Source organism: Halalkalibacter hemicellulosilyticusJCM 9152 (assembly GCF_000513115.1).
GTDB lineage: Bacteria > Bacillota > Bacilli > Bacillales > Bacillaceae_D > Halalkalibacter > Halalkalibacter hemicellulosilyticus.
This window is the reverse complement of record NZ_BAUU01000011.1, coordinates 57134-114804: the sequence shown is the minus strand read 5'-3', so window position 1 is coordinate 114804 and position 57671 is coordinate 57134. Positions and strand designations below refer to the sequence as shown.

The window sequence follows — 57671 nt, the reverse complement described above, 5'->3', positions numbered from 1 at the left end:
GTGTATCCCCTCCATCTTAACCTCCCATTCGCCATTTTTCGGAAATCCAAATAATGTCTCTTCATGACCAGCATATCCTGCAGCCATCATGGCAACTGCTAGTAAGAGCGCTCCATTCCCTGGTAAATAACTCGTTAATCCTTTACGTTGATAGTTATGTCCATTTTGTAAGTAGGCATTTTTCATTCTATCCATTAACAAAAAATCCACTGCCCATTCCGACTCGCCTAACCTCGCAGCTGTCATTGCACACATTGGAAAATCCCATCCCCAAGCACTATTCCAATCCCACTCATCTTTCACTTTTTTTAATGTTTGTCTCATACGATGGTGGTTAATCCGCTCACCTGGTAATACCCCTAACGCTGCTACCATTGACGGATGATCATGTTGAAATTGTTCAAAAGTCGTTGAACATTGCTCATGCGCTAAATAGACACCTTCTTTATGTGGTGATTCAGCTAATTGATTCGCAACTGCCTCCCACTTCTTTGGTACGGCTCATTCAATCGCTTTGCCCACTTTATCGCCAATTCTAACCCGTACTTCCAATATTCAAGTTCATACGGAGGGTTTATACTAACTTCTGGTTGATGATTTTCTTGTGCAGGAATAAGTGGTGGTCCGAGGACATACTGAGCTCTCGCTTCATCCCAAACCGCAAAGGACGCCATAAAATGAGCCGATTCAAAAACAAGATACTTATACTCCTTTAAAAAACTCTCCCTTTTATTCACCCGATAACATAGCTCAGCTAACGTAATCGGGTGGGGCTGTTGCCATATGAGAGCAACTGCAATTGGTGAAGGGCTTTGGTTCCCATCAGATCCAACCATTTTCGGCCATCGTGCCCCATCATATCCTTGTGATTGAGCTAGCTCTTTCGCTTTTGGCAATATTTTTTTATACCAACCTAAACTCTTCTCTAACAACTCCCCTCTTCCCCATAATGGAAAGTGAGCTGCATGCCAATAATGCATTTCAAGATGAAATTTACCGAACCAACTATTGTACATAAAGCCCGTCTCCTGAGGGGGAACACTTCCACTTGAATGAACCGCTAATAAAAACTGCGATAAAATAACTCGCCTTTCTAATTCAGGCGCTCGTTTATCCGTGCACCTTGAAAAATCAAGCATGCCTCCCTTTAGCCAAAATTTTTCCCAATAAACTTGACTTTCTTGAATGACAGTATCTACCGTACGACTCACCGCCACCTCAGATAGACCAAATGCTACACATAAATCGAGTTGTTCTCCATTAATTGGCCAAAGTGTAAATTGATGAACAGATGTTTGTTCGACTTCACCTGTATTCCACCTTAATCGAACATCATAATGATCATCATCCATACACCTTCGTAACAAAAGCTCGTTAGCAAATTGCTGAATGACATTTGTTCGATGGCGTTCTGGATGATCCCACCTCAGATCAATGGCTTGATCCCATTCATTTGAGGCAACATCAGGATTTGGAAACGTTACTTGCACACATAAGCGTCTTGTCTTTAGTATAGGGGATTCGATTCTTATAGCTAATTCATCCTTAAATGGATGACAGATTGTCTTTACTTTGACAGGGCAATCTTCAATAGTAAAATGGCTATATAAACACCCCTCCCATATATTTAACGTTTGCTCGATCTGCTTTATATCTTCTACTTTGGCTAATGTACCGTCCTCTTTCCGAAATTGAAAGGAAAGTTGCCCTAACTGTAGTCGATGTGGATTTTGGCGTAACCAGTGATAAATTTCACTTGTTTGACCTGGATACAATGGATATTTAACAAATCGTCCATACGTATCCAACTGTTGTTGATCGACATCATTAATCGAATATACATTATGTCCATTTGATGAATGCCAACCCCAATTCGACTGCGTACTTAATGGAACTTCATACACATCTGGGAATGATTGTAACCCAGTTATATCTGCCGTAAATGCAAACTCACCATTCCCAACACTAAGTGGCGAACGTGGATCTACTTTTGACAATTTCGGAAAATGCCGTTGAACGACTTCTTTTCGATCAATTGCCATCCTTGTCCCTCCTCACGATTATTTTTCCATTTAATTCTTCTAACCTAATGAAAATCGGGCGTTCCAATGGCGTTTTATTAGGCGTATGTAACGTTAACATTCGTTGCCCTTCAAAAGTCGAAAAGACCATGCCATGACCACCATCATTCCTAAACAGCGGCTCATCCTCTTGTACCCACGGCCCTAGAACTTGTCCAGTTGTTGATCTCGCAATTCCTTGGGCATAAACATGATCAATGAAACTCGCCCAAAGCATCATCAGTTCACCGCTTTGAGAGTGAAACAAATACGGACCATCTGTTACATAATTATTTCGGTTCGGAAATCTACGATGTTTAAAAGCCGTTGTCCATGGTGCTTCAGATGCTTTAAATAATATAACGGGTTCTCCAATCGTATGTTTCAAATCTGTTGATAACCTTTGGGCACATAACTCACCATCGGCAATTTGAACCCATTCATGACAAAAAACAATCCAAGGTTCTCCTGCACCATCAACATGTAATGTACCATCTAGACAGTACCAGTCTTCAGGCGTAACTGGACCTTCGCTATGGGGTAAGAACGGACCCATTAACGAGTTAGAGTAAAGAACTCCTGTACCACGTTTTCCGTTATCCTTTCTTAGAAACGTCGCAAACATATAATAGTTCCCATTATACTCATGTACTTCAGGTGCCCAAAAATTTTCCTTAGAATAAAACGTATCACTAGGACGAAAAACAGGAAATGGCCCATCCCAACATTCTAAATCCTCACTTATATAGACATCAAACCCAATACCCTCTCCCCAAACATTTGGATCCGTACTACCAAACAAGTAGTATTTATTCGTTTCATTATCAACAAAAACAAACGGATCTCGTAGCTGAATCTCTTCTTTTTTGACCATACGCTCCTCCTATTAGTGGTATTCTGATGGACTTACGCCTGTCATCGACTTAAACACTTGACTGAAATAAGTAGGATTTTGATACCCTACCATTTCACTCACTTCATAGACCATATACTTTTTTTGACGCAAGTAGTCCTTAGCTTTTTCAATGCGAAAATGATTGAGGTAGTTTACAAATGTTTCACCTGTCACCTTCTTAAATATCTGGGACAAATAATTCCGATTCACATACAATGTCTCTGCAATTTCTGCTAATGTAATCTCCTGATCATAATATTCGTGCACATATTCCTTCACGCCAACGATTAATTTATAGCTTTTACGACCTGTTAATTCTTCCTTCACCTGCTGAATCCATTCTTCTATATAATGACCCATCCATTCAGTCAAGTGATGAATCGTACGATGAGCATAAACTGTTCCCATTAATTTGGACAAATCCTTACTTTGCCATTGTTCACGAAGCTGTGCATCAAACATGAGCGCATTCAAAATCGTTACACATACATTTTGTACGATCAACAACGGAATGCTTTGTTCATTTTTTATCTCTTCTATAAACTTCTGCCAAATAGAATAGACAAGCTCTGCATCTTTTTGTTGAATAGCACTTTGAATCGATGTGATCATATCAAATGGATAAGAATACACTGGAGAAGATCCATATGTTTCAGCCTCAGAAAGAGTGAACACTTTATTCACTTCTTGATACTCAGCAGCCTCTAGCGCGCGCTGACTCTCAAGGTAAGAGTCAATCATCTCGTGAATTCCTTGTTTCACACGACCAATTCCAATAATGACTGAAACCTTCAAATAGAAAAGCAATGTACTCATCAATTCATTCGCAAGTTCCTCACATAACTTCTCAAGGCAATCTGTATATTCATTTTCAAAAACAACAAGAACAAATGTTGAATCTGAATAGTCGACAACATGAAGATCAACCTGAGTCGTCCGCGTATCCGTTTCAATTAGCTCTGTAATAATATTTTGGACACTGAATTTCATTAACTGCCAATCACGCTCATGAGCTTTCGTTAAATAGGCCGGGCGAATAACCGTTAAAGTACTAACAACAACTTTTTGTAAAGGAGATATATGTAAAAGATTAAGCTTCTCTGTAGGGATCCCTCCCCGCTTATAGCGTTTTGTTAACATATCACGAATAAGAGCATCTTTTGTATAAATTAAATATTCCTTACGTTGTTCTTCATAGCTTGCTAGTAGCTTTCTTTGCTTTTCCTCACTTTCAATTTTTTGTTTAATTTCAATTAAGACGTTCTCAATTTCTTGAATAGGGGCCGGCTTTAAGAAAAAGTGTTTAACACCATATTGAATCGCTTTACGTGCATTCTCAAAATGATCGTAACCACTTTGGATAATAATTTGAATAGACGGAAACTGATTAAATAATTTTTTCGTTAATTCTAGCCCTGTCATGTTTGGCATATAAATATCTGTAATAATGACATCAGGAGGGTTATGTTCAATTTTGTTTAAAGCCTCTAAACCATCTTTAGCTGTTTCAACGATTTCAAAACCAAGCTCTTGCCAGCGAACATGCTTAACTAAGCCCTCACGAATCACTGTATCATCATCGATAATATATACTGTCTTCATGACTGACCTCCCTTGTAGCCATCAAGCCACTCTTGCTGCTTACGTATCCATTGCTGTAACTCATGTTCCTCTTCAATGATCGGTAAGACGATTTGAACACCTACCCCTCCCTCACGTCGGTTACGAATTTGAATCCGATAAGGATCTCCACAATACATCCAAATCCGTTCTTCTACATTTTTAATTCCTATTCCGGTACATGTCTCAATGCTCCACTCATCTGCGAGTCCAATTCCCTTATCTGAAACAAATAACTCTAACATCGGTTGATGAGCTTCTTCAATGATCCTTCCCTCCACCCCAATATAAATCGTTTCTTTATATGGTGATGGATATCCGTGTCTCATACTATTTTCGATAAAGGCTGCAGAATGATTTTCGGAACATATAAATCCTTTAATGACGCCTTTACTCTTTCATGATAATGAACCTGACTAGTGAGTCTTGTCTGCTGTATTTGAATATAGCTTTTCACATGCTCTAATTCATCTCGAAGCAGGATAAACTTATTACCACCACTCAAGCCAATTCGTAGCATCCTGCTGAGCTGATTGACCATATCACTAATATCATTTGCACGATGGTCCATCGCCTTCCACCTGATCATATCTAGCGTGTTATATAAGAAATGAGGCATAATTTGACTTTGTAAGGCGCGTATTTCCGCCTCTCTTCTATAACCACTTTCGGCTTTCAACCGTTTAACAGATTCATTCAATTCCTTTGTCATTCTGTTGAAACTAGAAGCAAGAACATCATATTCCTCAATGTAATAAGGCCCAACCTTCTGATTAAAATCTCCTTTTTCAATACTTCTCATCCCTTTAATTAAATTTGAGATTGGTAGAGAAAACCGTTTTCCGATCCAGTAAACAATCGGTATGGAAATCAACAGACCGAGCAAGCCCATGGCGAAGATCATTATCCCCATTTGTCTCGTTTCTGTATACAACCCATCGACCGGAATTACTTGGGCTAACCTCCACTGATCATAATTAGGCTCTGATAACAACAATAGAAAGTAGTCGTTATCATATCTAATTAACTCATGATGATTCGTTATTTGTTGATAGTCTTCTGTTAATGTTGAGAACGGTTCATCATTCATAGATGAGACTACTCGATCAAGGATAGGAAATACTTCTGATGTGTGAGTTTCCGCTATAATTCTGCCACCCGTATTTAATAGAATAAGAGGTTCACTCGTTTGATTTAGCAACTCTTTATCCGACATATATTCAAAAAATGTCTCTGCTGTCACATTCACTTTAATATAACCAACCGTCTCACCACGTTGATTCATCAATCGATGCATATAACTGATGAACTCCTGACTCGTATGAATGGATTCATGTTTAGGCACCCAGGCATAATCTGCTTTTGAGAAAAGAGAAGGAAACCACTTTTCATCCATCACATGATTCATCGGTTGAACGACTTCACCAGAAACAATCGGATATTCCTCGTAATGGTTTGTGTAAACTTCGATAGAATGAATAAACGTCTTCATACTTGTGACACCATTCATAATGCTAATTAATTCTCGTTGATCACTTATCGCATCATAAGCGTTGTCTGGCTCATCAGAAAACATTTCAATAACGTTACGATTAATAGCAATGTATACACCTGCCTCACTGACACTTGAAATAAACCCAGCAAGCTTTTTAGCGCTTTCATTCAACAATGTCAATCTCGTTTCACTAATTTCCTCGGACGTAAAGTTAAAAAAGGATCGATAAGAAGCCATGCTAAGTGCCGCAAGAAAAACTCCATTCACTAATACAAAACTTATTACCATTATCGTCGTTAATTTTTTGAACATTAGAGATGGCCATCCTTTTTTTCTTTATTTAGCAAAGAAAATGCTTTCCTGCATTCTACCCTTTCAGACCTGTTGTCGCAATCCCTTCAACAATATACTTTTGAAAGATAAAGAAGACAGTAGAAATAGGTATTAAAGAAAGAACAGACATCGCAAACACTGCCCCCCAAGAAGATTGTCCTTGTGAATCTAAGAAAAGACGCAAACCTAAGGGCACTGTAAATTGATCAATCGTATTTAAATAAAGAATTTGACTAAAGAAATCATCCCATGTCCAAATAAAGGTAAAGATCGCTGTCGTAATTAACACAGGCAACGCTAATGGAATGATAATTCGAAAATAAATTTGAATGATACCACACCCATCCATCGTTGCACTTTCATCTAATTCACGAGGAATCCCTCGAAAGAACTGCACCATTAAAAAGATAAAGAAAGCATCTGTCGCTAATAGCTTTGGTACTGTTAATGGTAAAATTGTATTGATCCAATCAAGCTGATGAAAAATCGTATATTGCGGTACTAATGTGACGTGAGCCGGTAGCATTATGGTCATCAGCATACATGCAAACAACAGCTTCTTTAATGGAAATTTCAAACGAGCAAAGGCGTATGCGGCCATCGAACACGTAGCAATATTCGCAATTACACTAATTGAACTGATTAAGAAGGAATTTTTGAAAAAGGAGCCAAAAGTCACATCTCTTACAACATTCCATCCATTTAAATAGTTATCGAACGTTATTTCTGTCGGCCATAGACCTGGTGATGAGAAAATTAAATACTCGGGCTTTAACGAGCTTGAAATCATCCATAAAACTGGATAGAGCATAAGAAGACCGAAGGAAATGATAAATATATGAACAACGATTCGCTTTCCATGAACTTTTCTCCTCATTTATGATTTCCCTCCATCCTCATAGTAGACCCAATATTTAGATGAGATAAAGATAAACGCAGTTAATGTTCCTAATACCATAACTAGAATCCAAGCCATTGCTGATGCGTAACCCATTTCAAAATGTGAAAACCCTTTTTGATATAAATACAATGTGTAGAATAGCGTCGAATTAATTGGCCCCCCTGTCCCTTCACTAATAATGTAGGAGGAGGTGAATACTTGAATCGATTTAATTAGCTCAATGACTAAATTAAAGAACAATACAGGAGTTAACAGTGGTAGTGTAATCTTAAAAAACTTTCTTATATTGTTCGCTCCATCAACCGCTGCTGCTTCATAAAGCTCAGACGGAATTTGCTTCAAACCAGCAAGAAAGATCACCATCGAAGCTCCGAACTGCCAAGTTGCTAAAATAATTAATGTTCCTAATGCAAAGTCTGGGTGAGCAACCCAGCCCTTACCCGTAATATTAAAAAAAGCCAGTACTTGGTTCACTAAACCATCGATACCAAAAATATTTTTCCATAATAAAGCTATCGCGACACTCCCTCCTAATAGCGAAGGAATATAATAAACGGTACGATAAATACCAATCCCTTTCATACTACGGTTTAACAAAAGAGCTACTAATAAAGCAGCTATTAATTGGGTTGGAACGGCAATCATCACAAACGTAGCTGTCACTTGAACAGAGTCCCAGAAGCGCTGATCTTGAAATAAATTTTGATAATTAGCTAGACCGATCCAACGAGGCGGATTCATGAGGTCGAAACGAGTAAATGACAAATACAATGAACTAATCATCGGACCTAATACTAATCCGAAAAAGCCAATTAACCATGGCAATAAAAACATATAGGCAATGAAACTATGCTTTCGATCACGTTTTTGTTTCGTTACTGCTTTCAGTTGGATAATTGGATTTATCTTTTCCGTAGGGTTCTCCACAACGATCCCTCCTACTCTCTATTTTTTTAACGAACCTAGATTACAATGTTACATGTTGCGAGTGGCTCCGCTGCACCTCCATGATTAGCTGGAACCTGAGCCACTCGATCATTCTTTTATTCTTCCGAATACCGTTCAATATTAGCTATTAATTCATTAAAGTAATTTTCTGAAGCCTCTTCAACAGTGGATTGTTCAAAGTAGATTCGTTCAGCTGTCTCTTGGAATAATTGAGTATTCTCGTTATAGCCCGGTAAATTCGGAATATATGGTGCTTCGGATGTTGAGCTAACCCAATCAATATAAGCAAATATTTCTTGATCAACGACATCCCCTGAATCTAAGAGAAATTCACGAACTTCAGCATTGACTGGTGCTCCGCGGTCATTACCTAGAATTTCTGTCGCCTCTAAATCATTGACAAAGAAATCTAAGAACTTAGCTACCTCTTCCGGATGATCGGTCGTATTCGTACCTGCTAAAAATTGACTCGGTCTTAGTCCTACTCCATTTTTGCCTGATTCACTATTATAAGGATTAATAAATAAGATCAATTCATCTTCAGTTGCACCTTGGTAGGCTCCAAGCTGATTACTTGCGATCGCTTCCATTACAACTGTACGTTGAACAATTAAAGACTGTTCTGGAGTTTGAGTCGCTGTTACTTGAACTTCTGGAATCGCAGCACCCCCAGCTTCTCTTAGCTCCTTCCAAAGTGTAAACCAATCCTTTACATCTTGTGGCTCAAAGCCAATCTCACCATCTAAATATGTCCATTTATCACGTTGTGCTAAAAAGGTTCCAAACCCATCCTCTTCAAAGTCAGCTGTACCATAAATGCCATCTAACGTTGCTGATAGCTCATTAGCTATTTCATAGAAATCATCCCATGTCCAATCTTCGCTTGGTAGCACTACACCAGCTTCATCAAATAACGTTTTATTTAATAGAACCCCTCTTGCATTCGTCCCTAATGTTACTCCATAAAACTGTCCATCAAATGTAGCAGCGTCAATCATACTTTGATCATGCTGACTTAAATCAAGCTCATTCCCAACATAGTCATCAAGTGGAAGCACTGTACCTCGTGCAACGAAGTCGTTCAAATTCCCTCCATACTGAACAATATCAGGTGCATTTCCAGCTGCAAGCTGTGTTGAAAGTTTATCAAAATACCCATCAAACCCAGAGTATTCTGGCACAATCGTGACATGCGGATTCTGTTCTTCGTATAATTCAATAACTTTTAACGTACGATCATGTCTCTCTTGTCCTCCCCACCATGTCATACGAAGTTCAATCTCTTCCTCACCACCATTTGTTTGTGCCTCTTCATTAAGTGGTTCCTCATCCCCTCCTGTTGACGGTGCGTCAGCCTCTTCACTTTGTGAATTACATGCTGCAACCATTACTATAAACAAACAAATACTAAACCCATACAAGAATTTTTTCATCATGTTTCCCCCTTTCTTGTGATACTACTATTCTATTTTGTAATCGCTTACACTTAAATGAAGAAAAGTTAGGTAAGTTATAAAAAAACTCATCTTTTTCTATTTAATCTAACATTTTTGACGATGTTCAACATAATTTTTACACAACCCTCAGCGGTCTCATTAATCAACCGTCCCCATCTATTCTTTTTTAGATAAAATCTATAGTTTAAACGTTTACATTGCAATACTCTTTCCTTATAATTAGGAACTGTATAAATTTCTTAATCGATTGGAGAGACGTGCAGTGACGAAAAAAGTACAGCAAAATGAACCAATTGTAACTCATTTGTACACAGCAGACCCATCTGCCCATGTATTTGATGGTAAATTGTATATTTATCCTTCGCATGACCTCGATCATGATGGACCAGATAATGATAATGGTGATCAGTACCGTATGGAGGATTATCACGTTTTATCAATGGAATCAATTGACGGTCCTGTTGAGGATCACGGTGAAGCTCTTCATGTTCGTGATGTTCCGTGGGCATCAAAGCAAATGTGGGCTCCTGATGCTGCTTACAAAAATGGAACGTACTATTTTTACTTCCCAGCTCGAGATCATGATGGCGTTTTTCGAATTGGTGTCGCAACAAGCCAATCACCGACTGGCCCATTTAAGCCTGAAAAGAATTACATTGAAGGAAGCTATAGTATCGATCCTGCTGTATTTGTTGATCAAGATAATCGAGCATATTGCTACTTCGGCGGTTTATGGGGAGGGCAATTAGAAAAGTGGCAAACAGGAACCTTCCTTCCAGATGTAGAAGAAGGACCTGAACTAGACCAACCAGCAATTGGACCACGCATTGCCGAGTTAAGTGAGGACATGCTTTCATTTAAGGCCGAACCAAAAGAAATTTCAATCGTCGATGAAGAAGGAAATCCTATTGTGGCAGGTGATGAGGATCGACGTTATTTCGAAGGACCTTGGATTCATAAATACAATGACTATTATTATTTATCCTATTCAACAGGAACGACTCATAAAATTGTTTACGCAATAAGCAAAAATCCAGAGGGGCCTTTTGAGTTCAAAGGAACGATATTAAATCCTGTCATTGGTTGGACGACTCATCATTCGATCGTCGAATTTAATAATAAGTGGTATTTATTCTATCATGACTGTTCATTGTCTGATGGCGTCAATCATAAACGCTCTGTCAAATTTACTGAGCTCCACTACAATGAAGACGGAACCATTCAAACGATTGATCCGTATAAATAAACCTACAGTCATACAACATTTTAAGCCCATTATGAAAGACAATCACTTTCACAATGGGCTTTGTTTCTTTCATTTTTTAGTACTCGTTTCTTTAAACTGTTTCCCTTACTTGAAAATACGCTCTTAATACTTGTGCTAAATAGGCAAGTGGTGTCGTTTCGACTTGACCGTATTCTCTCAATGTATAAAGATGAACGGCATTCGGTAATTCATGCTTCAATTGTTTACGAATCTTTTCCCCTGACTCATCGGCATCAACTAAAACATATACATCTTCATTTTCAATTGGTAAAATGATTTCCTCAAGCTTCTCATTACTTAATGTACCATGTGTACAAACAATCGTAACCGTTTCATTTAAAACTTTCTTCACACGCTTACGATCATTGGAACCTTCTACAATTAAGACTTTCTCCACCATACGACTTCATTCCCTATGTCTGAAGTAACTTCTACACTTTTAGTATAAACGTTTCTTATGAATTGTTAAACAAAGATGCTGTAAATTCGTGCATCTTCTAAGCGTTACACAGAATGATTGATTAACTACACATGAATGACCTATATATACGAGGGACCAAACAAGTTAAAAGGCCATACTTTTTCAGTGCCCTCATATACAAAGGGGAGTCCCAAAACCTGAGACCCCCTCTTAACATACTTGTTACTGATATTTACCATTCTACATCAACACCTATTTCTTCAAAGACTTCTAGTATGACTGGAAAAGCAGCTACTGATTTCGGAAAGCCAGCATACGCAGCACAATGTAAAACAAGCTCTAAAATCTCTTTCGGTGTCACACCTACATGAATAGCGGTATGAACATGAAACCTTAATGCTTCTGGAATTCCTTGTGTCACAAGTGAAGACAACGTGATGAGCGCTCGTTGTTTATGATCAAGCTCTGTTCGCGACCAAATCTCACCATACCCAAATGACATCATCATTTCCTCAAATGCAGGATGAATGTTTTGAAAGCGTTGAACTTGATCTATCCCTTGCTCGCCTCTAATTTGTCTTAATATATCCATCCCTTTTTCATAGCGTTCATCTCGTATACTCACACCACTCACTCCTTTAGCCTCTTCTCATTGTTGGCGGAATTTCATTCGTGTCTACTATCACTTCAATCACATTCGGTTCACTAAATTCAGTCGTAATCACTTGATTTAGAGCAAATGTTAACTCTTCTTCCGTGCGACATTTGTATGCATTAGCTCCAAAAGAATGAGCGAATTGTTGGATATCAACCGGATGATCAAGCATTGTCCCTACAGACATCCCAACATGAGCCTTCATCCCCTTATCAACCATATCCAACCCTTCATTATTTAAAATAATGAATAGTACGTTTGCGCCAGCATTTACAGCTGTCGAAAGCTCGGTTCCATGCATCATAAAGCAGCCATCTCCTGTTAAACAAACAATTGGTGTTTCAGGTGCAGCTATCTTAGCACCGATCGAATAACCAATCGCGTGCCCCATAGCTCCAAAAACATCATCAAAGAAGAACGTCCCAGGTTTCTTAATTCCATAATGCTTAATCGCGTAAAATGAGTGACTACCAGCATCACCGAACATGATCGTGTTTGCAGGTAAATATTTGTCCAAAATCGAAAGCGCATGAGCTGATGACATAAACTCTTGCTCCCGTTCCTTTAATGCTAGAGCTTGTCCACTTTCTTCAGCAACTGCATCCTCATGAAAGAAATGATCAACCTTTGTTTGTACTGCGGATCCTTGCCATTCATCACTAAACGGAAAATCATGTAGCTCAAGCTTGCGATAACCCAGATGCTCTGCACGCTCGATCTTTACAATCTCCTGGCTTTGTAACACTTCAATTCCTTTCTTTTGCAGTAGTGTGGCTACATTCATCTTAAGATCTCCGTATATAAATAAGGTTGGTACTGTAATTGTTTTCCCAACAAACATTGGGTCATAATCAAATTGAATGACTTTCTTTGGAAAGTGTTCTTGTGATAATCCAGCCACCGACATATCACTTAATTTAGTCCCCATAACAACCATCACATCAACGCCTTCTTCCAAATAGTTATGGGCTTGCTCATGGCCACCTAACCCAAACGCACCTAATGACAACGAATGATGACTGACAAAGGAGCCTTTACCACCTGGAGTAGTCATAACGGGAATATTCCAAGCTTCAGCAAATACTTGAACTTCTTTATATGCCTTACTCGAATGAACACCTTTACCTAAAAATAAGAGTGGCCGTTCCGCCTGTTCTAATAGATCAATCACCTCTTCTAAATTCGGTGATATCACATGCTGTTCTTTTGGAAGATTCAGTTGAAATGGTTCGACCTCAGCAAGCAGTACGTCTGCTGGAATCGACAAGTGAACAGGGCCTTTTATACCAATAAATGCTTTTTCTAATGCATGTCTTACATACGATTCAACTAAGTCTGAACGTTCAATTCTTGCACTAAACTTAGTGACATGCTTAAACATTTCTACAACGTCTGTACCAAATGGTGTAGAATCTTGCCCTAAGGCCTTACCGGTATCACTCATAGAAGGATGCCCCGTAATAATGAGTAACGGAATATGAGACGCCTTTGCTTGTCCCGCTGCTGTAATTAAATTCGTTCCTCCTGGACCAGACGTTCCAACTGCTACACCCAACTTCTGACTTAGTAATGAAAATCCAGTAGCTTCATACCCTGCTCCACATTCATGTCTGCTTGCGACAAATGATAAGCCCGCTTTATCAATCTCAACTGCTAGCGGAACGACTGCTTTTCCTGGAATACCAAAAACATGTGAGACTCCCCAACTCCTAAACTGCTCAGCTAAAATTGTGGCTACTTTTTTCATGAATAATCTCCTTTTTCTTTTTGAATTCCTCTACCAATTGTGGATATTGATCTGTGAATTCATAGGCAGGTAGTGGTTTCATAAAATAATAACCTTGTATGTTGTAGCATTCCTGAGAGTGTAAATAATGAAGCTGTTCCTCATTTTCGACACCTTCAGCAACGACATTAACCCCTAATCCATGAGCCATAGCTATAATCGCGCTAACAATCTGTTCATCGTTTTGATTATGAAGAACATTCATAACAAAACACTTATCGATTTTAATTCGATTGATTGCAAAGCACTTTAAATTCTTTAACGAACTGTATCCAGTACCAAAATCATCAATACTAACAGCTACTCCTAAACCTCTCAATTGATCTATGACTTTACGAGCATATTTATAATCCATGGCCATCGATTCTGTAATTTCAAGTTCTAGAAATTGTGGGTTTAATTGTGTTGATTGCAAAACGTGTTGAACAACATCAACTAAGTTTTGCTTTAAAAACTGCTGTGTTGATAAATTCACACTTACTTTCATATTAGGGAGACCACTTTCTTGCCACATTTTATTCTGTCTACAAGCTTCCATAATGACCCATTCACCAATTGGAACAATCAATCCGATTTTCTCAGCTAATGGGATGAAAATATTCGGCAAAATCATTCCAAGCTCAGGGTGATTCCAACGTAATAACGCCTCAACTCCTATTATTTCACCTGTTTGACTATTGATTTGTGCTTGATAGAACAGTTCAAATTCATTTTGTTCAAGCGCCTTTCTTAAATGGTTTTCAAGTGAGAATTCATCACTTGCATCTTGATGCATATCATTTTTGTAAAACACATAACCATTCTTTCCATGAGCCTTCGCTTGATACATAGCTAAATCGACCTGTACCATAAAATCTTCAATATCAATATTTTCTTTCGGGTATAAAGCTATTCCAATACTTGCTGTTGTGTGAAAGTGAAAATGATTAATAATAAATGGCTGTTGAAATTCTTCTATAATGCGACTAGCTACTTTTTTTGCCTCATCCTCACCTCCTATATTTTTAAGCAGGACGATAAATTCATCACCACTTATTCTAGCTAACATATCCTCTTGCCGTAAGCAACGCTTCACTCGTTCAGTTACAGAAATAAGTAATTTATCACCATTACTATGACCAAACGTGTCATTAATCGATTTGAATCGATCTAAATCGATTAAGAGAAGAGCAATTTCTTCATCTCGCTTTTTTTCTTTAAGTGTCGTTCTAATCTCTGTGTGAAAGTAACGACGATTCGGAAGGCCCGTTAATTCATCATGATAGGCTAAATAATTGTATTTCTCCTCCATCATATAGCGTTCTGTTATATCACGAAGCTGGGCAAATGATCCTATCATCTTAGCATTTTTATGATCATAAATCGGCTGTGCGTCAAACAGTGCAACAATATCTTCGCCTTTTTGGTTTGTAAACTTCAACTCCACATCTTTAAAGACATGTTCATCTTCAATCACTTTTTCAAAGTACAAGCCGAGTATAGAAGAATCGAGAATATTACGTCCAATAATATCATCGCGATTATTTCCCGAAATCGTTTCAGCAAACTGATTAAATTCAGTTACTGTCCCATATTCATTCGTAATGATAATGGCATTTCTCGTTCTTCTTAACATAATTTGATTTAAAATATTGAGCTTTCGATTTTGCTTTCTTAAAAGTAATTCTCTTTCAATGGAGTCGACAACATTGGATAGCATATTCAAGAACAGTGGATTTTGTTGCTCTGTCGTTGTCATTATGGAGAGGCTTCCTAAAAGATTATCAATGTCCGTATAATGAAACGAAACACCATAACATGCTGTATCATGTAAAAAACGATAATAATGGTTATCACCAATTAATTGAATTGGATGTCGATGCTTTAAAGCTAAGCTAATGACATTTGTACCCATTTCTTCCTCAGTAAATTGGGCTCCCAAACAAATACCAAGTTTTGTGACCATTTCTTTAATTGACTCATCCCCAACAATATCTAAGATGAACCCATCCTTGTCTGACATAACAAGCAATATAGGCGTCCCTTCAAGTGCCTTTAACAGTTTATATGAAAAGAAGCTCACAACTTCCAGTATCTCATTGTATTCTTCTCTCTTTTCCATTAATTCTTCACCTGTCATGACAATACTTGGTTGCTTCACATCATTTGGATTCATCCCTGCTTGCTGACAGTAATGCTTTGAGATACGAATGTATGGGGGATCCTTATGTACACTCATTACCTTTCATTCCCTTCAGTTAGGACTAGCTTAAATACTGCAAGAAAGCTTTATCACTCTAGTAAAGTATGAAATAGATGCTTATTCTTTCTATTACATATCATTATACATATAAATACCTTTAAATCCCATATATTTAATAAACATCCATCCATTTAACTAGTTTTTTTTCTGTCATAAGCAAAAAGACTTATTCATTTACTAGGTAAGTTATATGGCTACAAAAATTCACTCTTATGATGTTCCCGTTATCATCCTAAAGAAGGTGCCTTTATAAGGTTCCAACAACCTTAAGGCACCAACTAATCTCGATCCTGTTTCGTTCATTTCTTAATCACTGTTATCTCGCAAATCGTCTATATGCAAATAATAAACTAAAACCAGCTATCAGGACTATTAACCCAATAATCAATCCATTAAATAGGTTAGTTGCAGTTTGAGGAAGTGACTGATCATCTCCTTTAACTGGATTTTCTTCTGAACCTGCTTCTACACGATCACTATCTTCTGCCAATCCATCCAATGCAGCTTGTAACATTGCAATTACTTCTGCCAGCTCCTCTTCACTTTCTATCTCTACTAGTCTTCCTTGTGCTTCTTCAATCGCAGCTTGCAGTGCTGCAAATGACTCTGTTGTATACGTTCCATTTTCATTAGAAATCGACTTCGCTTTTGTGATGAGTTCTTCTAACTCGGTTGTATCTATTGGTGTTGGAGGGACTAGCTCCTCTACTTCTTCTAATCTATCTACCGCTAACTCTAGCGTCGCTATTGCTTCTGCCAGTTCTTCTTCACTTTCTATCTCTGTTAGCCTTTCTTCTGCTTCTGCTATCGCCGCTTGCAGTGCTTCATAAGACTCGACCGTATACGTTCCATCCTCAATAGAAATCGATTTCGCTTTCGTGATGAGTTCTTTTAGCTCAGATGTGTCTATTGTTGGTTTCTCTTCATCTTCTGGAACATAGAATATTTCTAGTCCATTTATTCGTTGACTAATAGACAATACTAATTGATTATCTGTTACGATCACTTCTTCTATAAGCTCCCCATATTGTCCAGCCGATGAACCAATTCGTCCAATCTCTTCACCATCTACTGAAAAAATAGACGTATTAGAAGCAATATCATCTCCTGCAATGATATGAAGTCGATATGTGACATTTCGTAAATCTACAATAAACTCAAAATCGTTATCAATAACGAAATCACGTCTTATATCGTCTGGACCACCACGATCTCGTTCAGCGACTTGCTTATTTAAACCGTACCCTCTTTCCTCCGAATATTCCATCGTATTTGATACTTGTTTAAATCCATAAGCGACCGGACTACCCTCAGAACCAAAATCAAATTTCACATTGAAATCATTCACATTTACAATTTCAACCGCATTAATTCGAGCCCATTGACCTGAAAATTCAATGTTTAATTGACCGTCTGAAACGATAACCGTCTGTTCATAAACAGCAAATTCACCGGCTTCCGTTCGAGCTCCCCCAACCGGATCTCCTCCTTCAAAAACGACGGTCGTATCATTACTGTCTGTATAAGCACCAGTAATGACCTTCACATCATATTCACCATCTGGTAAATCAACGATAAATTCACTATTGTTGGCCAAAATAAAATCTCTTCGCAAATCGTCTGGACCACCTTGATCACGAGTTCCGTCAGTATTTTGTCTAAACCCAAAACCAATGACTTCATCATAAACAGTCGTATCAGTAACCTTTGTGTAGCCATTAGCTAAAGGGCTATTGGCAGCACCAAAATCAAAGCGAAGTCCTGGTCCTAAATCAACGATTTCTTCTAACTGATCTAAAGCCGCTTGTAAATTTCGAATGGCTCTTTGCAATTCATATTCAAAGCGAATCATATCTAATTGTTGTTCGGCTTCAACAATAGCCTCTTGCAACCCTTCATAAGAAGCTTCCGTATACGTTCCATGCTCATTCGATATAGCCGAAGCCTCACTTATTAAGCTTTCAAGTTCTGATTTATCTAAGTCAGGTCCTTCCTCTTCAATATACTCTAGCTCACCGTAGAAATTAGGAATCGGGACGTATTTCCAATCAATATCTGATGCAAAGTAGAAACTTGGATAAGAGGGTTGATTGTAACTTGAATTTTGCCAAGCAATCCCCGTACGATATTGACTATCATGCATTAGCGTATAAAGCTTCCGATCAGTTACTTCTGTGTTCATATAAATTCGAATAGCAGAACTATCCGTCGTCCGTACGAGCAACTCTTCACGCCAATCTCCAAAGACATCTGCAACTAAAGAGGGATTTCCTTTTGTACCGTTATTCGTCAAAGTCCCTTCAGCTGTCAACATACGTCCACGTTCCCAGTCATCAATCGTAGGAGTATTATTTCCAGAACCATTGACAATTTGCGTAGACATATCTCCAGCCCACTTAATATTCATATTCGTCCCTGGACGACTAGTACCTAGTACACGTCCATCAGCTGTTCGAAGATCAATAGCCCATGTTTCAAGTCCTCTCTCGCCACGAACAACATCACCAATCATTCCGCGACCAGTGTCATCTCCAGTGTACTCACCGTAAAGGACCTCTCCGTCTTCAGCACTTCTAAGTGCAAATCCGTAAGGTGCCCAAGGACCTGCTTCAAACACTGAATAGATTTCCAACCCTGGTCGATCAGGATTTACATCTGCGACATGAAGCGCATCACCATGTCCAAAAATGACATAATCACCTGGAGCACCACTTCCTTCTGGTAAGTAATCCATTGAACTGTATAACAATGACCCGTCATGATCTAAAGTCGCACCACCGTGAATAATTTCATGCTTTCCATCACCATCAACATCGGCGACGCTAATTGCATGGTTACCTTGTCCAGCTAACCTAGCCAATGGATCATTTGCACCTGGTCCACCATGTGGTCCACTATTAAATGGGTTCTCCATAGCGACATGACCACTGTCTGCAATCCATACTTCTTCTAAATGGTGACCATTCCAGTTATATGCCGCAAATACAGCACGAGTATAATAACCTCGATTAAAGAAAGCCGATGGTCGTTCTCCATCTAAGTAAGCAACCCCAGCATTAAATCGATCAACTCGATTACCAGGTTCAATGCGTGGATAAGCATAATCCCCCCACATTAAACCATCATCGCCACGTCCAGGTTCATAATGAATTGTTTCTAATTCAGCCCCTGTATCGCCAGCAAACACAGTCAAATATTCAGGACCTGTAACAACAAATCCTTCAAAATTCCGTAAATCATTACGCTCACTTCGACTCGGTGCATAAACATCCATAAAGTAGTCCGTTAATGCCTCCGCATCCTCACGCGATAGTGGATATTCATATTGAATGTCTATCCCAAAACTTTCTTCTAACGTAGCTGGCCAATTTCCTGCTACAACTTCGGCATGGTCATGCAACCTAAGAACATTTCTACAACATGTTCATAATAATCTTCAGCACTAAAACGGTAATCATCCGTATGGCTATATCCAGCATCAAGATCAACTTGAGGCAATGTAATATATTCTTCAGAAACCACATTACCGTCCTCATCATAGCGAATAACTTTAGTTCCTGGAGCTGTCTTGAACATCAATTCAGCTTTTCCGTTCCCATCAAAGTCATACACGAGGAATTGAGTATAATGAGCGCCAGAACGAATATTAACACCTAGATCAATTCTGTATAAAAGTGTCCCATCAATCTTGTACGTATCAATGTACGTGTTACCTGTGTAGCCAACTTGAGACACATCTTTTGAATTAGAAGGATCCCATTTAACAATATACTCATATTGACCATCACCATTTACGTCACCAACACTCATATCGTTCGCTGAATACGTGTAAGTCTCCCCAGCAGGTGTCACACCATCCTCTGGCTTTTGCAATGGTATATCATAATAAGAGTGTTCCCAAGGTGTGACCACTTCACTTATATCACCAATTTCGTCTCCATCAACGACAGCACTTACATAATATTCCGAAGAATCAGTTCCTTCTGCATCAAGATAATTTGTACTCGTTGTAACAGTAGCAATCATTTCACCGTCACGATACACATTAAAATCAGTACCTCTCAAGCCAAAGTTAGAATAGGCTGACACTTCATTTGCTAATAATCGCCAACTTAGAAACACTCCCTCTGAGGTTGACGCTGCTACTAAACCACGATCTAAATCTTCTAATTGAACTGAAAATTGCTTTTCTATTTCTGATCTTACCGTATGAGAAACAGCAACTTCTTTTTCTCCAACAATAGCAGCTACTTTAAAGTAATGTGGCACATGTGTTGATCGTTCAAATGTATAAGACGTACTCGTTACCGTATCGACATGCTGATACTGCATGTTTTCAGTATCTTTATTTGCCCAATAGATAGCATATTCATCTGTATCATTATAAGCTGACCAATTCAAAGTGACAGAATGATCCGTTATATGAGTTACTTCTAAATCATTCACAACCTCATAACTTTCGGCTGATGCACTTAATTCTACACTGGAAAACATTGAAAATAACATAACCATAGACATAAAAATAGCAAGACTCCTTTTCCTTTTCAATCATACTCCTCCTCTTTTCATTACACATTTGTCTCAGTATTAATTCTAAAACGCAATACGAAATGTAACCTCCTCTCTTTTAAAGCGCTTACATTTTGTTATTGTGTAATCTAAGAAGTGTGTATATTATACAAAGATGTGACGTGAAACGATATACTAAAAATGTTCAAAAACTATTAATAAACAACAAAAAAATTGTATGTCAAATAAATCTTACTTTCAGCAATAATTATACTAGTTTATTACTCCTATACCAGCTGAGAAATAATCGTTCATCTAGACTATTACTCTTAATTGTTTTATTAATGAAAAAAATTTTTATAGAAACACGTTTCTACCTTCCATATTTACTTAGTCCTCAACAAACGAATAAATCACTTTGCTCACTTCTTAAGTTTTTATATTTACCTTATTTTTTCGTATAAGATGTACAATACCAATGCATTGAGCTAGGCTTACTAGCACCATCCTATCCTCTTTTCACTAATTCCTTTCCAACAACACGATTTAAAAATCCATGACCAATTAATACGACAACTCTTTCTTTTTCGCAGTATTTTCTAACTCACCAACAGCTCGTATTGCTCTTTTTCTAGCTCCTGGATAAGATTCGCACTCTTTTGTGTACCCGAAAAACTAGCATATTTTCATAAGAACAGAACATAGCTTAGTCTCTAATTTTAACCATTTCCACGGAAATATTGGCATCTCTATTTCACGATACAATGAATAGGAATAATAGCTTCGATTCATCGTTAATAAGTTCGCAATACGTACGAACTTAATGGTTTATCCTTAGCACGCTCTTTTTTAAACTTAATCGTTTACAACATTAACAACTACGAAGAGGCTAGGGAAAACGTTTTTTAAACCTAGCCTCTTCAATAACAAATTATTTATTTCAATATACTTACAGACGTGATCTTTTGAAAATACATAACTCGAATGGCTTAACCATAGTGAACTCACCTTTATAAACCGTATCATGTAGTTCATCATTCGATGCTAGGACTTCCCATGATGCTGAAGAAGGCAAACGTAAGCGGTGCTTTTGATTAGTTGGATTCACAAATACGACTAAATCTGTATTTATATCTAATAGAATATACCTAGAATAGGCGGTTGTACTTTCAAAAAGTGAATTTGTTTACGTATTTGATCCTTCGAACGCAAACGAAAAACACGATATTTTTTTCTTATTGTAATTAATTTCCGTATAAATTCTATATTTTCAGCGTCTACCTCTCTCTTTTCCCAATCAAGCTTATTTACCGTGTCTCCTGATATATAGCTATTTCCATCACCATGTTTTGTACGGAACCATTCCTGACCTGCATGAAGAAAAGGTATCCCTTGGCTTAGAAGTGTGATTCCTGTTGCCAATTGGTGCATTCGTTTTCGTGTTTCTTCATTATCTGTTGGATTAGTATTTTTGAGACGATCCCAAAGCGTATGGTTGTCATGACACTCAACATAATTAATAGACTGATTCGGCTCTGAAACAAATGGTATGCCATACTCATCTAAAACAGAACCTGTAATAAGGTGTGGCAGCCTTTCAACAAAACAGCCACCACCATTCACATAGCCTAGATCCCGATCACTGAATAATTGACCTTTTAGAGAATCTCGGAATAAGTCATTAAAAAAACCGACCTTTCGTAGTTGCTTAGCTTTATCAGGTGTTGTTTTCAATTCGTATCGTAATGCAGTTGGTAAATCCCAGCCCTCTCCTAGTAAAATAATCGGTCGCTCTTCTTTTTGACACCTTTTTTCAATCGCCTTTATCGTTTCTACATCCATTGATCCCATTAAATCAAAACGAAATCCATCAACTTGATATTCTTGAAGCCAATATGCAATCGAATCAACTATAAACTTTCTCGCCATGATTCGTTCAGTTGCAAAATCATTTCCAACCCCTGTTCCATTACTAACCTCTCCATTTTCATCATACCTAAAAAAATAACCTGGCACGATCTTTTCAAATGAGGATTCTTCTCTAATGTATACATGATTAAAGACGACATCTAAAATAACACCAATTCCTTCTTTATGAAAAGCTGAGATCATTTCTTTACATTCTTCCATTCGCGTTAATGGATTTAGAACGTCGGTAGAATAGCTACCTTCAGGAACTTGAAAAAATAGCGGGTCATACCCCCAGTTATAGCTCTCTTCTGGTTCAAGCTCATTCACCCGAGCAAAATCGTTAATTGGTAGCAATTGCACGTGTGTGATCCCTAAATCCTTTATATATGATATTCCTGTCGAGAATCCGTTTGGAGTAGTTGTTTTCGTTTCTGCTAATCCGATAAATTTGCCTTTTTCTCTAACTCCACTCTTTTCAGAAATCGTCGCATCTCGAACATGAATCTCATAAATAATCGCATCATTTAATGCTGATATTTCGTGATAATTCCTCTCTATTTTAGTAAACCCCTTTAACCTTTTTAGATCTACAACCACTCCTTTTTCGCTATTCGCAAGTAATGCCTTAGTGTATGGATCAATAGCTCGAACCACTTCTCCATTCACGAAAAGCTCATATTCATAAGTCATCCCATGTAAGTCTCCTTGAATCTCTACTTGCCAAATGCCTTTTTCATATTTTTTTAGTGACATAATATTATTATTTATATATAACTTAACGGATGTAGCTGTCGGTGCCCACAATCTAAATTTAGTTTCATCTTTCGTGCATATTGCTCCTAATTCAATGTCCATGTTCGTATAATTTTGCTCAAACCAATTCGTTCTAATAATGTTTCTAGGATAAATTCGAAAACGCTTTCCTTCGATGTGTAGAGATAGTTCTTCTCCTAATGGAAGGGGCTCTTCCACATGGAATTTTGCTGTATTCTCTCCTTCTATACCAACAAGATGCACAGAGAAATTTTGCTTCTTCCCTTTTATAAGAAGAGGGGTATTAAATGATAGATCCTCTAACCCTTCTGACGTTAGTCTCAAATCATGAACATCATCTAACCAAGCGATCGTAGAAGACACTGGACACTCCTCTTTTCTTATTTATTTATCTCACATTACGTTATTCATAAAACTTCATTAATGTTATACATTCTCAAAATTCATCATTAAGAGGATAAAATTTCTATTTTCATTTTGGACATTGTTTCAATTTTTAATCATTTTACTTAGTGCTATTTCCCAATAATTTGTTCGTCATAAATGGACACAACCTCCGAAATTCCCGCGTTAAATTGTCTAACACTTTTTCTTACATTTCTTTCAACTTCCTTTATAATGAATCATATCAACTTGAAAACAAGCTTGTCACCTCTAGTGTCATCATAACAATCCCTACACTAAACAACTACGATTACGTATCATTTTCTCTCAAGGTTCATGTAAAAGTGTAACAATTCCATAAAAATCGTAATGTTCGTCTATGAAAGGAGATTTTTACTTCATGAACGAGTTCATCACGGAACATGACATCTATTTATTTCACCAAGGTACACATTACTTCAGTTATCAGTTTCTCGGATCACATTCAGCTACAGTTGATTTTAAAAAAGGATACTTCTTCACCGTTTGGGCTCCAAACGCCTCAGAAGTAAGGGTAGTCGGTGATTTCAACAAGTGGGACGGTTCTCATTTCAAGCTAGATAAGATTTCTAATCAAGGACTTTGGCACCGTTTTTTCCCTTCTATTCCTGCTGGTTCTTCATACAAGTATGAAATACACTCAGGATCAGACATTCCATTTTTAAAAGCTGATCCTTATGCGTTTCAATCTGAGATTAGACCTGCTACAGCTTCGGTTTTGACAACCGATTCAACATTTCAATGGGATGATACACAATGGAGAAGATCACAAAAAGAAACCAATCCTTTAAAAATGCCGATTAATATTTATGAAGTCCATATAGGATCTTGGCGAACACATGCAGATGGTACACTTTACAGCTATAAAGAGCTTGCAAAAGAATTAATTCCCTATGTGAAATCTCTCGGCTACACCCATATCGAGCTACTTCCACTTGGTGAACATCCATTTGATTTGTCTTGGGGATATCAACAAACAGGCTATTATTCTGTCACATCGCGCTATGGTCATCCTAATGATTTGAAATACTTTATAAATGAATGCCACTTAAATGAACTCGGTGTCATTTTAGATTGGGTACCCGGACACTTTTGTAAAGATGATCATGGCTTACGCCTATTTGATGGTACCCCAATCTACGAATATGCCGATCCTCGTAAAGCTGAGAAACGAAATTGGGGCACACTTACGTTTGATTTTGGTCGACCAGAAGTACAAAGTTTTTTAATATCAAACGCTCTCTATTGGTTAAAGGAATTTCATTTTGATGGACTTAGAGTCGATGCAGTTGCCAGCATGCTCTACTTAAACTTTGACAATTACGATGGTGAAGAGAAATTGTACAACAGCTATGGTGGAGAAGAAAATCTTGAAGCAGCTGCTTTTTTAAGAAAGTTAAATGAAGTCGTTTTCGACTATAAACCTCACACATTAATGATGGCAGAAGACAGTACAGATATTCCACTTATTACAAGTCCGACTTATGCTGGTGGACTCGGATTCAATTTCAAATGGAACATGGGTTGGATGAATGACACGCTTGACTTTATGGAGCGTGACCCGGTTTATCGAAAATGGCATCATCAATGCTTAACATTCCCAATTATGTACACTTACTCAGAGAATTTTCTTCTTCCCCTTTCGCATGATGAAGTTGTACACGGAAAGAAATCATTGTTGAACAAAATGCCTGGTGATCAGTGGCAACAATTCGCAAACCTTCGATTGTTGTACGGCTATATGATGACTCATCCAGGTAAGAAGCTACTATTCATGGGTGGGGAGCTCGGACTTTACTCTGAATGGAAAGACAAGGAACAGCTTGATTGGCATTTAATCGATTATCCTTTGCATAAAGCTATGTTCGATTTCGTAAAGGACTTAAACCACTTCTATAAGCATGAACCCTCTCTTTTCGAATGTGATCATAAAGTGCATGGATTTGAATGGATTGACCCTCATAATATCGATCAAAGTATCATAGTCTTTTTGAGGCGAGGTGATTTGGCAGGTGAAGAACTTATTATTGTTTGTAATTTCACCCCAAATGTCTATTACGACTATAAGGTCGGTGTACCATACCCAGGTACATATAAAGAGGTGTTCAATTCAGATGCGGATAAATACGGAGGCTCTAATCAATTAAATGTTGGACGTTATTTCAGCTTCCCAGAGAAGTGGCATGGACATAACCAACATATCAAAATCAAAATTCCGCCATTAGCCATATCTGTTTTTTCAACACCAACAAAGGGAGTCAGTACTTGAGGAGGATATTGGATGAAAAAAGAATGTATCGGGATGCTATTAGCAGGTGGAGAAGGCAAGCGTTTAGGACTATTAACAAAGAATTTAGCAAAGCCAGCCGTACACTTTGGGGGGAAATATCGAATTATTGATTTTACGTTAAGCAATTGTACGAATTCAGGTATTCATACGGTTGGCGTGTTAACCCAATATTCTCCATTTGAACTAAACAAGCATATTGGAATCGGCAAACCTTGGGATTTAGATCGACAGCACGATGGTATTTCAATCCTATCACCTTACACAGCAAAAGGTGGTGGAAGCTGGTATTCAGGTACGGCTGATGCCATTTATAAGAACATTCATTATATTGAACAATATGATCCTAAATACGTGTTAGTCATATCAGGTGACCATATTTATCAAATGAATTATCAAGAGATGCTCCAGCAGCATAAAGAGACAGGTGCTGATGTAACAATCTCCGTTATGGAAGTAACTTGGGCTGAGGCTTCACGTTTCGGAATCTTAAATACAATGGACAACTTGCAAATTTATGAATTTGATGAAAAACCAGCTACTCCAAAAAGTAATTTAGCTTCAATGGGAATTTATATTTTCAATTGGCAAACATTAAAAAAATTTTTACTCGATGATCAAATGAACCAAGATTCTTCTCATGACTTTGGAAAAAATGTTATTCCTTCCATGCTCCTTCATAATCAATCTATATATGCATATCGATTTGATGGTTATTGGAAAGATGTCGGTACGGTACAAAGCTACTGGGAAGCAAACATGGACTTACTAGACGATGATTTAACCCTGTCCTTAAACCATAAGAATTGGCGCACGTATACACAAGACTCAAATTTCCCACCACAATTTCTAGGAGAACATGCTGTTGTAAAACATTCCTTGATCAATTCTGGATGCTGGATTTGTGGTTCGATTGATCACTCCATTATTTCAAAAAATGTTTCAATTGATATTGAAAGCTCCGTCAAACAATCCATTTTACATCCGAATGTTAAAGTAGGAAAAAATGTTACACTTGAACGTGTCATCGTGATGGAAAATACCGTTATTCCTGACGGATTTCACATTACTTCTAGTCCTCATGACGAGCCACTTGTCATAGATCAATCTAGTTTAGAACTAATGATGTCGAAATCATAATAACTGTGAGGTGAGATTCAAATGGATACGATGATGGGCGTTATAAACCTAGAAAATGAACGAGATTTTTTAAATGAATTAACCTATTTCCGTTGTGGTGCAGCTGTTCCTTTTGCTGGTCGGTATCGTTTAATTGATTTTACTCTTTCAAACATGGTCCAATCTGATATAACAGAGGTCGCCATCTTCACACGAAATAAGTACCGTTCTCTCATGGATCACCTTGGAACAGGTGCTGATTGGAACCTTGACCGTAGATATGGAGGGTTATTCATCCTTCCTCCAGACTGGAATGATCCAACTGATATATCAAAAGGCGATCTTAGGCATTTCCATAACAATCGTGATTATTTTGAACGAAGCAATTCAGATTATATCTTAATAAGTGGCAGTCAATTTGTAGCAACATGTGATTATAAAGAAGCCTTTCAACTACATTTAGAAACGAATGCCGATGTTACGCTTATTACAACGTATATATCAGAAAATAAGCCTGAACATCAAGCTTATATGCGTATTGAACAAGACGAGCATAATCGCGTCACCCATATGACACACGATAAGACAAACCCACAGTTATTTACTGGTGCCTATATTATAACGAAAAAATGCTTAATGAAACTTGTAGATCAGTGTATTGCTTATCATCAAGAAAATCTTTTCACCAATGGAATCATTGACAACCTAGATTCATTAATTGTTCAGTCCTACGACCATAGAGGTTATAGCTCTTTTATCAATTCAATTGAAAGCTATTATCGCCATAACATGCATTTACTCTCTGCGAACCATTATAAAAATCTCTTTTATCAAAACCCTTTTGTTTTAACAAAAATCAGCAATGAACCTCCGACGAAGTATCGAAAAGAAGCAAAGGTCATGTCATCTTTACTCGCTAACGGCTGTGATATTAAAGGAAATATTAAGAACAGTGTCTTATTTCGGGGCGTAAAGGTTCAAGAAGGAGCGACGATTAAAAACTCCATTATTATGCAAAACTGCACTGTTCAAGCAAACGCCTATTTAGAAAATGTCATTCTAGATAAAGATGTCAACATCTCAGAAGGTCAAACATTAGTAGGAAGTGTTGATAAACCATATGTTGTCCCGAAACGAAAAATTGTTTAATCAGTCATACACCACATTAAACTTAATTTGAAAGGAGAAGAGATCGGATGAATGTATTATTTGTCGCTTCTGAATGTACACCCTTTATTAAAACTGGAGGATTAGCTGATGTAATTGGATCTCTTCCTCATGCATTAAAAACTCATGAACATCTCGATGTTAGCGTCATTCTTCCACTTTATGATGAAATCTCACAAGATTGGAAGAACCGAATGACGTTTAAAGCGATTGTCCCTGTAGAAATTGGTTGGCGCAATCAAACAGCTGAGCTTTATTATTTAAATGAAGATGGTGTTCACTATTACTTCCTAGCAAACACATTTTATTATGAAAGAAAAGGAGTCTATGGCTACTATGATGATGGAGAGAGATTTTTATTTTTTAGTAAAGCTGTGATCTCATCACTTGATTACTTAGATTTCATTCCTGATATTCTCCATGCTCATGATTGGCAAGCGGGGCTAACAGTAGCCTTTGCGAAAATCTATCAGCCTATTGAACGGATGAAAGCGATTTTCACTGTACACAATATGAAATATCAAGGTCTAATACCTCTTGATATGTATGAAGATTTCTTTTCTCTACCGAGAGAGCATATCGGTGGCATGGAATGGGATGGCATGCTTAATTGCTTAAAAGCAGGTATGTTTCATGCTGATAAAATAACAACCGTTAGTCCGAGCTACGCGAATGAATTGAAAGACCCATACTATAGTGAAGGACTACATCCTTTATTAAATGAACGTGAAGCTGACTTCTGTGGAATTTTGAATGGAATTAATACGGATGAATACAACCCATTGAAGGATCCATATATAGACGTACCATATAGCTACTCCCGTGCAAAAAAGAAATTAAATAAATTAGCTCTTCAAGAGGAGCTTAATCTCCAAATTAGTGAAGAGAAACCGTTATATGTTATGGTTACACGTTTAGTTGAGCAAAAAGGGTTACACTTAATTGAATGTATTTTAGAAGAATTTATACAAGAGGACATTCAATTTATCGTATTAGGGACCGGCGAATGGGAATTTGAGCGTTACTTTTCTTATCTAGCTAATAAATACCCATCAAAATCAGCAGCAATTTTAACCTTTGATGAGGCTCTCTCACGCAAATTATATGCTAGCGCTGACTTTTTCCTCATGCCATCTCTGTTTGAACCTTGTGGATTATCCCAACTTATTGCTCTCCAATATAAGACGGTACCAATCGTTAGGGAAACAGGCGGCTTGAAGGATACGGTTTCTTCTTACAATGAGCTAACAGGTGAAGGAAACGGCTTTAGTTTCACCAATTATAATGCCCATGATTTACTAACCGTTCTTCACTACTCATTGCGGGTCTATCACGATAACGAAAATTGGAAGCAACTATGTAAAAACATAAACAAATGCAAATACGATTGGAAGCATTCAGCAGCTGAATATAGCCGCTTATACAAATCAGTGTTAACAGAACAAGGAGTGAGCCAAAATTGACCTATCAAAATGTGGATGAATTCATCAGCCTAATAACTGAAAAGATTCGTACACTTTTCGGTAAAGAGTTACACAACGCTAACGAAAAAGACGTATACTATGCTCTTGCATCCATCGCCAATGATGAAATGCATCCACACTGGTGTAAAACGAATGAGCATTACGAGCAAAAAAAAGTAAAAAAGGTCTATTACTTATCAATGGAGTTCTTGATCGGTCGACTTCTTGAAAGCAATTTACTAAATTGCGGGCTCCTAGATGTGACGAACATCGCTTTAAAAAGACTTGGGTTTAAACGGGATGCGGTCTTTATTCATGAACATGATGCTGGGCTTGGAAATGGTGGCTTAGGACGTTTAGCCGCCTGCTTTCTTGATTCACTTGCCTCGCTTCAATATCCAGGACACGGCTGTGGCATTCGTTACCGTTATGGATTATTTGAACAACGGATCATTCATGGCCATCAAATCGAATTGCCTGACTATTGGTTAAAGGAGGATTATCCTTGGGAAACTCGAAAGTCAGAAGAAAGTATTTCTGTTCATTTTGGTGGGAGTGTACACATGCATCGCCGTGCAAACGGTTCTTTAGAATTCCGTTACGAAAATACCGATGAAGTTATTGCTGTACCTTACGACATTCCGATCAGTGGTTATCATAATCATACAGTTAATACGTTACGACTCTGGAGTGCCGAATCGCAAGATAGAAATGATGTCGCAAATCACAGTGATCATTATTATCATGCCCTTGATCATACTCACTCGATTGACCAAATATCCGGTTTTTTATATCCAGATGACTCAAGCTATGAGGGTAAAAAGCTTCGTCTGAAACAGCAATACTTTCTCGTTTCAGCAAGCATTCAAAACATATTACGTCACTATTTAAACGAAGGTCGCGGCCCACTCACACAATTATCTGAGCATATTGTTATTCAGATTAATGACACACACCCTAGTTTAGCAATTCCTGAGTTAATGAGACTGTTAATGGATCATTACGACCTCAATTGGGATCAGGCATGGGAAACTACCCATAAGACGATTGCATATACAAATCATACAACACTAAGTGAAGCCCTCGAAAAGTGGCCAAAAGACATGGTTCAGAACCTTCTTCCACGTATTTACATGATCATTGATGAAATAAATGAGCGTTTTTGCCAAGGCCTATGGTTTGATTGTCCTGAGATGCGAGAGCATATTCCCGCGCTCGCGATTATTGCTGATGACCAAATTCATATGGCACGTTTAGCTATCGTTGGAAGCTTTAGTGTTAACGGTGTTGCCAGGCTCCATACAGAGATTTTAAAGAAGAAAGAAATGAAACTTTTTTATCAGCTTTTCCCGAAACGATTTAATAATAAAACAAACGGCATTACGCACAGAAGATGGCTTCTTCAAGTGAACCCTCACTTAGCTAACGTCATCACAGATGTCATCGGTCCAGCATGGATTAAACGCCCGAATCAGCTTATTAGCTTGCTTCGCTATTCGAATGATCCAGCCTTTCTTGAACAAATAGAGCAGGTCAAATTACAAAACAAACGAACACTAGCTCAATTTATTTATGACAAAATGGGGATAAAGGTGAACGAGAAGTCCATTTTTGATGTTCAAATTAAACGACTTCATGAATACAAGCGACAGCTTTTGAATATTTTTCATGTCATTTACTTGTACAATGAATTAAAGGATAATCCCAAGCTTGACCTTACACCACGTACCTTTATTTTTGGAGCAAAAGCAGCCCCTAGCTATCATCTTGCGAAAGAAGTCATTAAACTCATTCATACCGTCGCTTCTTTAGTGAATCATGACTATGACGTAGCGGATAGAATCAAAGTTATTTTCTTAGAAAATTATAATGTTAGTTTAGCAGAAAAAATAATACCAGCAGCCGATATAAGTGAACAAATTTCCACCGCTAGTAAGGAAGCTTCTGGTACTGGGAATATGAAAATGATGATGAACGGAGCATTAACAGTAGGAACAATGGATGGAGCGAATATTGAAATACGTGATTTAGTAGGAGATCAACACATTTTTATGTTCGGACTTACTTCAGATGAAGTACTCCATTATTATGAGCATGGAGGTTATTCCGCACGAGACATTTATAATACCGATGATCGAATTAGTCGAATTCTAGATCAATTAAACAGTGGTGTATTTGGAGAACAAGAAATGGAATTTAAGGACCTTTACTATAATATTTTATATCATAATGATCCCTACTTTGTTCTAAAGGATTTCGATCCCTATATTGAAACTCATGAGCTTGTAGAACAAGCTTATCGTGACCGGTCAATATGGCTTAACAAAAGCATTACAAACATTGCTTATTCTGGAAAATTCTCAAGTGATCGAACGATCCAACAGTACGCATCAGAAATATGGCAGCTCACCAAAAATCCTATTAAATAAACAGGTAGGATAAGAAAAACGCAACAGTGGCTTTTCTTAAACGCGTTGTGTGGAGCCGTTAAATAGGGTTTGCGTGTATCAAGCGTGGCGACAGCTTTAGCTAACCTACTTGCACAGTGCCAACCAACAAAGGGAATTCTCATTCCTCTAAATCAGAGAAAAAACGCTTCCTGAGAAGAAAATGTCATCCTCATTCCGCTATTTTGGCTTTTATGGCTCCTTTTGGACTCATTCAGCTTAAATAGCGGAATGAGAAACCGTAACGACATGAAACATGGAATGAGGGGGGGGAAATAGAGGAATGAGGAACCGCATAGAGCACGTAACCTTTGCATCCCGCTTCTACCATACTTATTTTTGAAGTTTATCTGAAAGTGGGGTTCTTTCAGATAAACTTGTAACGTGCGAAGCCAACGCCACCTGCGAAGTCGCCTACATATTCCTCGACTTTCCCTAACTTACTTCTGTGACATTTATAAATTCTGATTCAACAAGAAAAGTCGCGTAGCAGTCTTTTCAAAACGGTCTTCCAAAACTAATTTTTAATTCCATCCCGTAAGTGGATTCGAAGCGACTGATCACATTATCCTCTGTTAATTTCAATTCCTTCAAGCAAATTCGTAACAACATGACCCGCCATTATAAGTCCGGCTACTGAAGGCACAAATGCATTTGAAGATGGGGGCATTTTGGCCTTACGAATCTTTCCTTCTTCTGCTGCTTCTGGGACAATCTCTTTTCGAATGTCCTCACGAATCCGAATTGGTTGCTCATCCGAATACACCACTTCAATTCCTTTTCGAATCCCTTCCTTACGTAATCTCGTTCGAATCACTTTTGCAATCGGGTCATGAGTAGTCTTAGAAATATCCGTAATGCGCAAACGTGTTGGATCCATTTTATTTGCTGCACCCATGCTAGAAATGATTGGAATGTTTCGATTAAGACACTCCTTCATTAAGTGAATTTTATATGAAATCGTATCACTTGCATCAATCACATAATCTAAATCATAGCTAAAGAATTGTTCATACGTTTCCTCCGTATAAAACATTTTCAAAGCGACGACTTCGCATTCTGGGTTAATATCCATAATACGCTCTTTCATTAATTCGACCTTTTGCTTCCCGACTGTTGATAGTAATGCATGAATTTGACGATTTACATTCGTAATATCTACATCATCCTTATCAACGAGTACAAGTTTGCCAACTCCTGAACGTGCTAACGCCTCTGCCGAAAAGGAACCAACACCTCCAATACCTAATACTGCTACCGTACTTCCTTTTAAGCGATCTAAACCATCATGACCAATCGCCAGTTCATTTCGTGAAAATTGATGTAACATTCTATTCTCCTTTCATCACTTATTATGTAACATTTCTATGATGTCAAAAAAAGCAATCCATTTTAAGTTATGATACACTTATAACAGAACAATCATTCAGTGAGGTGTCATTCATGGATTTGCTAGCTACTCAGCCTTGTGTTGAAATTAAGCAACAAATAAAGTGGACAGAGAAAGTCATAGTTGAAACGGTCTATGAATTGAAATTATACGATGAATGTATAACCGTCAAACAAGAACGTTTCCCACTTACTTCGATTTTTGATATTTCGTATCGAAAGAAGCCTCACTCGCAGGATATGGGCTTTTTATATTTACACACTGCAAATGGAGTACGGACTTTCTATATTAAAGAAGAACCTACTTCATTATTAAATGCTTATAAACAACTAAAACTAGATCGTCCCGAATTGCGCTGAATATAAGGCTTTGACTCGCTTTCTTAAAGAAACATCACCGTAAATTGGATAATGTGGGAATGGCAGATTACCTTTGATCCAATTGGCGATAATCCAGCCTTCCCCATCATGATGCGTATACGTATCTATCACTTCAACACCGGTTTCCTTCACCCACTGTAGAGCCTTTTCTCTTTGAGTGTGTGTGACACAGACTAACATATGTGTATACGGGTGCTCTACTAGAGATGAAGATGAATAGGAACGCTGCCATGAACCGAACCGATTATGGAAAAGAAAGTCTTCAATCATGCTATTAGCTGTTGCATCCTTTCCGGCACCAGGACCAATAAATAATAACTGATCAATTTGGTCGCCTTCGATCGATATTCCATTTGTGACTCCATTCACATAAGTAAGTTGCTCCGATTGACATAAGAATGCAGGATATACGCCACCAACAATCGAGTCGCCCTGCTTCCATGCTTCTCCTATTAGCTTTATTGTAAAACCAAATTTCTCTCCAACTTCAACATGCCAATCCTCTAATTCTGATATACCCTTACGAATAAGCTGCAACCCATTCGGCCACTCTCCAAAGCAAAGACGGCTTAATATACGAATTTTATACCATGAATCATACCCGTCTAAATCTTCACTCGGATTTGATTCTGTATAGCCTTTTTCTCTGGCATCAGTTAACGCTTCTGCTAAGAAGCGATTATGCTCGGTCATCTCGGTCAGTACATAGTTAGTCGTCCCATTCAAAATTCCTGAAACGCGAGAAATAGAAGTGGCGCTCAAAGTTCCCTTTAATGCATTAATAATTGGAATACCACCGCCAACCGATGCTTCATACCCGTAATACGTCTGTTGCTTGCAAGCCACTTCCTCAAGCTCTTTTCCTTTTTCAGCAACGAGCTTTTTATTAGCGGTTATGACTGGAACCCCTTTTTGAAGCCAATGCTTTGAATAGAAAAAAGCAGACTCAATTCCACCGATTGCCTCAAAAATAACATCATAATGCGCCACTTCACAAAACTGCTCCCACTTTGTCGTCACAATAGCCGGAATATGTGTCGCTCTCTGCTTTTGCCGATCTTTAACTAAAATAGCCTTCACTTCAATTGGCTCACCAAGTAATAATTCTAATTCCTCTGACTGATGTATACGCTCATAAACACCACTCCCAACAGTTCCATAGCCAATTAACCCCACTTGTATCATCGATAATCCCCTACCTCTGCTACACGCTTCTCTATCTTTGCTCTTAAAATTTGAAAGAAGTTGTCTCATTGCTCTAATCTTAGAGCAAATGAGACAACTATCTCTACACGTCTATCCTTCTGTACGCTCAACCTTCTTACCAATAATTGATAAATTTAAATCAATTAATTGTTCAACACTTACTTCACCAGGAGCATCCGTTAATAAATCACTCGCACTTGCTGTTTTCGGGAAAGCAATCGTATCTCGTAAGTTTGTCCGTCCAGCAAGCAACATAACAAGACGATCTAATCCAAAGGCAATCCCTCCATGTGGAGGTGTACCATATTCAAATGCCTCAAGTAAGAACCCAAATTCTTCTTTCGCTTGTTCCTCCGTAAAACCTAGTGCCTTAAACATTTGCTCTTGTACATTACGCTGATAAATACGTTGTGATCCACCACCAAGCTCATATCCATTTAAGACAAGGTCATACGCATTTGCCCGGACACTTGCTGGGTCTGTTTCAAGCAATCCAAGGTCTTCTTGACGTGGACTTGTGAATGGGTGATGCAATGCTACATAGCGTTTTGCCGCTTCATCATACTCGACTAACGGGAAATCAACGACCCATAAGAAATTGAATTTCGTTTCATCAATTAAACCAAACTCTTTCCCGAAGCGGAGACGAAGAGCTCCTAAGCTATCGAAAACAACTTGATGCTTGTCAGCACCGAAGAACAATAAGTCACCAGCTTCAGCATTTAATGCAGCCTTCATCGCTGCTTGAACGTCTTCTTCAAAGAATTTTGCAATCGGTCCTTTTAGGCCATCCTCTTCGACTTTAAGCCAGGCTAATCCTTTTGCTCCGTATTGCTTCACAAAATCCGTTAGTCCATCAATTTCTTTACGAGAAAGCTTATCTGCTCCTCCTTTTAAGTTTAACCCTTTTACAATTCCTCCACCAGCAATGGCTCCTTGGAATACTTTAAAGTTAGCATCCTTTACAATCTCAGATAGTTCAACAAGCTCCATATCAAAACGAACATCAGGCTTGTCTGACCCAAATCGATTCATAGCTTCATCATACGTTAGTCGAGGGAATGGGGTTGTTACCTCTACTCCTTTTAATTCTTTTAATACTTTTGCCATCATTTCTTCAGCCATGGCTAGTAGCTCTTCCTTATCCATAAAGGAAGTCTCAATATCCACTTGTGTAAATTCAGGCTGACGATCTGCTCGTAAATCTTCATCACGGAAACAGCGAACAACTTGGAAATAACGCTCAAATCCTGAAACCATAAGCATTTGTTTAAATAATTGCGGTGATTGTGGTAACGCATAAAATTCACCATGATGAACACGGCTTGGAACTAAATAATCACGCGCTCCTTCTGGTGTGCTTTTCGTTAGCATCGGTGTTTCAATTTCAAGGAACGCTTTCTCATCTAAGAAATCACGAATAAGCTTTGTCGTTTTATGACGTAGAATCATCGTCTCTTGCATGTCAGGACGACGCAAATCCAAATAACGGTACTTTAATCGAATATCTTCCGAAGCGTCCGTATCGGCTTCAATTTGGAACGGTAATGATTTTGAAGCATTTAAAATAGTTACAGATGTCGCATGAATCTCAATCGTACCTGTTTCGAGTTTTTCATTAACCGTACTTGGATCACGCTTGACAACCTTGCCCTCTAGCTCTAAGACATATTCATTTCGAACACGATCAGCAATAGCTAAGGCATCCTTATTTACTTCTGGGCTAAAAACGACTTGAACAATTCCTGAACGATCACGTAAATCTAAAAATACGACTTGTCCTAGATCACGACGGCGTTGAACCCAGCCTTTTAACGATACGACTTCCCCTACCTGTTCTTCACGAATGTTACCACAATGATGTGTTCTCTGACTCATCTTTCTTCCTCCTTATCGTTGTTCCTGCATGTAATCAATAAATTCTGTTAAAGCTACTTCTTTTTGTTTGCCTGTTTCCATTTCTTTTACGTTAATAATCCCTTGATCTAATTCATTTTCACCTAAAATAGCTGTATAACGAGCTTGATAGCGATCTGCCGCTTTAAATTGTGCTTTCATTTTGCGATCAAGATAGTCTTTATCACAGCTTACTCCAGCTTTACGCAATTGATAAAGAAGCTTTGCTGCCTTATCCATTGCCTCATCTCCAAGCGCTACAATAAAGCAATCAAGCGTTTCTACAGACGGCTTATCCAATCCTTTGGCTTTTAAAGCCATAATCAAACGTTCAATACTAAATGCAAACCCAATTCCTGGTGTAGAAGGACCACCTAAATCCTCAACTAGCCCTGTGTATCGACCACCACCACAAAGTGTTGTAATAGCACCAAAACCTTCACCATCAGCCATAATTTCAAAAGCCGTATGATAATAATAGTCAAGCCCACGAACGAGTGTTGGATCGACCTCATACCGAATACCTAATTGATCTAAAAGGTGACGAACCTTTTCAAAGTAAGCTTTCGATTCATCATTAAGATGATCGAGAATGGAAGGCGCTGATTGCATTAATGGATGCTCACGATCCTTCTTACAATCTAGAATACGTAACGGATTTTTCTCCAATCTTGATTGACAATCTGCACAAAATTCTTGTATGTGTGGTTTAAAATGTTCAATTAAAGCCTGACGATGTGCATCACGGCTTTCCTTATCTCCTAAGCTATTTAAGATGAGCTTGACATCTGTTAATCCAAGCTCTTCATAAATGCTCATCGCCAATGCCAATACCTCCGCATCAATCGCCGGATCTGCACTACCAATCGCTTCAACACCGAATTGAACAAACTGCCGCATTCGTCCTGATTGAGGACGTTCATAGCGAAACATTGGCCCTTGGTAATAAAGCTTAACAGGTTGATTCGGATTTCCAAACATCTTCTTCTCAACGAACGAACGCGCAACCCCTGCAGTCCCCTCAGGGCGAAGCGTCATACTTCGATCACCACGATCAGTGAATGTGTACATTTCCTTTTGAACGATGTCTGTCGTATCACCGACACCACGTTGAAACAGCTCCGTATGTTCAAATATCGGTGTACGAATTTCTTTATAATGATACGTGCGGCACACCTCTTTTGCCTTCACTTCTATGTATTGCCATAACTCTACGTCACCAGGTAAAATATCCTGTGTCCCACGTGGAATATGAATACTCATTCTCTCACTCCTTTTTTCAAAAAAATATAAAAAACTCCCGCCACTGATGCCTAATCATACATCAGGGACGAGAGTTATACCCGTGGTGCCACCCTTACTTGAAGCCTATGCTTCCACTTTAAACAGTTAACGCCTGTTCACGTTTTCTCCTACTAACCTGAAGACGTTCAGAGAAACTCCTCAGAGGTGTTCTTTCATTAAGACAAATAGGGAAGGCTCTCAGCCGCGACCTTTCCTCTCTAGACTACTTGATCTCTTAATTACTCTTCCTCTTCACTGGATTCAAAATGATGATGTATACATCATACGAATTGTCCAATCACCTGTCAATGCTTAATTACGAGAAAGCTGCTTTTTCAATTGCTGAACTTCTTCGCGGGACAAACCCAACTCACAAGTTAGCTCTATGCTACAATCCTGCTTCTCATTATGAGCATTCATTTGAAACAATGGTCCGGCCTTTTGTTGAGCAAGCTGCCTTTTATTAGAGCGCATTTCTTATTCCTCCGTTTTTTACTAGCTTGTCCTAAAACAGAGGAAAAGTTACATTCTATTTGCTTTCTAAAATAAATGTAACAGGCCCATCATTCACTAATGAAACATCCATCATTGCTCCGAACGTCCCCGTTTCTACATGTATGCCCATTTCTTGCAAAAGCTGATTAAAATGCTTGTACAATTCAATAGCATCATTTGGCTTTGCTGCATTCATAAAGTTTGGTCTTCTACCTTTACGAGTATCACCATACAATGTGAATTGCGAAACAGATAACGCTTCTCCACTTACATCCTTTAAAGAATGATTCATTTTTCCATTTTTGTCCTCAAATATACGAAGATGTGCTATTTTTTCCGCTAAATACACTGCATCCTCGATCGTATCATCGTGGGTTACTCCGACTAAAAGCATCACCCCACGTTTGATGCTTCCAACACATTCTCCATCAACATGTACTGCTGCTTCCTTCGTACGTTGTAATACAACTTTCATCGTTCCTTCTCCTTACTACACAAAACCTTACCTTAATGTGTCACTCTGCGAACGGAATAAATATCCCGTAGCTGTTTAATCTTTTCAACAATCTTATGCAAATGATCAATGTTTGTAATCGAAATCGTTAAATGAACTGTTGCTAGTTTTTGTCGATGATCTGATTGTCCCGACACTTTATTAATGGGGGTTCGTGATTCAGACACAGCATACAAGATTTCATTTAATAATCCATTGCGATCAAAGCCTGTTATTTCAATGTCAACATTATAAGCTTTTCCTTCACGCTGATTCCCTTCCCACTCCACTTCTAGTAATCGATCCTCTGACTCATTTCGAATATTAGGGCAATCTGCCCGATGTACAGATACACCACGACCTTTTGTTATGTACCCGATAATGTCATCACCAGGTACGGGAGTACAGCAGCGTGATAAACGTGTCAATAAATTATCTACGCCTTTCACACGGACACCAGAGGTTGCTTTTTTCTGTGTCCCCTTCGTTTGTACATCAGAAATCGCTTCAGCCAATGATTGTTCTTCTTGCTCTTGATCGATTTGCTTTTGCAGCTTTTCCGTTAATCGATTAACGATTTGCTTAACACTTACACCGCCATAACCAGTTGCAGCAAACATATCCTCTTCACCAACAAAGCTAAACTTATGAGCGGCATCAGCAATATTCTCTTCTGTCAGAACGTCCTTCACGTCAAAATCACGTTCGCGTATTTCCTTTTCAATTAATTCGCGACCTTTTTCAATATTTTCTTCACGACGTTCTTTTTTAAACCATTGTCTAATTTTATTTTTCGCATGGGACGACTTAGCAATTTTCAACCAATCCTGACTTGGTCCGTATGAATGCTTCGATGTCATCACTTCAATAATATCACCGGTATTTAACTCGTGATCAAGCGGAACCATCTTGCCATTTACTTTCGCTCCAATGCAGCGATTGCCGATCTCACTATGAATACGATAGGCAAAATCAATTGGAATCGAGCCTTGTGGAAGCTCCATTACATCACCATTTGGCGTAAAAACAAAAACCATATCTGAAAACAAATCCATCTTCAATGATTCCATAAATTCCTGCGCATCATTCGTATCCGTTTGTGATTCAATCACATCTCTAAACCACGTCAATCGATCCTCAAATGTATTCTTATTTGGGTTAATCGTCTTGCCTTCCTTATAAGCCCAGTGAGCAGCAACCCCGAATTCTGCTATTCGATGCATATCCTGCGTTCGAATTTGAACCTCTAATGGATCACCATAAGGGCCGACAACTGTCGTATGAATGGATTGATACATATTCGCCTTTGGCATCGCAATATAATCCTTAAAACGACCAGGCATCGGCTTCCATGATGTATGAATTACGCCAAGAACGGCATAGCAATCCTTAATACTTTCAACGATAATACGAACAGCTAACAAATCATAGATTTCATTAAATTGTTTATGCTGTAAATTCATTTTCCGATAAATGCTATAAATATGCTTCGGTCGTCCAGATATTTCTGCCTTTACATGTACGTCATCTAAATTTTCATTAATCGTATCCATGACTTCAGAAAGGTACTGCTCTCGTTCCGCACGTTTTCGTTTCATAAGGTTAACGATTCGGTAATATTGCTGTGGGTCTAAATAGCGAAGTGCAGTATCTTCGAGCTCCCACTTTATTTTCGAAATCCCTAATCGATGAGCAAGTGGCGCAAAGATTTCCAGCGTTTCATTTGACGTAATTTGCTGTTTATGTGGTGGCATAAACTTCAACGTTCTCATATTATGAAGTCGGTCAGCAAGTTTAATCATAATGACACGTATGTCCTTTGCCATTGCAATCAACATTTTACGATGGTTTTCTGCTTGCTGCTCTTCCTTTGACTTATACTTAAACTTCTTCAGCTTCGTTACACCATCAACGAGCATAGCGACTTGATCGTTGAATTCCTCTTCAATCTTCTCAACGGTAATATCCGTATCTTCAACAACATCATGGAGAAATGCTGCTGCCACTGAGTTCGGATCAAGCTGAAGATCAACAACAATACCTGCAACTTGAATAGGATGCAAAATATATGGTTCACCGGATTTACGATATTGACCATCATGGGCTCTTTCAGCAAATTCATAGGCCTTTCGTATAAAAGCGACATCTTTTTCATTTAAATAAAGACCCGCTTGCTCTAATACTTGATCTAAAGTCATGGAATCACCTAATTTTTTACGATTCGATATTTCTTTATATTATGGTGAAGTTTGTCGCTTATGTAAAGAGAAAAATCGAAAACAATTATGAAGTTCACCATTTCATACACGCACAATTCTTTAAGAAAGCTCTAAGATTCTAACCAAAACGTTACAATCAACATGAATATAAGAAAAAGGCACCACACATGCGGAACCTTTCCTCAATTACTTAATTGTATGTCATTAATGAAAAGACGTCGTACCCTTTTAATCGTTCTCTTCCATTTAGATAACCTAATTCAATCATAAACGCAATCCCAACAACTTCACCACCGAGTTGCTCGACTAATTTAATCGTTGCTTCAATCGTACCGCCTGTTGCCAATAAATCATCAGCAATAACGACGCGTTGTCCTTTATGAATGGAATCGCGATGTAGTGTTAATTCGTCTTTCCCATATTCAAGCCCATAGCCTTGCGAAATTACTTCACGCGGTAATTTTCCTGGTTTGCGAACAGGAACAAACCCGGCTTCAAGCGCATATGACATAGGACAACCAACTACAAATCCTCGCGCTTCAGGTCCAACAATAACATCTGCCTTTTTCTGCGAAGCAAATTGAACCATTTCATCAATGGCCTTTTTATAAGCTTCACCGTTTTGCATTAATGTTGTAATATCCTTAAAACGAATACCTTCTTTCGGATAGTCCTCGACAATCGTAATAAATTGTTTAAAATCCATCTTACACCGTCTCCTTGAGTTTCATTTGATCATATTCCAATTCTTGTTCAAACCATAGCTTCAATTGATCGTAGGAAGAATAAATAAGCTCATTCTCAATTTTCGTTCGCTCTAATCTATGTCTAAAGCTAGCAGAATCCTCTAAATGCTTCTTTTCTGGATTCGAAACAACTGTTAAGCTCTCACCTTCTATTGTAGCAAACCCTAGCTCACAAAACACTTTTATCATAAACTCTACCGTACCCTTGGACCAGCCTTTATGCTTCGCCAAATCATGACTCCGATTTAATGGAAATGTCGCTCGTTTGATTAAAAACGCATAAAACCATTTAAACTGCTCTCGATTAGGCTGAGTTGAGAAGAAATGATCCTCCTTTTGATGAAACACAACATAGATTCTGCTTGGCTTCCCTTTTCGATTCAGTAATTCCTTTAACTGTTGCAAATGTTTAGGAGCATCAAGTAATACGAGATAACGCTCGTCTGTCGTCCTCACGTTATGAGCAAGCGTCACGTCTAAGTCATGAAGAGCTAAATCATCAACTGTCTCGTTCTGAAATACGACTAACAAGCGTTCCTCTTCATCTATTTCCCGAAGTCTCTCCTTCAATTTAGCCTGTTGGGCACTTCGCCAATCAAATAACTGCCAAGTATGAACCGCCAAATCCTCTAGCATTAATTGTGGCTTTACGTGACCATTCCATTCATTAATCGACAACGTTCCAACAGCAGCAACTTTCGCCTGATGTGTCATTTGCTCAAATAAATACCCTAAATGAAAACCGATGCCGTCTAGCTTTGCTCCTGCTTGAGAAAATAACACTTTTAAGTGGTTTGAATCACTGCCGATCTTCCTCATTTGTGAAAGCGAGACATTCTCTAGCATCACTTTTGGTGTTGGATTGTTTACTCCAAATGGAGCTAATCTCTCCATCTGCTGAATAACGGAAACAGATACTTCTTCAACGGTTGCAATTAAGTCTACTTTTGTTACAGGCTTAAAATCTTCTTCTGTTAAACTTTCTTTTGCCTGTTGGAGCAAGCGTGCTCTTAGCTCATCAACATCAACTACATTCATCGTCAAACCCGCAGCCATTGGATGACCGCCGAAATGAGGCAAAATATCACGGCTCTTTGATAACTCTGCAAACATATCAAAGCCTTCAATGCTTCGAGCTGACCCTTTTGCTAGTCCTTTTTCTGCATCAATGCTTAAAACGATTGTTGGACGATAGTAGCGTTCGACTAATCGCGATGCAACAATACCAATTACACCTGGGTTCCATCCTTCACCTGCAATGACAAGCACTTCATTTTCATTTGCTGGAAATTCAGATTCGACTTTAGCAATGGCAGCATCGGCAATTGTCGCAACAATCGACTTTCTCTCTTTATTTAAACGGTCAATTTCTAATGCTAGCTGTTCCGCTTCTTCGCTATCATTTGTCAGTAATAATTCGACAGCTGGATCAGCGGAATCTAATCGACCAGCTGCATTAATTCTCGGACCGATACCAAACCCTACATGATCCGATTGAAGAACTTGACCGTCTAAGCCACACTTCTTCTTTAAAGCAATTAAGCCAGGTCTCGACGTTTCCTGTAGTGTTTGTAATCCTTCCATAACAAGAAGGCGATTTTCATCTATTAGTGGAACAAGATCAGCGACAGTCCCAATAACAGCAATATCAAGCCATTCAGTCGGTACACGCCCTAGAAGGGCTTGTACTACCTTTAGCACGACTCCGACTCCTGCTAACCCCTTAAATGGATACTCACAGCCTGGCTTCTTCGGATTCACAATTGCCAATGCATCAGGTAATTGTGGTGGAGCTTCATGATGATCGGTGATGATGAAATCAAGCTCTATTTCTTTAGCGACACGTGCTACATCAACAGCGGCAATACCAGTATCAACCGTTATCACGAGGTCAACACCGTCTTCTTTTGCTTGACGAATGACTGGCTCATTAGGTCCATACCCTTCTGTAAAACGGTTCGGTATGTAGTAATCGACGTATGCTCCTAATGATGTCAAAGCGATATACATGAGAGCTGTACTGCTTACACCATCGGCATCATAATCGCCGAATATCAAAATTCGTTCCTGCTTCTCTATAGCTTCCTTTACACGCACAACTAGACGATCCATATCATCTAGTAAAAATGGATCGTGATAGTTCATCTCTTCTTTATATAAAAATCTCTTGGCTGCCTCTACAGTTTCAATCCCTCTATTCAACAGTAGCTTAGCGACTAATGGTGCAACTTGAAGCTTGCCAACTAATTGTTCAACACGTTCTTCTGGCTGTGTTTCAACCTTCCACCGTGCTTTAGATTTTAACATACAAACACCCCTTGACCTTCCCATTATACAGGAGTGATCAAAGGGTGACAATGCTATGTATTAGAGGGCACTGAAAAAGTTTGGCTTTTAACTTTTTTGGTGCCCTTGTAGCAATGGGCAAAACCGCTGCCTGTTTTGCAAAGATTGATACGAGTGCAGCCATTGCTACCCAAATGAAAGGCACTGAACAAGTCGATTTGTCCTTTTTCAGTGGCCTCCTATATTACTTCTTTTCATTGGCTATGCTTTCATCTTCGTCCACCATTGTCTGATTATCTTCACTATCAAACTCTGGTACTGCGTGGGCTTGCTTCATTCGTTTCATTTCGTGCTGAAGCCGATAAATTCGGACCATCGCCATTGCTCCAGCAATAATCGCCCCCATTAGTACTGATCCTAATATGACTAATATGAGAGGCCATTCTGCTACGCCAAATAAATAATTTACAGGAACTGCTTCCACATTAATAATGGCAAAAACGGAAATAATAATCGCTATAACTAGACTTATGATAAGTGCCATTGTCCCCGCATCACGTCTCCTCCTTCTTTTCTTCATCTCGATCTACATCATATGGGTTAATATGAACGAGAACATCTTGAACTTGCTTATCCTCCATTAATCTCGCCTTCACCTGCTTAGCAATTGCATGGCCTTCTTCAACCGTAATATACGGATCTACAGCAACCTTAATATCAATAATGACATAATGCCCATGCTCACGCGCATAGAATTCATCAATATTCATTACACCATCTACCTCTTGAGCTATTCGTTTCATTTCCACTGTGTCCTCTTCATGAAGGACGTGATCCAACGCATTATGAATCGACTGTTGCCCAAGCGACCAAGCCATTTTCGCAATTAAAATCGCAACAAAGGCACTCGCTATCGCATCTCCATAGACGAGCCAATTAATATTCATATACCCCCCGAGCAAAGCCGCCCCAATCCCAATTAAGGCTGCTAGTGAAGAAAACACGTCAGAGCGATGATGCCACGCATCTGTCACTAATGCTTCACTCTTATACTTCTTACCCAAATAATGCTTATATCTAAACATACATTCCTTTACAATTATTGAAAAAAGAACAGCATAAATCGCCATCGTTTTCGGTATAACAACCGGTTCAAAAAATGAATGGATAGCTCTAATCGCAATTTCAAACCCTACGATAAATAATAGCACCGCAACAATGATTGCTGCCACAGATTCTGCTTTTCCATGGCCATACGGATGGTCACGATCAGGAGGTAGCTTCGCAGCACGAACGCCAATTAATACGACAACGGAACCGACTACGTCGGACGCTGAGTGAGCTGCATCCGCAATTAATGCTTTACTATTTGACATCACTCCAATAATGGCTTTCACAATTGCCAAAATCACATTTCCGACGATTCCTACCCACGCAGCAAAGCGAACTTTCTTATAGCGTACATCAGATTCTACCCCTACCAATATTCACACCTACTTTTCATTCGAGCTACTTAAGTCAGACCGGACCTCTATACTTCTAAGTATACCCGAAATCTTCTTCCACCACTCGTTTTCTAGCGACAAAAGGGCACTGAAAAAGTTTAGCTTTTACTTTTTCAGTACCCTTTCTTCTTATAGAGATTGTTCAAAAGGGCCCCCTTTTTTTGAACACCCTCTTATACAGTAGGATTTCCCTCTGGATCTTGCTTTTGTGCATCAAAGCGTTTCTTCGCAAGTTGCTTCGATTTCCAAACTAACCATAGTTGGGAAGCAAGGAACATTGATGAATACGTCCCTGCTACTAAACCGACAACGAGAGCAAATGCAAACGTACGAATCGCTTCTCCTCCAAACAGGAAGATTGCCCCGGCAGCAAAGACAACCGTTAAGACCGTATTTATCGAACGTGCTAATGTTTGGACTAGACTTTTATTCACAATTGCTGCTAAATCATCAAAGCCCTTAACCCGTTTTGCTAATTTCATATTCTCCCTAATTCGGTCAAACGTAACAATCGTATCATTTATAGAATAACCGACAATCGTCAAAACAGCAGCAATAAAAGGTATGTTCACCTCAATTTGCAGCAAGCTAAACACAGCAATAACAAAGAATGCATCATGAAGTAATGCAACAATGGCTGCAATCCCATATAAATACTCAAATCGAATCGTCACATAAATGATAATCCCAATCGATGCGATCGCAACAGCCATTAACGCGTTTCTTGCAAGCTCTTGACCGATTCGTGGATCAACCGTACTAATATTCGGTTCAGCACCAAACTTATCATTATAAAAGCTTTGTATTTCTGCGATTTCAGTTGAATCTAACACTCCGACAAAACGTACACTTGCCATATCAAAGTTATCACCAGCGAGCGTAATATCGTTGACCGTAATACTATGTCCTAGCTGTTCAAAGTCTTCTATGAGCTCTTCTTCCGTGATCGACTCATTCGCTAAAATGTCGACACGTGAACCACTACTAAAATCAATTCCCAAGTTCAAACCGAATGTTAGCAACAAAATAATTCCAAGAAGTGCAAAGGAGCCTGAGAAAAGAAAGAATTTCTTACGATGCTTCACAAAGTCAATTTCTTTGTTTTGAAAATTAAAGATCATTTATCTCATCCTCCTTTACGCCAAACAAACGGTACTTCTTATCAAGAGCACGACTCTTCACCCAAAGACCGAGGAGCAACCTCGTACCAAATACAGCTGTGATGAAGCTTGTTAAAATACTGACAATTAACATAACGGCAAAACCTTGAACAGAGCTTGTCCCAAATGAAAATAGAACAGCTGCTGCTAGAATCGTTGTAATGTTCGCATCTAGAATCGTTGATAACGAACGCTTAGATCCTGCTTTAAATGAAGACATCACCGTCTTTCCCGAACGAATCTCATCCTTAATCCGTTCATATGTAATAATATTCGCATCAACAGCCATCCCAACACCAAGAATAAGAGCTGCGATACCTGGTAAGGTTAACACCGCATTCATCATATTAAAAACGAGTAGCACTAAATAAATATATGCACTTAACGTGACAACTGCTACCATCCCCATAAAGCGATAATAGACGAGCATATAAATAAAAATGAGCGCAATGCCGATAAAGCCAGCATAAATCGTTTGCTCCATCGCACGTTCGCCAAGTGATGCTCCTACAGAATTGGAGGATAGCTCCTCTAACGTTGTCGGAAGTGCTCCTGCATTTAGAATTTCTGCTAACTGTCTCGTTTCCTCTACCGTAAAGTCACCACTAATCGTAGCTGTAGGACTCGTTATCACATCTCGAACAACAGCAGCTGATAAATATTTCGGATCAGCCTTCATTCGCTCTTCTTCGTAAGAGTCTACTCCTTCTTCAAAATCGAGCCACACAACAAGCATGTTCTCTTCAGGTGGGCCATGGTACAACTCTCCTGTAATCTCTTGCATTAATCGCGAGTCTTGAAACGTAACATTCACAATAGGGTCGTTCGTATCTGGATGTAGGTTAGCATTTGCCCCACCTTGTCGTAAATCACTTCCATCCGCTAACACTTCATCATACACATTTCGTATCGTTAACTCTGCTTCTGTTGCAAGAAGCTCTCGCGCTGATTGTTGATCATCAACACCGGCTAATTGCACACGTATCCGATCTTCACCCTCAATCCCAATGAACGGCTCCGATACCCCGATGACGTTAATTCTTTGATTCAATGCACTTGCTGTCGCTTCGAGTGCCTGATCATTTATAACGTCTCCTTCATTAGCAGGCTTCACTTCATAAAGCACTTCAAATCCACCTTGAAGATCAAGCCCTAGCTTAATCTCTGTTGCCACGTCCATCGCTGTCTGCCAAATGAGCCCAGCAATTAAAGCGACAATGAGAAAAAAAGCGACAATTCGCCCTTTCTTAACCATATGTCTCTTTTGCCCCCTTCTCTAATCCCATAACTGCAATAATTTCCATTATATCTTGCCTACAGGAAAACCGCAAAGCGGTCTTGTTTAAATCCCTTTCTCTTCTTATCTTTTAGAGTCAATCAGTAAATGCTGCTTTGTTTTAAGCCTCTTTCTCTTCAAATTCAGCAAACCAATCAGTTGGCTCCTTAAAAGCATGCATTGTCAGCCATGTCATATATGTTTGTGATTTCAACGTTAAAATGTGATTCACAAATGTATGCTTATGCATATATTCTTTTTTCTTCCTTAATTGATATAAAACGCATGTCCACACGTCCTCCATCGTAGCACGATCATAGCCTAATAAATGAAACTCATCGACTTTGCTACGTAATGCCGGTTCCACATCTTCCTTCCACACTTCAAATTGTTGTTTTTCTGCCATACTTACTTCCCCCTTATGTAAAATAGCTGCTAAACAAACACTCGATACGCTTCAATTTTCGGAAAACGTACAACAGCAAATAAATGAATACGACCTCTTTTTTGGTGCTCTTTAAGCAATGAAAAGTACTAAAAAATCGATTTTGTCCTTTTTCAGTGGCCTAATACGCTCCCTTTCTAATAAACAACTTGTCATGCTTGACCCACTATTAAGCATATAAATAAATACCGCAAATATCCATCATTTTTTTTCAAGAAAGTAGGGATGCCCATGTCAAAGCAAACGTTTCTAAAAGGAGCGTTTATCTTAATCATTGCAGGCTTAATCACTAGATTTCTAGGGTTTGTGAATAGAATTGTCGTTGCTCGCATTATGGGTGCTGAAGGTGTTGGTCTATATATGATGGCCGTTCCAACACTTATACTCGTCATCACACTTACACAATTAGGACTACCTGTAGCTATTTCTAAACTAGTTGCAGAAGCCGAAGCAAACAATGATCGCGGAAAAATCAAAAAAATTCTCGTCGTCTCCATTTCGATCACAGCCGTATTAAGTCTTATCTTCACAACTGCTATGATTGTTTTTGCTCCATTTGTCGCGCAGACGCTTTTAACGGATGAACGAGCTTATTATCCACTTATTGCGATCGCTCCAATTGTACCGATCGTCGCACTCTCGTCTGTTATGAGGGGCTATTTCCAAGGTAAGCAAAATATGAAACCAACAGCCATGTCACAAGTCATTGAGCAAGTCGTTCGTATCACACTAGTAGCCATTACAACGTCAGCTTTCTTACCGATGGGAATTGAATATGCGGCTGCAGGTGCAATGATTTCTGTCGTCTTTGGAGAACTTGCGTCACTCCTTTATATGACCTTCATGTTTAAAACAAACAAACGCTTTAAGGTTCGTCGGCATTTCTTCCAATATGTAAAGGATGGCAAAAAAACATTTCGTGATCTAATGGGCATTGCTTTACCGACAACTGGGAGCCGCTTAATCGGCTCTGTTGGTCTCTTCTTTGAGCCGATTGTCGTCGCACATAGTCTAGCAATTGCTGGTGTAACAACCATTATGGCAACGAAGCAATATGGTGAGCTAACAGGATTTGTCATTCCTTTGATTCTACTTCCTACTTTTATTACGTATTCGCTATCTGTCTCTTTAGTTCCTGCTATTAGCGAAGCTGTTGCTCGTGATCATTATCAAACCGTGCATTTCAGACTGAATCAAGCTTTAAGACTCGCGATGCTTTCTGGAGGTATTTCCGTTGTCGTGCTCTATATTTATTCAGAACCCATTATGACACTCATGTACGATGCACCAACCGTTGCCACCTATGTAAAGCTCATGGCTCCTTTTACACTGTTTCTCTATTTTCAAGCACCTCTGCAAGCAACGTTACAAGCACTCGATTTAGCCAAGGCGGCAATGATGAATAGTCTCTTTGGAGCCGTTGTGAAAATCGTTGCTATTTTCGCCTTAGCCACTAGGCCTGAGCTTGGCATTATGGGAGCAGCTCTCGCTATTGTGATCGGCTTTATTCTTGTCACGATGCTTCATTTTGCTTCTGTCGCTAAATCAATTAGCTTTACAATCGATACGAAGATGGTATTAAAATCAATCTTTCTTATCCTCATCTCGGGCTGGGTTGGCTATCTATTATCTGAATATGCCTTTACACAATCATCACTTTTTGTTCATACTTTATTGACTATCTCCATAACAGTTCTATTCTATTGTGCCCTTACTCTTGCACTTGGCTTAGTCAAATCAGAAGAATTAAAAAGAATTCCGTATATCGGAAAATACTTAGCATCTCTAACCCCTTAAGAATAAAAGCATATCGGAAGGACACTGAAAAAGTTGATCTGCAATTTTTCAGTGTCCTTGATATCGGTCTTTTCTTGAGAAAGAATTTCCTATTACTTTTTCTTGATTGCTAGACGCTCGTCTAAATGCTTTGCACTCACTTTTGCTAATTGATTTAGAAATTCTATTTGAAAGCTACCTGGTCCTTCTTTTGCCGATTGTTCTGCTGCAAATTCAGCTGCTACACCATAAACAGATACTGCTGATACACAAGCTAATACGAGATTTTTCTCAACTGCAGCAAATGCTCCTACGACAGAGCTTAATAGACAGCCCGTTCCGGTCACCTTTGTTAACATCGGATGGCCGTTTCGTCCAATAAATGTCGACTGACCATCAGTTATGACATCTTCTTTACCTGTCATCACAACAATTGTATCAAGTTGCTTAGCTGCCTTCTCCGCTAATTCAACTGAATTATGGCGCCCACTCCCACCATCGACTCCTTTAATTTCAGATTGCTCACCGATCACATTCGCAAGCTCAGCTGCATTTCCACGAATAACCGAAACATTGAGTTCGTCGAGAATTCTACAAGACGTTTCCGTTCGATAAACAGTTGCTCCTGCACCAACCGGATCAAAAATGACAGGAACTCCATGCTCATTTGCTGATTTCCCAGCAATGAGCATCGCCTCAACGTCTTCTTCTTTCAGCGTACCGATATTTAATACGAGTGCACCAGCCATTTGCGCCATATCGGCTACTTCCTCTTTTGCATAAGCCATGACTGGTGACGCACCTAATGCATACAAGCCATTCGCAGTAAAATTGGTCACAACCACATTCGTCATATTGTGCACAAGTGGATTTTTTTCTCTAACTTGATTTATGCTTTCGACAATTTGATTTAAAATCATCATCTTCTCCCCTTTTCTAATTATTTCACCATATCTGCATCGTGAAAGCAAAAAAATGAATAATATTTTCTAGTTTTTCTTCGCTTCGTCCAAAAATAAATAACAATTATAAGTCCACATGTTAGAAGGAGAGTAAAATTGGAAGTTTCTCTATCATCACCACTAGTCGATGAACTCTCCGTTGAGTCTGAACCGTGAGAAGGAGGTGCAGATTCTACAGGAGCTGTATTCTCTGCACGAGAGTCTGTTTCAGATTCATCTATAGCTTCAATCGTTTCGTCAGGTCTCTCCAATGATTCAATGTGCGTAAGCAAAGCATGAATCCCATCTGCAAAATGACCATTTATCGCTTCAGGAATAAACGTCTCATCCAAAATCGATTCAATCGAACTAGAACCTATCACAAGATCCACATTGGTTTCTTCTGCCACCTCCATATGAATCTCGCCTTCTTCATTCGATATAACAACAACAGCTGAATATCCTTCTGACCTTACTTCCTGCAAAGTATCAGCTGCAAACTGACTAATAGATTGACCTCCTAAACTCATAAGGGTCTCAATATAATAATCATTTTCAGAATCCTCAAATTGCTCCTTTAAAGATTCGATCTCACTTTCACTAAAAAACTCTCCTTCATCTATAATTGAAACAGCCGCCTCAACTTTCATTGGTATGAAAGCAATTCACAATATACAAATTAACATGACCAATTTATTTAAACCATTCATTCGCCTTCCCCCTCATTTTTAATGATTAAATATACACTTTGTAACATAGACTCCAGTTCATAAGGCTTCCATTGTCCTATTAACTCTTTTGTCCCTTCAGCAAGATCTCTTTAATCTCAGCTACATCTTGTTTTAATGCCTTATTTTCTTCATACAAACGATTCATTTGCTTATCACGCTCTACATCATCCTCTTGACCTAAATAACTTAAAATCACAGCTACAACAAGATTTAAGATGACAAGGGCACCAATAATAATAAACGAAACAAAATACGCCCACGACCATGGGATTTCATTAATAATCGGTCGTGCCACTTGACTTGCCCATGATTCAAACGTTACGACTTGCATTAATGTAAATAACGATGTATGAAAGCTCCCAAAAAACTCATACGGTAAGACGTCACTAAAAAAAGTAGTCCCAATAATCGCATAAATAGAAAAAATTAAGATCGATAAGCCTAAAATACCCGTTAATGCTGGTACTGATTTCAAGAGCGAATCAATAATTTTTCGTAATGCTGGTATCGCAGGTATCATTCTAATTAAGCGCAAAACACGAATAAGTCGTAACACACTAACAAACGGAGTAGAATAAAAGACTAAACTACCTATGACAATAGCAAAATCAAATAGATTCCAACGATCAGAGAAATAACCTCTAAACCCTAATCCGATTAATTTTAAAATCAATTCAACAACAAAGACCCAAACAATGATTTGATCTAAAGTGATTAATAAAGTGTTTCCTGTTGCATACGTTTCAGCAACAATGATCATTCCATTCAATAAAATGATCCCGATTACGATAGGTTGAAAATATGGATGCTCTACTACTTGTCTTATATGATAACGTAATGATTTACGTTCATTTATGTCTTCTCTTGTTTTTAATTCCATTTTAGTTCATCACAGATCCTTTCTGTCCATTTGCTTAACTTTTATTATTATACTAGTTTTTAAAGAATTTTAAAGAAATCAATAATTAACAATAAACCGCTGCTGAAATATCCTTCGCTAAGTTAGCACAATACCCGAATTCTCAGTTGAAATTTCCTCATTCCCTCTTCATATTTTCAATTGGTGACACATACTCCCCAATTCATACCATCTTCATTTTCATCCGCTTATTTCCCAACTTTTTTGCACCATAACCGGAGTACATATATTCTAATTTCTTTTCATAAACTTGAACAAAAAGTGAAACAATTTAGTTAATCAAAACGTAAAGATATAGACACAATAAAGAAATGGATGGGATGCTAATGAAAGAAAAATACGTAAAGAGCAAATTACTGCTCATTTTATTGATTGTCATTTTACATATTGCGGCATTTGGATTATTAATTTATTCTTTAAAATGGGCACTCATTGTATTTGCTCTCTACGGAATTACCGTCGTCTTACTACTTATATTGTTTATAAAAGAACGATTGAAAGAGAAAAAGGAGGAAGATCAATATGATGATCGTGACTACTAATGAAGTCGCAAACCGTGAAATTGTAGAAGTAATAGGGTATGTGAAAGGAAGTACAGTACAGACAAAACATGTCGGCCGTGATATTACCGCTTCATTAAAAGGGCTAATTGGTGGTGAAATTAGTGGCTATAACGAAATGATGGAGCAAGCTCGTAAAGTGGCTATCGGCCGAATGGTTGAAAATGCTGAAAGTCAAGGAGCAAATGCGATTATTGGTTTTCGTTTACAAACGTCAACAGTTATGGCCTCTGCTGCTGAGATTATTGCATACGGGACAGCTGTTAAACTTTCATCGAACTAAGGTGAAAGGCCGCTACACTTTTTAATGACCCTTAAGCAATGTGCATAACCGTTTCATTATAAAAAGCTTAATACGATTGGTCTTTTCGTATCAAGCGCACAACGTGTGATACCATTACTACTCGAATAAAAGTTGAGTAATACTTTTGAGATAGTCTCTATTAATAAAAAAGGAGATTGTCTCAAAGGCTTTAGAACATCTCAATTACAGTTTGTTCTTTTTAACAGAAAAAAAATAAAAAACCCACCGATCATCCAAAAGGGTTCCCAAAAAGTTAACCTCCAGAACACCGCATAATTTTCTAAATCAAAATCCAAAATAGCAAACGTACTTAATGTTATCGTAACAAAATTAAGAAATCCATATAAAAATAAAAAGATTCCTCCCCCCTTCGTTACATAAAAAAGAATTCTAGTTACCATCTGCTGCTTTCATTGAACAAACAGCATCCATAACAAAACGACACCTAGTAACTTAATAAAACCAGAAAGCCAAACAATCACGACGAACGAAGGAGAAGGGTCTAGTGACATTTCATAAATCGACCCTCCTAGCGACCTAACACCAATCAAACCACCCATTGCCTAATAAAAGCTCATCCCTGAAAAAATGACCGTCCACACTCCCCATTACGATCATCGTGAGATTCCGCTCCACTAGAAAACACTCCTCCCTTGCTCCTAATTCTTAAATTTTCCTACTCCTCAAAGCGGCTTCACTGTTTATTTGCTCTATTTTCTTATCAGAAGGAACAAAAAATAACACGATTGCTCCGACAATAAACAACACAATTAGGCTTAATACACCAGCATTTGATTTACCGGTTACTTGAGCTGTAACACCGACTAATAAAGGACCTGTCACAGATGCAAATTTACCAAATATGTTGTAAAAACCGAAGAATTCGTTCGACTTATGCTTAGGCACCATCTTAGCAAAATAGGAACGACTCAGTGCTTGCATACCACCTTGTGATGTAGCAACAAGCATGGCGAGAATCCAAAAGTCCAATGCTGTCTCAAGGAAATATCCATATATGCATACAATGGTATAGACAAAAATCCCGACGTTCAACATAATCTTGGCAGAGAAACGATCCGCTAACTTCCCGTACAATAACGCAAAAGGAGCTGCGACAATTTGCGTTACAAAGAGAACGACTAATAACACCGTCGCATCAACACCGACATCTGTTCCATAAGCAGTAGCCATCGAAATAATTGTACCCACACCATCAATATAGAAGAAATAAGCAATTAGAAAGATTGTTACGTGTTTATATTGACTAATATGTGTAACGGTTTCTTTCAAACGAAGAAAGCTTGTACGAATCGGTTTACGGTCGCGTTTGATCGCATGGATTTGTTTCACATTTTTCAATAATGGAATGGCAAAGATCGCCCACCAGATACACGCAATCAAAAAGGCAATTTTGCTCGCTGCTGTACTTGAAATTGGAATAACCCCTTGTTGCGCTAATAAAATAACAACGATACTTAAAACAAAGGGGATTGCTCCTCCGATATAGCCATATCCGAAACCTCTAGCTGAAACTTTGTTCATCCTCTTATTTTCCGTAACATCGACTAAAAATGCATCATAAAAAAGGTTGGCACCTGTTGACCCAAGTGAAGCTAGCGTGTAGAAGACTAATAATAATAACCACTCCCCTTCTGGAACAAAAACTAGAGCAAAGGTAGAAAATATCCCCAATATTAAAAAACTAATGAAAAATCGTTTCTTATACCCTTCATAATCAGCAATCGTCCCTAATATCGGCCCAATAATGGCTAAAATAAATGTAAAAATGGCAATGGTATACCCTAAATATGCTGTAGAATCCGCACCCTCAATTCCAGCTAATTCCGCTTGCGCCTTATAAAATATCGGAAAAACCGCAGTTGTAATAATCACCGAAAAGGCATTACTCGCCCAGTCATAAAACATCCAACTCGTTTCTTGTTTCGAATATTTCTTCATAAACTCACCATCCTTAACACTTGTAGAACTATCTTACTAATTTATTCATAAAAAGAATGGTAAAACACAAAAATTTACAGAAACTTAACGATGGATTAAAACATTGCAATGAATTTCAAAAAAATCCCAGTCATTTTATTGCTTATTTAGTTACCAATCCTCTAATTTAAATTATTGGTATTTCAAAAAGATTTTCGGATTGATAATTGCCAGAAGAATGTATTAATCATAATCATGAAGACTTCATTAAAAAGGTTCCGAACACCCATTTTGATGTTCGGAACCTTTTAACCATTTTCAATTCGTTTCGCCTACTATTTTTCTAACTGATTTCCATTCGTTGCAATAACATTTTGATACCAGTAGAACGACTTCTTCTTCTTTCGCTCAAGTGTCCCGCTTCCGTCATCATGCTTATCCACATAAATGAATCCATAACGTTTAGACATTTCACCTGTTGATGCACTAACTAAATCAATACATCCCCAAGCCGTATACCCCATCACCTCAACGCCATCCTCGATCGCTTCGCCAATAGCTCGAATATGCTCACGTAAATAATCGATGCGATAATCATCGTTAATTGATCCGTCCTCTTCAATCGTGTCATAAGCACCTAAGCCGTTCTCAACAACAAATAGGGGCACCTGATAACGATCATATAATTGATTAAGAGATATACGCAAACCGACTGGATCAATTTCCCATCCCCAGTCACTTGCTTTTAAGAATGGATTTCTCATCCCAGTGAAGAAATTTCCAGCTGTATAATCGCCATCTCCTTCATCCTTCACCTCTGTACGTGACATGTAATAGCTTAAAGCAATATAATCGACGGTATGTTCTTTAATAATATCTAAGTCACCTTCACGAATATCAAGCTTAATATCATTTTCTTTAAAAAAGCGTTTCGTAAAGGCTGGATATTCTCCTCGAACATGAACATCACCACAAATGTAATTAAAGACCTGCTCTTCCTTTAAGGCATTTAATATATTATTAGGATTACAATCACCCGAATAAACAGGAGCGTATAAAATCATACAACCAATTTGCGAACTAGGAATAATTTCATGACAAGCTTTCGTCGCTAAGCTACTTGCAACAAATTGGTGGTGCAAACCTTGAAACGTTTCTTGTAGCTTTGATTCCTCATTATCTGGAGAAAAGCCTAAGCTCATAATCGGATGAAAGACCGCACTATTAATTTCATTAAATGTCATCCAATAGTTCACTTTTCCTTTGTAACGCTTAAATAACGTTTCTGCATATTTCACAAACATCGGAATGACTTCACGACTTCTCCAGCCACCATATTTTTTTATAAGAGATAGTGGCATTTCATAATGCGAAATTGTCACAACCGGCTCAATCCCATACTTATGCAGTTCATCAAACACACGGTCATAAAAGGCTAAGCCTTCTTCATTTGGCTCTGTTTCATCACCATTTGGAAATATACGTGACCATGCAATAGACATACGGTACGTTTTAAACCCCATTTCAGCAAATAAAGCAAT

Annotated in this window: 44 protein-coding genes, 1 pseudogene and 1 other annotated feature (2 of these 46 running past the window's edge); of the genes and pseudogenes, 10 read left to right on the top strand and 35 right to left on the bottom strand. The window is 38.5% G+C overall.

The window, feature by feature from the left end:
* The 9 genes from JCM9152_RS24005 to JCM9152_RS08440 form a co-directional block, all read right to left on the bottom strand.
* Positions 1-375, bottom strand: the 5' portion of a protein-coding gene (locus tag JCM9152_RS24005) for a hypothetical protein (protein WP_369384543.1). The gene continues 12 nt to the left of window position 1, outside the view; only the first 375 of its 387 coding nucleotides appear in the window; the start codon lies at positions 373-375; its stop codon lies beyond the left edge, outside the window.
* Positions 376-461: 86 nt separating this feature from the next.
* On the bottom strand, positions 462-2042 hold the full coding sequence (locus tag JCM9152_RS08475) for a glycoside hydrolase family 65 (protein ID WP_369384542.1): 1581 nt from the start codon (positions 2040-2042) through the stop codon (positions 462-464).
* Entirely contained in the window at positions 2032-2934 is a 903-nt protein-coding gene (locus JCM9152_RS08470) for a glycoside hydrolase family 43 protein (protein WP_035343131.1), read from the bottom strand. The genes JCM9152_RS08475 and JCM9152_RS08470 overlap by 11 nt, the downstream gene beginning before the upstream one ends.
* A 12-nt stretch (positions 2935-2946) precedes the next feature.
* Positions 2947-4557, bottom strand: coding sequence for a response regulator (locus JCM9152_RS08465; RefSeq protein WP_035343128.1), 1611 nt, complete (start codon positions 4555-4557; stop codon positions 2947-2949).
* Complete coding sequence (locus JCM9152_RS08460; RefSeq protein WP_035343126.1) at positions 4554-4904, bottom strand: sensor histidine kinase; 351 nt, start codon at positions 4902-4904, stop codon at positions 4554-4556. The genes JCM9152_RS08465 and JCM9152_RS08460 overlap by 4 nt, the downstream gene beginning before the upstream one ends.
* On the bottom strand, positions 4901-6382 hold the full coding sequence (locus JCM9152_RS08455) for a sensor histidine kinase (protein ID WP_035343124.1): 1482 nt from the start codon (positions 6380-6382) through the stop codon (positions 4901-4903). The genes JCM9152_RS08460 and JCM9152_RS08455 overlap by 4 nt, the downstream gene beginning before the upstream one ends.
* A gap of 55 nt (positions 6383-6437) precedes the next feature.
* Positions 6438-7280 (bottom strand): carbohydrate ABC transporter permease, encoded by an 843-nt coding sequence (locus JCM9152_RS08450; protein ID WP_035343122.1) that lies wholly within the window; start codon positions 7278-7280, stop codon positions 6438-6440.
* Positions 7281-8138 carry a carbohydrate ABC transporter permease gene (locus JCM9152_RS08445; protein WP_081727955.1) on the bottom strand — a complete coding sequence of 286 codons (858 nt, stop codon included), beginning with the start codon at positions 8136-8138 and terminating at the stop codon, positions 7281-7283.
* A 209-nt stretch (positions 8139-8347) separates the two neighbouring features.
* Positions 8348-9685, bottom strand: a complete 1338-nt coding sequence (locus JCM9152_RS08440; protein WP_052015775.1) for an ABC transporter substrate-binding protein — start codon at positions 9683-9685, stop codon at positions 8348-8350.
* Between the two features lie 286 nt (positions 9686-9971).
* Here JCM9152_RS08440 and JCM9152_RS08435 point away from each other — a divergent pair, with 286 nt between their 5' ends.
* Positions 9972-10955 carry a glycoside hydrolase family 43 protein gene (locus tag JCM9152_RS08435; protein WP_035343119.1) on the top strand — a complete coding sequence of 328 codons (984 nt, stop codon included), beginning with the start codon at positions 9972-9974 and terminating at the stop codon, positions 10953-10955.
* A 91-nt stretch (positions 10956-11046) separates the two neighbouring features.
* Here JCM9152_RS08435 and JCM9152_RS08430 read toward each other — a convergent pair whose 3' ends face one another.
* The 7 genes and pseudogenes from JCM9152_RS08430 to pulA form a co-directional block, all read right to left on the bottom strand.
* The gene (locus JCM9152_RS08430; RefSeq protein WP_162831720.1) at positions 11047-11376 is read right to left on the bottom strand and encodes a toprim domain-containing protein; all 330 of its coding nucleotides are present in this window, start codon (positions 11374-11376) and stop codon (positions 11047-11049) included.
* A 253-nt stretch (positions 11377-11629) separates the two neighbouring features.
* Positions 11630-12022 (bottom strand): carboxymuconolactone decarboxylase family protein, encoded by a 393-nt coding sequence (locus JCM9152_RS08425; protein WP_235715663.1) that lies wholly within the window; start codon positions 12020-12022, stop codon positions 11630-11632.
* 13 nt (positions 12023-12035) lie between these two features.
* Positions 12036-13799, bottom strand: coding sequence for a thiamine pyrophosphate-binding protein (locus tag JCM9152_RS08420; RefSeq protein WP_035343114.1), 1764 nt, complete (start codon positions 13797-13799; stop codon positions 12036-12038).
* A complete protein-coding gene (locus JCM9152_RS08415) occupies positions 13771-16056 on the bottom strand; it encodes a putative bifunctional diguanylate cyclase/phosphodiesterase (protein ID WP_052015773.1) in 2286 nt (761 codons plus the stop codon). The genes JCM9152_RS08420 and JCM9152_RS08415 overlap by 29 nt, the downstream gene beginning before the upstream one ends.
* A gap of 340 nt (positions 16057-16396) precedes the next feature.
* Positions 16397-17932, bottom strand: coding sequence for an LPxTATN C-terminal sorting signal domain (locus JCM9152_RS24000; RefSeq protein ID WP_369384544.1), 1536 nt, complete (start codon positions 17930-17932; stop codon positions 16397-16399).
* A gap of 165 nt (positions 17933-18097) precedes the next feature.
* Positions 18098-20598 (bottom strand): annotated as a pseudogene (locus JCM9152_RS23230) (rhamnogalacturonan lyase family protein); the annotation flags it as partial.
* 1125 nt (positions 20599-21723) lie between these two features.
* A complete protein-coding gene (pulA, locus tag JCM9152_RS08405; RefSeq protein ID WP_052015770.1) occupies positions 21724-23637 on the bottom strand; it encodes a type I pullulanase in 1914 nt (637 codons plus the stop codon).
* A gap of 421 nt (positions 23638-24058) precedes the next feature.
* Between pulA and glgB the strand changes: the two genes are divergently transcribed.
* The 5 genes from glgB to JCM9152_RS08380 are packed head-to-tail and all read left to right on the top strand — an operon-like array spanning position 24059 to position 32162.
* The gene (gene glgB, locus JCM9152_RS08400; protein WP_035343112.1) at positions 24059-25966 is read left to right on the top strand and encodes a 1,4-alpha-glucan branching protein GlgB; all 1908 of its coding nucleotides are present in this window, start codon (positions 24059-24061) and stop codon (positions 25964-25966) included.
* Positions 25967-25978: 12 nt separating this feature from the next.
* Positions 25979-27124: a glucose-1-phosphate adenylyltransferase gene (locus tag JCM9152_RS08395; protein ID WP_035343109.1), complete on the top strand. Its 1146-nt coding sequence runs from the start codon at positions 25979-25981 to the stop codon at positions 27122-27124.
* A 21-nt stretch (positions 27125-27145) separates the two neighbouring features.
* Entirely contained in the window at positions 27146-28252 is a 1107-nt protein-coding gene (glgD, locus tag JCM9152_RS08390; RefSeq protein ID WP_035343107.1) for a glucose-1-phosphate adenylyltransferase subunit GlgD, read from the top strand.
* A 47-nt stretch (positions 28253-28299) separates the two neighbouring features.
* Positions 28300-29733, top strand: coding sequence for a glycogen synthase (locus JCM9152_RS08385; RefSeq protein ID WP_035343104.1), 1434 nt, complete (start codon positions 28300-28302; stop codon positions 29731-29733).
* Positions 29730-32162, top strand: a complete 2433-nt coding sequence (locus JCM9152_RS08380; protein WP_052015767.1) for a glycogen/starch/alpha-glucan phosphorylase — start codon at positions 29730-29732, stop codon at positions 32160-32162. The genes JCM9152_RS08385 and JCM9152_RS08380 overlap by 4 nt, the downstream gene beginning before the upstream one ends.
* Before the next feature lie 583 nt (positions 32163-32745).
* Here the strand turns inward: JCM9152_RS08380 and JCM9152_RS08375 are convergent.
* Positions 32746-33510, bottom strand: coding sequence for a tRNA threonylcarbamoyladenosine dehydratase (locus JCM9152_RS08375; protein WP_035343102.1), 765 nt, complete (start codon positions 33508-33510; stop codon positions 32746-32748).
* A 113-nt stretch (positions 33511-33623) separates the two neighbouring features.
* On the opposite strand from JCM9152_RS08375, the gene JCM9152_RS08370 reads away from it, so the two are divergent.
* Entirely contained in the window at positions 33624-33929 is a 306-nt protein-coding gene (locus tag JCM9152_RS08370; RefSeq protein ID WP_035343101.1) for a hypothetical protein, read from the top strand.
* On the opposite strand, the gene JCM9152_RS08365 is transcribed toward JCM9152_RS08370, so the two are convergent.
* The 13 genes from JCM9152_RS08365 to JCM9152_RS08315 form a co-directional block, all read right to left on the bottom strand.
* Positions 33906-35135, bottom strand: a complete 1230-nt coding sequence (locus JCM9152_RS08365; protein WP_035343099.1) for a homoserine dehydrogenase — start codon at positions 35133-35135, stop codon at positions 33906-33908. The genes JCM9152_RS08370 and JCM9152_RS08365 overlap by 24 nt on opposite strands.
* A gap of 111 nt (positions 35136-35246) precedes the next feature.
* Positions 35247-37034 (bottom strand): aspartate--tRNA ligase, encoded by a 1788-nt coding sequence (gene aspS, locus JCM9152_RS08360; RefSeq protein ID WP_035343097.1) that lies wholly within the window; start codon positions 37032-37034, stop codon positions 35247-35249.
* Positions 37035-37046: 12 nt separating this feature from the next.
* On the bottom strand, positions 37047-38315 hold the full coding sequence (hisS, locus tag JCM9152_RS08355) for a histidine--tRNA ligase (RefSeq protein ID WP_035343095.1): 1269 nt from the start codon (positions 38313-38315) through the stop codon (positions 37047-37049).
* Positions 38316-38375: 60 nt separating this feature from the next.
* Positions 38376-38601, bottom strand: a binding site (T-box leader).
* Between the two features lie 47 nt (positions 38602-38648).
* Positions 38649-38810, bottom strand: a complete 162-nt coding sequence (locus JCM9152_RS22590; protein WP_156314984.1) for a hypothetical protein — start codon at positions 38808-38810, stop codon at positions 38649-38651.
* 55 nt (positions 38811-38865) lie between these two features.
* Entirely contained in the window at positions 38866-39306 is a 441-nt protein-coding gene (dtd, locus tag JCM9152_RS08350; RefSeq protein WP_035343093.1) for a D-aminoacyl-tRNA deacylase, read from the bottom strand.
* A 32-nt stretch (positions 39307-39338) separates the two neighbouring features.
* A complete protein-coding gene (locus JCM9152_RS08345; RefSeq protein ID WP_081727950.1) occupies positions 39339-41522 on the bottom strand; it encodes a RelA/SpoT family protein in 2184 nt (727 codons plus the stop codon).
* A 211-nt stretch (positions 41523-41733) separates the two neighbouring features.
* Positions 41734-42249, bottom strand: a complete 516-nt coding sequence (locus JCM9152_RS08340) for an adenine phosphoribosyltransferase (protein ID WP_035343089.1) — start codon at positions 42247-42249, stop codon at positions 41734-41736.
* A 1-nt stretch (position 42250) separates the two neighbouring features.
* The gene (gene recJ / locus JCM9152_RS08335; protein ID WP_035343087.1) at positions 42251-44596 is read right to left on the bottom strand and encodes a single-stranded-DNA-specific exonuclease RecJ; all 2346 of its coding nucleotides are present in this window, start codon (positions 44594-44596) and stop codon (positions 42251-42253) included.
* Between the two features lie 223 nt (positions 44597-44819).
* Positions 44820-45119, bottom strand: a complete 300-nt coding sequence (locus tag JCM9152_RS08330) for a LapA family protein (RefSeq protein WP_035343085.1) — start codon at positions 45117-45119, stop codon at positions 44820-44822.
* A 10-nt stretch (positions 45120-45129) separates the two neighbouring features.
* Positions 45130-46059 carry a cation diffusion facilitator family transporter gene (locus JCM9152_RS08325; RefSeq protein WP_035343083.1) on the bottom strand — a complete coding sequence of 310 codons (930 nt, stop codon included), beginning with the start codon at positions 46057-46059 and terminating at the stop codon, positions 45130-45132.
* Between the two features lie 194 nt (positions 46060-46253).
* Entirely contained in the window at positions 46254-47201 is a 948-nt protein-coding gene (gene secF / locus JCM9152_RS23225) for a protein translocase subunit SecF (protein ID WP_235715661.1), read from the bottom strand.
* Entirely contained in the window at positions 47191-48495 is a 1305-nt protein-coding gene (gene secD, locus JCM9152_RS23220; protein WP_235715660.1) for a protein translocase subunit SecD, read from the bottom strand. The genes secF and secD overlap by 11 nt, the downstream gene beginning before the upstream one ends.
* A gap of 142 nt (positions 48496-48637) precedes the next feature.
* Positions 48638-48922 carry a post-transcriptional regulator gene (locus tag JCM9152_RS08315; protein ID WP_035343081.1) on the bottom strand — a complete coding sequence of 95 codons (285 nt, stop codon included), beginning with the start codon at positions 48920-48922 and terminating at the stop codon, positions 48638-48640.
* A gap of 270 nt (positions 48923-49192) precedes the next feature.
* Between JCM9152_RS08315 and spoVB the strand changes: the two genes are divergently transcribed.
* Entirely contained in the window at positions 49193-50758 is a 1566-nt protein-coding gene (spoVB, locus tag JCM9152_RS08310; RefSeq protein WP_035343079.1) for a stage V sporulation protein B, read from the top strand.
* A 92-nt stretch (positions 50759-50850) separates the two neighbouring features.
* Here the strand turns inward: spoVB and thiM are convergent, their stop codons facing one another.
* The 3 genes from thiM to JCM9152_RS08295 all read right to left on the bottom strand — a co-directional run bounded on the left by thiM (position 50851) and on the right by JCM9152_RS08295 (position 53289).
* Positions 50851-51657: a hydroxyethylthiazole kinase gene (gene thiM, locus JCM9152_RS08305; RefSeq protein ID WP_035343077.1), complete on the bottom strand. Its 807-nt coding sequence runs from the start codon at positions 51655-51657 to the stop codon at positions 50851-50853.
* A 20-nt stretch (positions 51658-51677) separates the two neighbouring features.
* Complete coding sequence (locus JCM9152_RS08300) at positions 51678-52328, bottom strand: TPM domain-containing protein (protein WP_035343075.1); 651 nt, start codon at positions 52326-52328, stop codon at positions 51678-51680.
* Positions 52329-52467: 139 nt separating this feature from the next.
* On the bottom strand, positions 52468-53289 hold the full coding sequence (locus JCM9152_RS08295; RefSeq protein WP_052015765.1) for an ion transporter: 822 nt from the start codon (positions 53287-53289) through the stop codon (positions 52468-52470).
* 365 nt (positions 53290-53654) lie between these two features.
* Between JCM9152_RS08295 and JCM9152_RS08290 the strand changes: the two genes are divergently transcribed.
* Complete coding sequence (locus tag JCM9152_RS08290) at positions 53655-53870, top strand: hypothetical protein (protein WP_035343074.1); 216 nt, start codon at positions 53655-53657, stop codon at positions 53868-53870.
* The gene (locus JCM9152_RS08285) at positions 53851-54171 is read left to right on the top strand and encodes a YbjQ family protein (protein WP_035343072.1); all 321 of its coding nucleotides are present in this window, start codon (positions 53851-53853) and stop codon (positions 54169-54171) included. Before JCM9152_RS08290 ends, JCM9152_RS08285 begins: the two co-directional genes overlap by 20 nt.
* A gap of 687 nt (positions 54172-54858) precedes the next feature.
* On the opposite strand, the gene JCM9152_RS08275 is transcribed toward JCM9152_RS08285, so the two are convergent.
* Both JCM9152_RS08275 and JCM9152_RS08270 read right to left on the bottom strand, forming a co-directional pair.
* Positions 54859-56151 (bottom strand): MFS transporter, encoded by a 1293-nt coding sequence (locus JCM9152_RS08275; RefSeq protein ID WP_035343070.1) that lies wholly within the window; start codon positions 56149-56151, stop codon positions 54859-54861.
* 314 nt (positions 56152-56465) lie between these two features.
* Positions 56466-57671: the 3' portion of a glycoside hydrolase family 1 protein gene (locus tag JCM9152_RS08270; RefSeq protein WP_035343068.1), read on the bottom strand. The gene runs 246 nt beyond the window's last position; the window shows 1206 of its 1452 coding nt (coding positions 247-1452); the start codon falls outside the window, past its right edge; the stop codon is at positions 56466-56468.

Excerpts from the sequence above, each read along its gene's own strand:
- JCM9152_RS08475 (WP_369384542.1), bottom strand. The coding sequence starts at position 2,042 with ATGGCAATTGATCGAAAAGAAGTCGTTCAACGGCATTTTCCGAAATTG.
- JCM9152_RS08470 (WP_035343131.1), bottom strand. The coding sequence starts at position 2,934 with ATGGTCAAAAAAGAAGAGATTCAGCTACGAGATCCGTTTGTTTTTGTT.
- JCM9152_RS08465 (WP_035343128.1), bottom strand. The coding sequence starts at position 4,557 with ATGAAGACAGTATATATTATCGATGATGATACAGTGATTCGTGAGGGC.
- JCM9152_RS08460 (WP_035343126.1), bottom strand. The coding sequence starts at position 4,904 with ATGAGACACGGATATCCATCACCATATAAAGAAACGATTTATATTGGG.
- JCM9152_RS08455 (WP_035343124.1), bottom strand. The coding sequence starts at position 6,382 with ATGTTCAAAAAATTAACGACGATAATGGTAATAAGTTTTGTATTAGTG.
- JCM9152_RS08450 (WP_035343122.1), bottom strand. The coding sequence starts at position 7,280 with ATGAGGAGAAAAGTTCATGGAAAGCGAATCGTTGTTCATATATTTATC.
- JCM9152_RS08445 (WP_081727955.1), bottom strand. The coding sequence starts at position 8,138 with ATGTTTTTATTGCCATGGTTAATTGGCTTTTTCGGATTAGTATTAGGT.
- JCM9152_RS08440 (WP_052015775.1), bottom strand. The coding sequence starts at position 9,685 with ATGAAAAAATTCTTGTATGGGTTTAGTATTTGTTTGTTTATAGTAATG.
- JCM9152_RS08430 (WP_162831720.1), bottom strand. The coding sequence starts at position 11,376 with ATGGTGGAGAAAGTCTTAATTGTAGAAGGTTCCAATGATCGTAAGCGT.
- JCM9152_RS08420 (WP_035343114.1), bottom strand. The coding sequence starts at position 13,799 with ATGAAAAAAGTAGCCACAATTTTAGCTGAGCAGTTTAGGAGTTGGGGA.
- JCM9152_RS08415 (WP_052015773.1), bottom strand. The coding sequence starts at position 16,056 with ATGAGTGTACATAAGGATCCCCCATACATTCGTATCTCAAAGCATTAC.
- JCM9152_RS24000 (WP_369384544.1), bottom strand. The coding sequence starts at position 17,932 with ATGATTCGCTTTGAATATGAATTGCAAAGAGCCATTCGAAATTTACAA.
- glgB (WP_035343112.1), top strand. The coding sequence starts at position 24,059 with ATGAACGAGTTCATCACGGAACATGACATCTATTTATTTCACCAAGGT.
- JCM9152_RS08395 (WP_035343109.1), top strand. The coding sequence starts at position 25,979 with ATGAAAAAAGAATGTATCGGGATGCTATTAGCAGGTGGAGAAGGCAAG.
- glgD (WP_035343107.1), top strand. The coding sequence starts at position 27,146 with ATGGATACGATGATGGGCGTTATAAACCTAGAAAATGAACGAGATTTT.
- JCM9152_RS08385 (WP_035343104.1), top strand. The coding sequence starts at position 28,300 with ATGAATGTATTATTTGTCGCTTCTGAATGTACACCCTTTATTAAAACT.
- JCM9152_RS08375 (WP_035343102.1), bottom strand. The coding sequence starts at position 33,510 with ATGTTACATCAATTTTCACGAAATGAACTGGCGATTGGTCATGATGGT.
- JCM9152_RS08370 (WP_035343101.1), top strand. The coding sequence starts at position 33,624 with ATGGATTTGCTAGCTACTCAGCCTTGTGTTGAAATTAAGCAACAAATA.
- JCM9152_RS08365 (WP_035343099.1), bottom strand. The coding sequence starts at position 35,135 with ATGATACAAGTGGGGTTAATTGGCTATGGAACTGTTGGGAGTGGTGTT.
- aspS (WP_035343097.1), bottom strand. The coding sequence starts at position 37,034 with ATGAGTCAGAGAACACATCATTGTGGTAACATTCGTGAAGAACAGGTA.
- hisS (WP_035343095.1), bottom strand. The coding sequence starts at position 38,315 with ATGAGTATTCATATTCCACGTGGGACACAGGATATTTTACCTGGTGAC.
- JCM9152_RS22590 (WP_156314984.1), bottom strand. The coding sequence starts at position 38,810 with ATGCGCTCTAATAAAAGGCAGCTTGCTCAACAAAAGGCCGGACCATTG.
- dtd (WP_035343093.1), bottom strand. The coding sequence starts at position 39,306 with ATGAAAGTTGTATTACAACGTACGAAGGAAGCAGCAGTACATGTTGAT.
- JCM9152_RS08345 (WP_081727950.1), bottom strand. The coding sequence starts at position 41,522 with ATGACTTTAGATCAAGTATTAGAGCAAGCGGGTCTTTATTTAAATGAA.
- JCM9152_RS08340 (WP_035343089.1), bottom strand. The coding sequence starts at position 42,249 with ATGGATTTTAAACAATTTATTACGATTGTCGAGGACTATCCGAAAGAA.
- recJ (WP_035343087.1), bottom strand. The coding sequence starts at position 44,596 with ATGTTAAAATCTAAAGCACGGTGGAAGGTTGAAACACAGCCAGAAGAA.
- JCM9152_RS08330 (WP_035343085.1), bottom strand. The coding sequence starts at position 45,119 with ATGGCACTTATCATAAGTCTAGTTATAGCGATTATTATTTCCGTTTTT.
- secF (WP_235715661.1), bottom strand. The coding sequence starts at position 47,201 with ATGATCTTTAATTTTCAAAACAAAGAAATTGACTTTGTGAAGCATCGT.
- secD (WP_235715660.1), bottom strand. The coding sequence starts at position 48,495 with ATGGTTAAGAAAGGGCGAATTGTCGCTTTTTTTCTCATTGTCGCTTTA.
- JCM9152_RS08315 (WP_035343081.1), bottom strand. The coding sequence starts at position 48,922 with ATGGCAGAAAAACAACAATTTGAAGTGTGGAAGGAAGATGTGGAACCG.
- spoVB (WP_035343079.1), top strand. The coding sequence starts at position 49,193 with ATGTCAAAGCAAACGTTTCTAAAAGGAGCGTTTATCTTAATCATTGCA.
- thiM (WP_035343077.1), bottom strand. The coding sequence starts at position 51,657 with ATGATTTTAAATCAAATTGTCGAAAGCATAAATCAAGTTAGAGAAAAA.
- JCM9152_RS08300 (WP_035343075.1), bottom strand. The coding sequence starts at position 52,328 with ATGAAAGTTGAGGCGGCTGTTTCAATTATAGATGAAGGAGAGTTTTTT.
- JCM9152_RS08295 (WP_052015765.1), bottom strand. The coding sequence starts at position 53,289 with ATGGAATTAAAAACAAGAGAAGACATAAATGAACGTAAATCATTACGT.
- JCM9152_RS08290 (WP_035343074.1), top strand. The coding sequence starts at position 53,655 with ATGAAAGAAAAATACGTAAAGAGCAAATTACTGCTCATTTTATTGATT.
- JCM9152_RS08285 (WP_035343072.1), top strand. The coding sequence starts at position 53,851 with ATGATGATCGTGACTACTAATGAAGTCGCAAACCGTGAAATTGTAGAA.
- JCM9152_RS08275 (WP_035343070.1), bottom strand. The coding sequence starts at position 56,151 with ATGAAGAAATATTCGAAACAAGAAACGAGTTGGATGTTTTATGACTGG.